Origin of the sequence: Asaccharospora irregularis DSM 2635 (assembly GCF_900129815.1) — a bacterium.
Classification (GTDB): Bacteria; Bacillota; Clostridia; order Peptostreptococcales; family Peptostreptococcaceae; genus Asaccharospora; species Asaccharospora irregularis.
On sequence record NZ_FQWX01000011.1, the window covers coordinates 1 to 57671 of the forward strand.

At 29.3% G+C, this 57671-nt stretch carries 49 protein-coding genes, 1 pseudogene and 1 other annotated feature; of the genes and pseudogenes, 35 read left to right on the forward strand and 15 right to left on the reverse strand.

Going from position 1 to position 57671, the window contains the following annotated elements:
- The first annotated feature begins 100 nt into the window (after positions 1-100).
- The 19 genes and pseudogenes from BUB34_RS06160 to BUB34_RS06245 all read left to right on the forward strand — a co-directional run bounded on the left by BUB34_RS06160 (position 101) and on the right by BUB34_RS06245 (position 20247).
- The gene (locus BUB34_RS06160) at positions 101-841 is read left to right on the forward strand and encodes a polysaccharide deacetylase family protein (RefSeq protein ID WP_073125448.1); all 741 of its coding nucleotides are present in this window, start codon (positions 101-103) and stop codon (positions 839-841) included.
- Positions 842-1006: 165 nt separating this feature from the next.
- Complete coding sequence (locus BUB34_RS06165; RefSeq protein WP_073125450.1) at positions 1007-2248, forward strand: M16 family metallopeptidase; 1242 nt, start codon at positions 1007-1009, stop codon at positions 2246-2248.
- A 21-nt stretch (positions 2249-2269) separates the two neighbouring features.
- A complete protein-coding gene (locus BUB34_RS06170; RefSeq protein ID WP_073125453.1) occupies positions 2270-2515 on the forward strand; it encodes a YlmC/YmxH family sporulation protein in 246 nt (81 codons plus the stop codon).
- Between the two features lie 9 nt (positions 2516-2524).
- Positions 2525-3739 (forward strand): aspartate kinase, encoded by a 1215-nt coding sequence (gene dapG / locus BUB34_RS06175; protein ID WP_073125456.1) that lies wholly within the window; start codon positions 2525-2527, stop codon positions 3737-3739.
- Between the two features lie 199 nt (positions 3740-3938).
- On the forward strand, positions 3939-4688 hold the full coding sequence (locus tag BUB34_RS06180) for a ClpP family protease (protein WP_073125459.1): 750 nt from the start codon (positions 3939-3941) through the stop codon (positions 4686-4688).
- A gap of 162 nt (positions 4689-4850) precedes the next feature.
- Positions 4851-7220, forward strand: coding sequence for a DNA translocase FtsK (locus BUB34_RS06185; RefSeq protein WP_073125461.1), 2370 nt, complete (start codon positions 4851-4853; stop codon positions 7218-7220).
- A gap of 2 nt (positions 7221-7222) precedes the next feature.
- Positions 7223-8275, forward strand: coding sequence for a tRNA 2-selenouridine(34) synthase MnmH (gene mnmH / locus BUB34_RS06190; protein WP_073125464.1), 1053 nt, complete (start codon positions 7223-7225; stop codon positions 8273-8275).
- Positions 8276-9613, forward strand: a complete 1338-nt coding sequence (gene rimO, locus BUB34_RS06195) for a 30S ribosomal protein S12 methylthiotransferase RimO (RefSeq protein WP_073125467.1) — start codon at positions 8276-8278, stop codon at positions 9611-9613. It begins immediately after the preceding gene.
- Positions 9597-10139, forward strand: coding sequence for a CDP-diacylglycerol--glycerol-3-phosphate 3-phosphatidyltransferase (gene pgsA / locus BUB34_RS06200; RefSeq protein WP_073125470.1), 543 nt, complete (start codon positions 9597-9599; stop codon positions 10137-10139). Before rimO ends, pgsA begins: the two co-directional genes overlap by 17 nt.
- Before the next feature lie 231 nt (positions 10140-10370).
- Positions 10371-10493 (forward strand): hypothetical protein, encoded by a 123-nt coding sequence (locus tag BUB34_RS13775; RefSeq protein ID WP_278276707.1) that lies wholly within the window; start codon positions 10371-10373, stop codon positions 10491-10493.
- A 26-nt stretch (positions 10494-10519) separates the two neighbouring features.
- Positions 10520-10789, forward strand: a complete 270-nt coding sequence (locus BUB34_RS06205; protein WP_073125472.1) for a hypothetical protein — start codon at positions 10520-10522, stop codon at positions 10787-10789.
- Positions 10782-11264 (forward strand): annotated as a pseudogene (locus BUB34_RS06210) (methyl-accepting chemotaxis protein); the annotation flags it as partial. The gene BUB34_RS06205 and the pseudogene BUB34_RS06210, both read left to right, overlap by 8 nt.
- Positions 11265-11533: 269 nt before the next feature.
- Positions 11534-12583: a recombinase RecA gene (recA, locus tag BUB34_RS06215; protein WP_073125478.1), complete on the forward strand. Its 1050-nt coding sequence runs from the start codon at positions 11534-11536 to the stop codon at positions 12581-12583.
- A 282-nt stretch (positions 12584-12865) separates the two neighbouring features.
- The gene (gene rny / locus BUB34_RS06220; protein WP_073125629.1) at positions 12866-14407 is read left to right on the forward strand and encodes a ribonuclease Y; all 1542 of its coding nucleotides are present in this window, start codon (positions 12866-12868) and stop codon (positions 14405-14407) included.
- Between the two features lie 234 nt (positions 14408-14641).
- A complete protein-coding gene (locus tag BUB34_RS06225; RefSeq protein WP_073125481.1) occupies positions 14642-14926 on the forward strand; it encodes a hypothetical protein in 285 nt (94 codons plus the stop codon).
- Positions 14927-15125: 199 nt separating this feature from the next.
- Positions 15126-16904, forward strand: a complete 1779-nt coding sequence (locus BUB34_RS06230) for a DEAD/DEAH box helicase family protein (protein ID WP_084120247.1) — start codon at positions 15126-15128, stop codon at positions 16902-16904.
- Positions 16905-17043: 139 nt separating this feature from the next.
- Entirely contained in the window at positions 17044-18009 is a 966-nt protein-coding gene (locus tag BUB34_RS06235; protein WP_073125486.1) for a tyrosine-type recombinase/integrase, read from the forward strand.
- Between the two features lie 84 nt (positions 18010-18093).
- Complete coding sequence (gene purB, locus BUB34_RS06240; protein WP_073125489.1) at positions 18094-19536, forward strand: adenylosuccinate lyase; 1443 nt, start codon at positions 18094-18096, stop codon at positions 19534-19536.
- Between the two features lie 258 nt (positions 19537-19794).
- Complete coding sequence (locus BUB34_RS06245; protein WP_073125492.1) at positions 19795-20247, forward strand: MarR family transcriptional regulator; 453 nt, start codon at positions 19795-19797, stop codon at positions 20245-20247.
- 77 nt (positions 20248-20324) lie between these two features.
- Here BUB34_RS06245 and BUB34_RS06250 read toward each other — a convergent pair whose 3' ends face one another.
- Positions 20325-21524, reverse strand: coding sequence for a pyridoxal phosphate-dependent aminotransferase (locus tag BUB34_RS06250; RefSeq protein ID WP_073125495.1), 1200 nt, complete (start codon positions 21522-21524; stop codon positions 20325-20327).
- Between the two features lie 374 nt (positions 21525-21898).
- On the opposite strand from BUB34_RS06250, the gene galT reads away from it, so the two are divergent.
- The 3 genes from galT to BUB34_RS06265 all read left to right on the forward strand — a co-directional run bounded on the left by galT (position 21899) and on the right by BUB34_RS06265 (position 24104).
- Entirely contained in the window at positions 21899-22837 is a 939-nt protein-coding gene (gene galT, locus BUB34_RS06255) for a galactose-1-phosphate uridylyltransferase (protein WP_242948840.1), read from the forward strand.
- Between the two features lie 99 nt (positions 22838-22936).
- Positions 22937-23692 (forward strand): exodeoxyribonuclease III, encoded by a 756-nt coding sequence (locus BUB34_RS06260; protein ID WP_073125500.1) that lies wholly within the window; start codon positions 22937-22939, stop codon positions 23690-23692.
- A gap of 85 nt (positions 23693-23777) precedes the next feature.
- Positions 23778-24104: a hypothetical protein gene (locus BUB34_RS06265; RefSeq protein WP_073125503.1), complete on the forward strand. Its 327-nt coding sequence runs from the start codon at positions 23778-23780 to the stop codon at positions 24102-24104.
- A 77-nt stretch (positions 24105-24181) separates the two neighbouring features.
- Here BUB34_RS06265 and BUB34_RS06270 read toward each other — a convergent pair whose 3' ends face one another.
- Positions 24182-24961: a 3'-5' exonuclease gene (locus tag BUB34_RS06270; RefSeq protein WP_073125506.1), complete on the reverse strand. Its 780-nt coding sequence runs from the start codon at positions 24959-24961 to the stop codon at positions 24182-24184.
- A gap of 431 nt (positions 24962-25392) precedes the next feature.
- Between BUB34_RS06270 and BUB34_RS06275 the strand changes: the two genes are divergently transcribed.
- Positions 25393-27291, forward strand: a complete 1899-nt coding sequence (locus BUB34_RS06275) for a glutamine synthetase (RefSeq protein WP_073125508.1) — start codon at positions 25393-25395, stop codon at positions 27289-27291.
- A gap of 66 nt (positions 27292-27357) precedes the next feature.
- On the opposite strand, the gene BUB34_RS06280 is transcribed toward BUB34_RS06275, so the two are convergent.
- Positions 27358-28113 (reverse strand): peptidylprolyl isomerase, encoded by a 756-nt coding sequence (locus BUB34_RS06280; RefSeq protein ID WP_073125511.1) that lies wholly within the window; start codon positions 28111-28113, stop codon positions 27358-27360.
- Between the two features lie 853 nt (positions 28114-28966).
- Here BUB34_RS06280 and BUB34_RS06290 point away from each other — a divergent pair.
- Positions 28967-29218, forward strand: a complete 252-nt coding sequence (locus BUB34_RS06290; protein ID WP_073125516.1) for a TIGR03905 family TSCPD domain-containing protein — start codon at positions 28967-28969, stop codon at positions 29216-29218.
- Between the two features lie 72 nt (positions 29219-29290).
- Here BUB34_RS06290 and BUB34_RS06295 read toward each other — a convergent pair whose 3' ends face one another.
- A complete protein-coding gene (locus BUB34_RS06295) occupies positions 29291-29746 on the reverse strand; it encodes a hypothetical protein (RefSeq protein ID WP_073125519.1) in 456 nt (151 codons plus the stop codon).
- A 510-nt stretch (positions 29747-30256) separates the two neighbouring features.
- Between BUB34_RS06295 and BUB34_RS06300 the strand changes: the two genes are divergently transcribed.
- The 3 genes from BUB34_RS06300 to glpK all read left to right on the forward strand — a co-directional run bounded on the left by BUB34_RS06300 (position 30257) and on the right by glpK (position 35833).
- Positions 30257-31021 (forward strand): rhodanese-like domain-containing protein, encoded by a 765-nt coding sequence (locus BUB34_RS06300; RefSeq protein WP_073125523.1) that lies wholly within the window; start codon positions 30257-30259, stop codon positions 31019-31021.
- Between the two features lie 228 nt (positions 31022-31249).
- Complete coding sequence (locus BUB34_RS06305) at positions 31250-34132, forward strand: leucine-rich repeat protein (protein WP_073125526.1); 2883 nt, start codon at positions 31250-31252, stop codon at positions 34130-34132.
- 192 nt (positions 34133-34324) lie between these two features.
- Positions 34325-35833, forward strand: a complete 1509-nt coding sequence (gene glpK, locus BUB34_RS06310; RefSeq protein ID WP_073125529.1) for a glycerol kinase GlpK — start codon at positions 34325-34327, stop codon at positions 35831-35833.
- A gap of 63 nt (positions 35834-35896) precedes the next feature.
- On the opposite strand, the gene BUB34_RS06315 is transcribed toward glpK, so the two are convergent.
- Positions 35897-36244: a RidA family protein gene (locus BUB34_RS06315; protein ID WP_073125531.1), complete on the reverse strand. Its 348-nt coding sequence runs from the start codon at positions 36242-36244 to the stop codon at positions 35897-35899.
- A gap of 196 nt (positions 36245-36440) precedes the next feature.
- Between BUB34_RS06315 and BUB34_RS06320 the strand changes: the two genes are divergently transcribed.
- Positions 36441-37715, forward strand: a complete 1275-nt coding sequence (locus BUB34_RS06320; protein WP_073125534.1) for a Gfo/Idh/MocA family protein — start codon at positions 36441-36443, stop codon at positions 37713-37715.
- An 87-nt stretch (positions 37716-37802) separates the two neighbouring features.
- Here the strand turns inward: BUB34_RS06320 and BUB34_RS06325 are convergent, their stop codons facing one another.
- Both BUB34_RS06325 and BUB34_RS06330 read right to left on the reverse strand, forming a co-directional pair.
- A complete protein-coding gene (locus BUB34_RS06325; protein WP_073125537.1) occupies positions 37803-38255 on the reverse strand; it encodes a regulatory YrvL family protein in 453 nt (150 codons plus the stop codon).
- 193 nt (positions 38256-38448) lie between these two features.
- On the reverse strand, positions 38449-39618 hold the full coding sequence (locus BUB34_RS06330) for a M20 metallopeptidase family protein (RefSeq protein ID WP_073125540.1): 1170 nt from the start codon (positions 39616-39618) through the stop codon (positions 38449-38451).
- Between the two features lie 133 nt (positions 39619-39751).
- On the opposite strand from BUB34_RS06330, the gene alr reads away from it, so the two are divergent.
- The 3 genes from alr (at position 39752) to BUB34_RS06345 (ending at position 42714) form a co-directional block, all read left to right on the forward strand.
- Positions 39752-40849, forward strand: coding sequence for an alanine racemase (gene alr, locus BUB34_RS06335; protein ID WP_084120245.1), 1098 nt, complete (start codon positions 39752-39754; stop codon positions 40847-40849).
- Positions 40850-40922: 73 nt separating this feature from the next.
- Positions 40923-41855, forward strand: coding sequence for a S66 peptidase family protein (locus BUB34_RS06340; RefSeq protein WP_143153334.1), 933 nt, complete (start codon positions 40923-40925; stop codon positions 41853-41855).
- Between the two features lie 298 nt (positions 41856-42153).
- Positions 42154-42714: a DUF3867 domain-containing protein gene (locus BUB34_RS06345; protein ID WP_073125547.1), complete on the forward strand. Its 561-nt coding sequence runs from the start codon at positions 42154-42156 to the stop codon at positions 42712-42714.
- Positions 42715-42798: 84 nt separating this feature from the next.
- Here BUB34_RS06345 and BUB34_RS06350 read toward each other — a convergent pair whose 3' ends face one another.
- Positions 42799-44193: a YjiH family protein gene (locus BUB34_RS06350; RefSeq protein ID WP_073125550.1), complete on the reverse strand. Its 1395-nt coding sequence runs from the start codon at positions 44191-44193 to the stop codon at positions 42799-42801.
- A gap of 147 nt (positions 44194-44340) precedes the next feature.
- Positions 44341-44546, reverse strand: a binding site (T-box leader).
- Between the two features lie 28 nt (positions 44547-44574).
- A complete protein-coding gene (locus tag BUB34_RS06355; RefSeq protein ID WP_073125553.1) occupies positions 44575-45315 on the reverse strand; it encodes a glycerophosphodiester phosphodiesterase in 741 nt (246 codons plus the stop codon).
- Between the two features lie 135 nt (positions 45316-45450).
- Between BUB34_RS06355 and BUB34_RS06360 the strand changes: the two genes are divergently transcribed.
- A complete protein-coding gene (locus BUB34_RS06360) occupies positions 45451-46272 on the forward strand; it encodes an SEL1-like repeat protein (RefSeq protein WP_073125555.1) in 822 nt (273 codons plus the stop codon).
- Positions 46273-46367: 95 nt separating this feature from the next.
- On the opposite strand, the gene BUB34_RS06365 is transcribed toward BUB34_RS06360, so the two are convergent.
- Complete coding sequence (locus BUB34_RS06365) at positions 46368-48281, reverse strand: ABC-F family ATP-binding cassette domain-containing protein (protein WP_073125558.1); 1914 nt, start codon at positions 48279-48281, stop codon at positions 46368-46370.
- Positions 48282-48328: 47 nt separating this feature from the next.
- Positions 48329-49045, reverse strand: a complete 717-nt coding sequence (locus BUB34_RS06370) for a M15 family metallopeptidase (RefSeq protein WP_073125562.1) — start codon at positions 49043-49045, stop codon at positions 48329-48331.
- A 258-nt stretch (positions 49046-49303) separates the two neighbouring features.
- On the opposite strand from BUB34_RS06370, the gene BUB34_RS06375 reads away from it, so the two are divergent.
- Positions 49304-50236, forward strand: a complete 933-nt coding sequence (locus BUB34_RS06375; RefSeq protein WP_073125565.1) for a CobW family GTP-binding protein — start codon at positions 49304-49306, stop codon at positions 50234-50236.
- Positions 50237-50589: 353 nt separating this feature from the next.
- Here the strand turns inward: BUB34_RS06375 and BUB34_RS06380 are convergent, their stop codons facing one another.
- Both BUB34_RS06380 and BUB34_RS06385 read right to left on the reverse strand, forming a co-directional pair.
- Entirely contained in the window at positions 50590-52044 is a 1455-nt protein-coding gene (locus BUB34_RS06380) for an aminotransferase-like domain-containing protein (protein ID WP_073125568.1), read from the reverse strand.
- Between the two features lie 24 nt (positions 52045-52068).
- Positions 52069-52968, reverse strand: coding sequence for a D-alanine--D-alanine ligase (locus tag BUB34_RS06385; RefSeq protein ID WP_073125571.1), 900 nt, complete (start codon positions 52966-52968; stop codon positions 52069-52071).
- A 329-nt stretch (positions 52969-53297) separates the two neighbouring features.
- Between BUB34_RS06385 and BUB34_RS06390 the strand changes: the two genes are divergently transcribed.
- The gene (locus BUB34_RS06390; RefSeq protein WP_073125574.1) at positions 53298-54533 is read left to right on the forward strand and encodes a competence/damage-inducible protein A; all 1236 of its coding nucleotides are present in this window, start codon (positions 53298-53300) and stop codon (positions 54531-54533) included.
- 15 nt (positions 54534-54548) lie between these two features.
- Positions 54549-55331, forward strand: a complete 783-nt coding sequence (locus tag BUB34_RS06395) for a Cof-type HAD-IIB family hydrolase (RefSeq protein ID WP_073125577.1) — start codon at positions 54549-54551, stop codon at positions 55329-55331.
- Between the two features lie 112 nt (positions 55332-55443).
- Here BUB34_RS06395 and BUB34_RS06400 read toward each other — a convergent pair whose 3' ends face one another.
- A complete protein-coding gene (locus tag BUB34_RS06400; RefSeq protein WP_073125581.1) occupies positions 55444-56028 on the reverse strand; it encodes a zinc dependent phospholipase C family protein in 585 nt (194 codons plus the stop codon).
- A gap of 120 nt (positions 56029-56148) precedes the next feature.
- A complete protein-coding gene (locus BUB34_RS06405) occupies positions 56149-57549 on the reverse strand; it encodes a sigma-54 interaction domain-containing protein (RefSeq protein WP_073125584.1) in 1401 nt (466 codons plus the stop codon).
- Positions 57550-57671: the final 122 nt, after the last annotated feature.

Sequence of the window (57671 nt, forward strand, 5' to 3'; positions counted from 1 at the left end):
TATACAAATTTAAAAATTAAGAAAAGTTGTTAATGTTCGTTAGATTATTAGAAAGTTTTCTATCAAATGTTACAACTACATTATACAAGGGGGAAATATAATGATAATGATGGTACTTAACAAAACTAAACTAAAGAAAATTATTATAATAGTAGTATGTATTATACTAGCTTTAACTGGAGGCATAATTTTTTTGAGTAGGGATAAGAGTAAACCTACATTTAATTTTTTTGAAAGGGTAGAACTGCCACATACCCAAGGAACAAAGACTGACAGCGGCTACGTTGCATTAACTTGCAACGTAGACTTAGGTTGGGAAACAGAATATATTGAATCTATATTAGAAACATTAAAAGAGGAAAATGTAAAAATAACTTTTAATGTTACAGGTAAATGGGCTGAGAAAAACAAAGAAGAGCTACTAAAGATTAAAAGAGAGGGTCACGAGATAGGAAATCATGGACACAAACATCTAGACTATTCAAAATTGTCTTATGAGGAAAATTTAGAACAAATAAAGACCTCTAAAAAAATAATAGAAGACATAATAAAAAAGGATACAAAGTTTTTCCAAGCTCCTGCAGGATCGTTTGGGGAGGAAACTGTCAAGGCGGCAAAGGATTTGGGGTATACATCTATAAAGTGGGATGTAGATACAATAGATTGGAAGTATAGAGAACAACCAGAGGTAATAATAGATAGAATTAAAAATAAGGACGTAAAGGATGGCAGTATAATTCTTATGCATCCTACAAATGCAACAACTGAGTGTCTAGATGATATTATAAAAATAATAAGAGATAAAAAATTAGAACCAGGAAAACTTAGCGATGTATTTTAATTAATCATTTTGTACAGCTAAGTTGTAGTTGAATAAATCAACTTACTAATCTATAATTTAATACATATATAATTTAAAATAAGTCATGCTTTACATATATGTGACAAAACAATTAATAAATAGTAATTTATAAACAATAAATAGAGGATTTAGAGGGAGAAGTGTATGTATAAGGCAAGAACATTAAAAAATGGACTCACGATAATAGGTGAAGAGATACCGTACTTAAAGTCTATTACATTAGGAGTATGGATAAATGCTGGATCTAGGATTGAAAGTCCGAATATAAGTGGAGTATCCCATTTTATAGAGCATATGTTATTTAAAGGTACTGAAAACAGAACCTCAAAGGATATAGCCAGTGAAATTGATAATTTGGGTGGACAGATAAATGCTTTTACTAGCAAAGAGTGTACATGTTATTATGTAAAATTAATAGATGAACATATAGATACTGGTATTGATATACTTAGTGATATGATACTAAATTCTAAATTAGACAAGGATGAAATGGATAAAGAGCGTCTGGTGATACTTGAAGAGTTGAAAATGTATGAGGATTCGCCTGAAGATTTAGTATATGATTTATTAGTGGAGAATATATACTCGTGCGATCCTTTAGGGATGAATATAATAGGAACATATGAATCTTTATACAATATAGATCAAGATACAATAAAATTATATTTTAACAGATATTATGTACCCAACAATGCAGTTATATCTATCTCGGGTAACTTTAATTTTGATGAGATGGTGGAAAAATTAGAAAGTGCATTTGAAAATTGGGAAAAAAGAGATGTTATTATAGATATAAACAAAGCCAAGTTTAATCCTTGTTTTATAGCTAAAAATAAAGATACAGAGCAAGTAAACTTAGCTATTTGCTTAAATGCGGTTGCTGAGGAAAATATAGAAGAGGTTTATGCATTAGCCGTTATAAATAATATATTTGGAGGAAGCATAAGTTCAAGGTTATTCCAAAAAATACGAGAAGAAAAAGGATTAGTGTATTCTATATATTCCTCTCCTAGCTTGTACAGGAAATGTGGAGAATTAGGTATATTTGCTAGTATGAGTAATGAAAATTTATTGGAAGTCTATGAATTAATAAAAAAAGAAATAGAGGATTTAAGAAAAAATCATCTAACAGAAGATGAAATAAATTGTAGCAAAGAACAATTGAAAGGAAGCTATATGCTAGGTATGGAAAGTACTAGTAGTAGGATGATGGAAATTGGAAAGTCGATGCTTTTATCTAAAAAAGTAAAAACTACAGATGAGATACTTGAATACATAAACAATGTAAATATAGAGACAGTAAATAGAGTTATAGACAAAGTATTTGATATAAACACCATAGGAACATGTATTGTAGGTAGAGGGGTTGAAGATATTAAATTATAAGTAAACTTTGGAGGTATAGGTATGAATTTATCTGAAATAGCAGGTAAAGAAATAGTAAACTTAGTAACAGGAGAAAGACTAGGTGTTATTGGAGAATGTGACCTTATACTAGATGAGACTACAGGCGATATACTGGCACTTTTAATTCCAAAAGAAAAAGGATTTTTTGGCATAAAAAAAGATAAGTCAGTTTTAGAAGTTCCATGGAGGAATATAAAAAAGATAGGAAATGACATGATAATTATAGAACATGAAGGGATATACTAGGAGGAAATTATGAGCATATTAGTACAAAAATTTGGAGGTACTTCAGTAGCATCATATGAAAAAATGAATGAAGTATGTAAAATAGTAGAAAGATACAAAGAAAAAAATTTAGATTTAGTTCTTGTAGTATCGGCAATGGGAAGAAAAGGAGCACCATATGCTACAGATACTTTGATAGACTTATGTAGTGCAATAAACGATAAGCCGTCAAAAAGAGAAAATGATTTAATAATGTCTTGTGGAGAGATAATATCAGGAACAATTCTGGTAAATATGCTTAAATCAAAAGGGATAGAAGCAATATTTTTAACAGGTCAACAGGCGGGTATACTTACTAGCGACGAGTTTTCAAATGCCAGAATAAAATATATAAATCCAAAGAGAATTCAAGAAGAAGTAAAACAAGGCAAGGTAGTAGTAATAGCAGGTTTCCAAGGGGCAACAGAGGATGGAGAAATAACTACTCTTGGTAGAGGAGGAAGTGACACATCTGCAGTTGCAATAGGCAAGGCATTAGGGTCTGAAACTGTAGAGATATATACGGATGTAGATGGTATAATGACGGCAGATCCTAGGGTAGAACCGAGAGCTAAGGTACTGGACTTTATAAGTTATGAGGAAGTATTCCAAATGGCAGATAAGGGGGCTAAAGTTATACATCCAAGAGCTGTACAATTAGCCAAAGATGGTAATATAACTTTAGTTATAAAAAACACATTAAATCCAACTTATGAAGGAACTAAGATAGGATCATCATCTGGATATAAAAATATAGATTCAGAGTACGAAGGACAGGATGATTTTATAGCAGCTGTTGCCAATAAAGATAAAGTAGTACAAGTGAAGATAAAGTCAGAAGAAGATATATTTACAGAAGTATTAAATGAAATAGAAAATAGAAATATAAGCATAGACATGATAAATTTCTTTATATCAGAAAAAGCATTTGTTACAGACGAGGCAGACATAGAAGAGTTAGAAGAAATTTTAAATAAGTTTGATTTAGAGTATAAAATAAACGGAAAATGTGCAAAGGTTACGTTAATAGGTTCAAAGATAACAGGTGTTTCAGGTGTTATGGCTAAAATAGTTAGAGGTCTATCAAAAGCAGGAATATCATTACTTCAAACATCAGATTCAAATATGACAATATCTTGTTTAGTACATGAAAAAGACATGCAAAAAGCAGTTAATGCAATACATGGGGAATTTTATAAAAAGTAGAATATTGATAAGATAGAAAGCTTGGCTGTATATGATTATTAGTTATATACAGTCAGGCTTTTTGCGTTTTAAAATATAAGTTTATTTATGTAGATATAACTTCAATTATTTTTATAATTACTTAATATGAATTTTTTTGTATTGCATAGGAAATTATAACTATATTAAACAAAAAATATATATTGAGAGGAGTTTAAGAATGTATAATAGAGAGAATGATAACAAACCTAAAAAAAATAATCCTAGAAATAATAGGGATGTAGATGATAAAGATAAAGAAACTCAGATAGAAGAAATAGAAAGCATAAAACAGATGGGTGCACCAAACATGCCGGTAAACTCATCTAAAGAAATTCAATGCATAACTATAATAGGGGAGATTGAGGGTCACTTTGTAGGAAATCCTCAAAAAAAATCGACTAAATATGAACATATAATACCTATGCTTTACTCAGTAGAAGAAAATCCAGAGATTAAGGGTGTATTAGTAATACTTAACACAGTAGGAGGAGATGTAGAGGCAGGTCTTGCAATGGCAGAGCTTTTAAATAGTATTTCTAAAAAAGTTGTTACGTTAGTTTTAGGAGGAAGTCATAGTATAGGGGTTCCGTTAGCAACAGCTGGTGATTATTCCTTTATAGCGCCTACAGCTACAATGGTAGTCCATCCTATCAGGACTAATGGTCTAGTAATAGGTGTAAATGAGACGTTTGAATACTTTAAAAAGATGCAAGAAAGAATAACACAGTTTATAATCAGAACATCTAATATAGAAAGAGGTAAATTAGAAAAGTTAATGAACTCTAGAGATGAGCTTGTAAGTGATGTGGGAAGTGTTTTAATAGGTAAAGAAGCAGTACAATGTGGCCTTATAGATGAAGTCGGGGGACTTAAAGAAGCTCTAAGTAAACTAAAACTGTTAATTAAAGAGGATGAAAACAAAGAATAATTTTTGACTAAAATAATAATTATTTTTGAAAGATAAATAAGATTTGTTCAAATAATATGTTGTATGTTATAATTAAACAATGTAGGCGGAAGTGTTAGTGTGAAGGCATTAGCACTTTTTGCTATGAATGGGCAAACTTATGAAAATTAAGAGGTGAGATTGATGGCTAAAAAGAAGGGAAAAAGTAAGAAAGGTAGTTCTTTGGGATTCAATGCTGAGTATTATAACTTAATAACGATATTCATAGGTATATTTTTATTATATAGTTTAAATTCAAATTCTATGGGTCTGCTGCCAATAGTGATGCAGAATATATTTAAGGGATTGTTTGGGGGACTTTCAACAGTAATTCCGTTTCTGGTTATTGCTACTGGTATACTTGGATTTTTTGATGGCAATGAGTATGTATATAGATTGAAGCACACAAAGATTTATTATGTTGTTATATTGTTTATATTTGTATTTTATGGATTATTAAATGCTAGAAATCTTCCTGTGGATAGTCCCTTGAGCAGTGGGATGTTTAAGGATGTAATAGAGTTAGGAGTAAGTGGCAAAGGTTGCGGGTTGGTGGCAACAACTATTACATATTACATAAGCAAGGTATTTGGAATATTTGGTGGATGGCTTATAAGTATATTTGCACTTATAATGACAATTATATTTACGTTCAATATATCAATAAAAGATATGATACTAAATACAAAACATAAAGCTGAAGGTGTAAAAAGCGGTAATATAAATCTAAAAGATAAAGTTTCTAATATTAAAAAGTCTGCAATAGACATGATTACCGATGAAGTTGATGAAAAAACAGAGGTAAAAAAGGATGGATTCTTTAAAAAGTTTATGTCAAAATCAGATGACAAGCAAGAAATCAATGAGCCAGATGATAGTGTTGATGATAAGACTATAAAAATAGTTGGGTTCAATAAGGCAGAGGATGAGTACTTAGAAATACTAGAAGGAACTCAGAGTATGCCAGAATTAGAAGTTTTAAAAGAACTTCAAAATGTCAATAAAGACGATAAAGAGTCACGTCCGAATCTAAACAAGGCTGTTAACAACAGTATAGAAAAAACACAGCCTCTTAATATTAATTCTAACTCAAATTATGATAATTATAAAAAACCTAGTACTGAACTTTTAAATAAAATAGACAAAAAAGCTAATGATAATGGTAAGAAAAGAGTTTTACAAAATGCAACTTTATTAGAAAAAACATTATCGGACTTTGGAGTTGAGGCTAAGGTAAACCAGGTCACAGTAGGCCCTACTATAACTAGATATGAAATACAGCCAAGTCCAGGAGTTAAGGTTAGCAAAATAGTAAATTTAACTGATGATATAGCCTTAAGCCTAGCAGCAAAAAGTATTAGGATAGAAGCTCCAATACCAGGTAAGAGTGCAATAGGAATAGAAGTTCCAAATGAAGAACCTCAAATGGTTTCTGTAAGAGAGGTTTTAGAGAGTGAAGAGTTTAAAAGCTTTAACTCACCTCTTGCAATGGGATTAGGTAAAGATGTAAGTGGGAAGACGATAATAGGAGATATATCTAAAATGCCACACTTACTTATAGCAGGATCTACTGGTTCAGGTAAAAGTGTTTGTGTAAATACATTGATAAGTAGTATATTATACAAGGCTAGCCCTGATGAAGTTAAGCTTTTACTTATAGACCCTAAGGTTGTTGAACTTGCAAACTACAATGGGATACCTCATTTATTAATACCAGTTGTTACAGATCCTAAAAAAGCTGCTAATGCTTTGAATTGGGCAGTGGTTGAAATGAATAGAAGGTATAAATTGTTTGCAGACAATCAGGTTAAGGATATTACAAGTTACAATGAAAAAGTAGAAGAAAAACTATGTAAAATAGTAATAATAATCGATGAGCTTGCAGACCTAATGATGGTCAGTGCAAATGATGTTGAGGATTATATATGTAGACTTGCGCAAATGGCCAGAGCTGCTGGAATGCATTTAATAGTTGCAACACAAAGACCATCTGTTGATGTAATAACAGGAGTTATAAAGGCGAATATACCTTCGAGAATAGCCTTTGCTGTTTCATCCCAAACAGACTCAAGAACAATACTAGATATGGGTGGAGCAGAGAAACTATTAGGCAAAGGAGATATGTTATTCTATCCTCTTGGAGCTGCAAAACCGGTTAGATTACAAGGTGCATTTATATCAGAAGGAGAGTCTGAAAGAGTAATAGAGTATGTTAAGAGTCAAGTAAAAGAAGAAGTAAAATATGAAGACTGTATAATGGAAACTATATCTAATATATCTACAGCTAAATCAAATGATGAAGATGAGCTTTTAAGTGAGGCTATAGAATTTATTGTAGAGAGTGGTCAGGCTTCAGCATCTATGCTTCAAAGAAAGTTTAAAATAGGATTTAACAGGGCTGCAAGGTTAATAGATTCTATGGAAGAAAGAGGCATAGTAGGAAAGAGTGAAGGTAGCAAACCAAGAAAGGTACTTATCAGTAAACAAGATTTGCAGAATTTAGAGGGTGAATAAAATTGAAGACAGTAAAAATAGAGAACGCCTTAAGACTTAATAAAGTAAAATTTATAGATGTTAGGACGGAAAAAGAATACAACGAGGATAATATATTAGATGCTTTAAATATACCTCTGTTTAACGATGATGAATATCATAAAATAGGTACAATATACAAGAAAAAAGGAAAGCACGAGGCTATAGAAAAAGGGTTTGACTATATATCTTATAAATTAAAAGATATGTATCTTAAGATAACAGATATAATTAATGAATATGACAATGTAGTTATTTATTGTTCTAGAGGAGGTATGAGAAGTGGAAGTTTGGTTAGCTTACTATCTTCTCTAGGACTCGATATATACCAACTTGAAGGAGGATACAAGGCCTATAGAAATTTTGTATTAGATTATTTCAAAGTTGTTATGGACACAAAAAAATTTATATCGGTTCATGGATTGACTGGTGTAGGAAAGACAGATTTATTAAAGAAATTAGAAAAAAGAGATATAGATATATTAGATTTAGAGGGAGCTGCGAAAAACAGCGGATCTACCTTTGGATTTATAACATTTGATGAAAAACCACCGACTCAAAAAAGTTTTGAGACAAAAATATTTGAAAGTTTATTTTTTTCAAATACAAATTATATTTTTGTAGAAAGCGAAAGTAGGAGAGTAGGGCATGTTTTAGTGCCGATTGAGATTTATGAATCTATGACAACGGAAGGATATCGCATAATATTAGAAAGTAGTTTAAAATCTAGAATAGATAGACTTTGTAGAGACTATATATACACAAAAGGATCAGAAAACATAGAAGTATTAAAAGACTGTATAAATAAATTTAGAAAAAGATTGGGAAATAAAACTGTAGATGAGTATATTGATTTACTGGAATTGGGAAAATATGAAGAACTTGTAGAAAGGTATTTGGTAGATTACTACGATCCTTTATATATGTATTCTGTGGAAAAATACAAATACGATAAGCATATAAGTTCTGATGATATAGATAAAATAGTAGAGGAAGTTATAAAATTCCAAAAAGCAGCAGTGGAAGGAGCTATATAAATGTTAAAAATAGCATTAGAATCATTAGGATGTTCTAAAAACCTAGTAGATGCAGAAATAATGATGGGAATACTAAACAAAAAAGGATACAAATTAATCGGAAATTTTGAAGAAGCAGATATAATAATAGTAAACACTTGTGGGTTTATAGAGTCTGCAAAACAAGAGTCTATAGAAACTATACTTGAATTTGCTGCTTTAAAGGAAACTGGGAATCTAAAACTATTAGTAGTTACAGGGTGCCTAGCTCAGAGATATTCAGATGAGTTAAAAACAGAGATACCAGAAATAGATGCAATAGTGGGAACAGGAAGTTACCAAAATATAGATGAAATAATGGATAACTTACAAAAAGAAAATAAAGTTGTTAGCCTTAATGATATAGAAGTTGTATATAATGAAGAACTTCCAAGATATGTATCGACACCTACTTACATGGCATATTTAAAGATTGGCGAGGGTTGTGATAATCACTGTACGTACTGTATAATACCTAAACTTAGAGGAAAATACAAAAGTAGAAAGATGGAAGATATCATAAAAGAAGCGAAAAACTTAGCTTCTAGAGGAGTTAAAGAGTTAGTAGTTATAGCTCAAGATACTACCAAATATGGCTGTGATTTATACGGAGAAGAGAAGTTACCAGAACTATTAAAGGAGCTTTCTAATATAGAAGGATTAAAGTGGATTAGGATAATGTACTCATATCCAGAATCAATAACTGAGGAGTTAGTTCAGGTTATAAAAGAACATGATAATATTTGTAATTACTTTGATATGCCTATACAGCATGCAAGTAATCGAATATTAAAATTAATGAATAGAAACACAACCAAAGAGGATATACTATCTAAAATTGAAATGATAAGAAAAAATATTCCAGATGCAACACTGAGAACAACAATAATAACAGGATTTCCTGGAGAAACAGAAGATGATTTCAAAGAACTTATAGAGTTTGCTAAGACTGTTGAATTCGATAGATTAGGTGCATTTGCATATTCTAGAGAAGAAAATACAGCAGCTGATAAATTACCTGATCATATAGAAGATAGTGTAAAAGTTCAAAGAAGAGACGCACTTATGATGGTTCAGCAAGAAATATCTCAAAAGCTTAATAACAAAAAAATAGGAAATATATACGAAGTATTAATAGAGGAACAAATAGAAGACAGTGTTTATATAGGAAGGACCAAAGGTGATGCAGAGGAAATAGATAGTATAGTCTATGTTAAGTCTCTGGATGAACTTAAAGTCGGTGATTTTGTAGAGGTAAAAATAAATAGCGCACTAGAGTATGATTTAATGGGAGATGTTGTAGATGAATTTACCAAATAAGTTAACTTTGTTTAGAATATTTTTAATACCGGTATTTATACTAGTAATGTTATTTGATATACCAAATAAATTTTTAATAGCCTGCTTAATATTTATATTTGCATCTATTACAGATGCACTAGATGGGAAAATAGCTAGGAAGTATAACTTGGTTACAGATTTCGGTAAGTTTATGGATCCCTTAGCAGATAAGTTATTGGTTATATCAGCTCTTACATGTATGATAGAAGTGGGTCTTGTATCAAGTTGGATGGTTATAATAATAGTATCTAGAGAGCTTTCTGTGAGTATCCTAAGAGCTATTGCAGCTGCAGAGGGTAAGGTTATAGCAGCAAGCAGTGGAGGAAAGTTAAAGACGACAACTCAAATGATATCTGTTGTAGTTTTACTTCTAGGAGCTCAATACCAAAATCAACTAATATTAAATATAGGAAATATTTTTATATTAATAGCTACTCTAATTACGTTATATTCTGGAGGAGAGTACTTATATAAAAATAAGAACTTATTTATGGATAGTAAATAATTAAATAAATTATATTGGCATACTGACTATTCTGTATAAGTGGAATTAGCAGTATGCCATTTTAACTTTAAATAGTATCAAAAGTATGATGATTAATAACCTAGGCAAGGCTTCAAAGTTAAGAAAATTTAACTTTGTAAAATTGTAGTAAACTTTATAAGATTACTATTTTTTATATGTTATAAATATACCTATAAACTATAAGATGTTTACAATTATGGAGGAATAGGTATGAAAAAAATAAAAAGTATAAACTTGAAGTTAAGAAAATTATGTTCTATAAGATTAAGATTTAAGTTAGAAAAGTTAAGGCTAAATATTAGAGACTTAAATATTGGCAAAAATTGGGTTTAGCGTTTTTAACTATGATAATCATCTCTATGATTGGACAATTTTATACATTGAGTAGTTTAAAACAGACTGGAGATATAAGTCAAAAGTTATTCTTAGGTCCTTATGAGTTAACAAATAAAGCTATTGGAATCCGTAGGGACATATTGTCTGTTGGAAATAATATAACTAATGCAATTCTTTCTAGAAATTTCACAGAATATGAAAATTCTATTCTTGAGGATCTAGACAATATAGATAAAAAGATCGATGATTTAAAAAACAACCCTACTACAGATGAAGAACTAATTTCAAACTAATATATTGGCATTGAATGCTGAGGTAGAAGCTAGTAGGGCAGGTGATTCTGGAAAGGGATTTGCTGTTGTAGCTGAGGAAGTTAGGAGATTAGCTAATAAATCTGCCGAGGCTGCAAAAAAGACTGATATACTTATAGAAAACTCAATAACAGCAGTTAACAAGGGTACTAAAGTAGTTGATAATGCAGCACAATCCCTTGGAAAAATAGTGAATACTACTAATAGGACAATCTTATTGGTAGATGAAATGGCTAAATCTTCAGAAGAGCAAGCCAGTGCTGTAACTGAAATTACACATGGAATAAAAGAAATTTCAAAAATAGTTCAAAAAAATTTAAATATAGCAGAAGATGGTACAACTGCAAGCAAGGATTTAAGCGGGCAAGCTAGAATATTAAAATTGCTTATTAATAGATTCCAATTAAATAGTAATATCAAAAATAAAAATAATAGTATATCTAATATTAAAATTTGAATTTTATAGTATAAATAAAGGAAATGAAACTACATATTAAAAGGAATTTTTATCAATGACATATATATTTGTTATTTTTGTATAAAAACATAGAGAAAGGTTTATAAATACAGACAGTATGGTAAAATTTTACTAAGTGATATTTTAAGTGGTTAAAATTAAATATTTTTTAAATTGACGATAGAATATTTATAGGATATAATCAATATATGACATAGAACAAGTGTTTGATTTTAATATATATATTTTTTGAGAGGATGGATATAATAATGAGTATAGACCAAGAAAAATTAAAAGTGCTTAATGAAGCCTTAGGAAAAATAGAAAAAGAATTTGGTAAAGGTTCAGTAATGAAATTAGGAGAGACTACTTCTTTGATAGTTGATTCAATACCAACTGGTTCAATAGGATTAGATATAGCTGTAGGTATAGGTGGTTTACCAAAGGGAAGAATAGTAGAAATATATGGACCAGAATCTTCGGGTAAAACAACTGTTGCACTACATTCTGTAGCAGAAGCACAAAAACAAGGTGGAATAGCAGCATTTATAGATGCAGAGCATGCCTTAGACCCTGTATACGCAAAAGCGTTAGGAGTAGATGTAGATAATTTAATAATATCTCAACCAGATACAGGAGAACAAGCATTAGAAATTACAGAAGCTTTAATTAGAAGTGGAGCAGTAGACATAATAGTAATAGACTCAGTTGCAGCACTTGTACCAAAAGCTGAGATAGAGGGAGATATGGGGGATTCTCATGTGGGTCTTCAGGCAAGACTTATGTCACAGGCTCTAAGAAAATTAACAGGTTCAATAAAAAAATCAAATTGTGTAGCAATATTTATAAACCAATTAAGAGAAAAAGTAGGTATAATGTTTGGTAACCCAGAGACTACAACGGGTGGTCGTGCCCTTAAGTTCTACTCATCAGTAAGACTTGATGTTAGAAAAATAGACACTATAAAACAAGGCGATAAGGTAATCGGAAGTAGAACAAGGGTGAAGGTTGTCAAGAACAAAGTTGCTCCTCCGTTTAAACAAGCAGAGTTCGATATAATGTATGGTGAGGGTATATCTAAAATAGGTGATTTATTAGATATAGCAGCAGATGTAGACATAGTTAAAAAATCTGGAGCATGGTATAGTTACAATGAAACAAAATTAGGTCAAGGTAGAGAAAATGTTAAAAAATTCCTACTAGATAATATTGACCTAGCAGATGAAATTGAAAAAAAGGTAAGAGATTACTATGAATTAGATAAAAAGGATGGACAAACATCAGAAAAAGAAAAAAATGAACAAGAAAATAAAGAATAGAAAAATAAAGAATAGAAAAATAAAGAATAATAAACTTTTTACACACCTCCTATTAACTTGACACAGGTTAGAAAAAATTATAAAATTAAATGAGGATATAATATCTAAATTTAGTTTTACAATAATCATCTTTGAGAATATTATTGAATAATAAAATTTGTTTAAATTACTGGGAAGATTATGTTTAGATACATATGGTTATAAAATCATAATTCAGCTGTAATTGTACAAACGTATTTTGAAATTGAGAATGATGACATTTTGAGATTATTAACAAAGGAGGTGGATGTCATAGAGACGATAGCAATAGTTGTTGTAGGTGCAGCGATTGGCACAATAGTTGGATATTTTATAAGAAAAAATATATCTGAAGCGAAAATTGGTCAAGCAGAGAGCTTAGCCAAAGAAATCATAGATAAGGCACATAGAGATTCTGAAACTGTACAAAAAGAAAAGCTATTGGAAGCTAAAGAAGAGATCCATAAGTGGAGAACAGAGGCAGAGAGAGAAAACAAAGAAAGAAGAGTAGAAGTACAAAGGTACGAGAGAAGGGTACTACAAAAAGAAGAGGTTCTAGATAGAAAACTACAAAATCTAGAGTCTAAAGAAAATGACTTAAATGAGAAACTAAAGACAGTAGGGAAAAAAGAAGAAGAAATAGAAAATATAAAGTCACAACAGTTAGAAAAGTTAGAAAGTATATCAGGAATAACTTCTGAAAAGGCTAGAGGAATAATTTTAAGTAATGCAGAAAGAGATGTAAGACGTGAGATGTCTATAATGATAAAAGATATAGAAACTCATGCAAAAGAAGAGGCTGATAAAAAATCTAGAGAAATTATAGGATATGCTATTCAAAAATGTGCAGCAGATCATGTTGCAGAAACTACTGTAACAGTAGTAGATTTACCTAATGATGAAATGAAGGGTAGAATAATAGGTAGAGAAGGTAGAAATATAAGAACTCTTGAAACTCTTACTGGAATAGATCTTATAATTGATGATACTCCAGAGGCAGTAATTTTATCAGGGTTTGACCCTATAAGAAGAGAAGTAGCTAGAATTGCTCTTGAAAAATTAATATCAGACGGAAGAATACATCCTGCCAGAATAGAAGAAATGGTTGAAAAGGCAAGAAAAGAAGTTGATAATATAATAAAAGAGTATGGAGAACAAGCAACATTCGAGACAGGTGTTCATACAATACATCCAGAATTACTAAGATTATTAGGAAGACTTAATTATAGAACTAGTTATGGACAAAATGTTCTTAAACACTCTATAGAAGTTGCTCATATAGCTGGAATTATGGCTGCTGAGATAGGGGCAGATATAAAATTAGCTAAAAGGGCTGGATTACTTCATGATATTGGTAAGGCTGTGGACCACGAGATGGAAGGTACACATGTAGAGATAGGTATGGATTTACTTAGAAGATACAAAGAGTCTAAAGAAGTAATACATGCTATGAGTACTCACCATGGAGATTATGAACCTCAAACTATAGAGGCTGTTTTAGTAACTGCAGCAGATGCTATATCAGCTGCTAGACCAGGTGCTAGAAGGGAAACCTTAGAGGCCTACATCAAGAGATTAGAAAAATTAGAAGAAATAGCTAATTCATATGAAGGTGTAGAGAAATCATTTGCAATACAAGCAGGTAGAGAAGTTAGAATAATGGTAAAACCAGAATCTGTAAGTGATGAAGATATACATTTATTAGCAAGGGATATGACTAAGAAAATAGAGGACGAACTTGAATATCCTGGGCAAATAAAAGTAAGTATAATAAGAGAAACTAGAGCAATTGAATATGCTAAATAAAGCAATCGTATTAAAAATAAATTCATATAAATAAATATTTTAGATTTATTATTTTTTAGTATTGAGCTTGCAACAGGTTCCTTGATTAATGATTTAACTCATTGATTAAGGGGCCTTTTCAAATTGCGGCAAAATTACTATTAAAAAACATATATAAAAAATATATATAAAAGTGATATTATAATCACCACTAATGGAAACAATATATATAAAAGTACAAAAAGAGGTGATTATATGTTAAGTAAGTTAGCTAAAAATCAATATGTAAAGCTTGTAAAAGAAGATGAGAATAAAGGCAAGGAAGTTGAATACGGTGTAGTACTTCATGAACACGATAATAAGTATGATATAATGAGTATTGGGTTTGAAAATAAAAACGGAGTATTCCTAGGATATCCGACAGAGGTAAATAATTTAGTTCAAACCTATACTACAGAAGATGCTATGTTTTATGAAGTAAAAGAAGACGAAGTAAGAAGAAAAATGAATATATGGCTAGAAAAGAATTGTGGCAAATAGATTATAATATAAAATAAATAGAAACATAAATAGGGAAGATATTGAGTATTTTAAGTTTTTCATATTTATATTTTATAGGAGAATTTAAATACTCAGTATCATACCAGATCAATGTATCACCCTAGAATATAACATAAACTGATATAGAAAAAAAATGGTCAAAATGTTATAATGATTATAAAATAAGGGGGAATGTATGTTGAGCCAGTACACAAATATTAACTCTCAGTTAGATGCCCTAAGAATGAAAGACATAGAGAAAATATTTTATAAAAATATGGATAAAGATGTCAAAGTAATTCCGAAAGTGACTCCTTTCAAGGGGATAAGTACAGATATGTTGTATATCAAAGATGATAGAATTTTGTTTTTGAAATTTATGGATACAACAGAAGATTTGTTTCTTATATTAGAAGAAGAGTTACTTGAGGTTATGAATGAAGAATATGAGCTTTTAAGACTAAAAATGAGCCAAAATAATAAGAATATAAGTTATAACTATGTTTTTGTAATGCCTTATGTTGAAATAGGTGACAAATATGGATTTGATGATTTTGTTGATAAAAATATAATAGATAGAAAAACTCTTAAAGATATTATAGAAGATTATACATTGATAGATAAGTATTTAAGAGAAGAGAATAATGAAATAGAGTTGAACCTATTTTTGTTAAGCATATGCTCGGAATACTATTTATTTAATAATAGACTTCATTTAGAAAAAGATTTCAAAAAGATTTCATATTTAAATGACGATTATAGTTATACAGCGACTATGTTAGAAAAAAGTCAAATAAAGGATGTGTTATCTATAAATTATGGAAATACTTTATTTAATGGAGGTTCTGCTACAGGTAAGACAACTATTATGCTATCCAGGGCTATAAAACTATCTAAAATATATCCTCACCATAAATTTTTAGTATTCACACATACAAAGCAACTTTGTAATGAATTAAGGGAGCATATAAAGTTGCTATACAAAGAAAATAATAATTTAGAAATACATACATTTAGCTCATTTGTATTTAAATTAGCCAGAAAATATAATTTGGTTGTGGATTACAATATGTTAAAAAATGATTATGAAAAGGCATTTGCAAATATTCTAAAACAGGCTGACAATGTAATTAAAACGAAAAATATGTTTAAAGGTATATTTATTGATGAAGCGGAGAGTTTCCTAGATTATGAAATTGAATTTATAAGGGAATTCTTATATAAGACTAAGTTTGTATTTAATATATATTCATGCCACGCATTAGATATATCAAATAATTTGAATATATTTAAACCATTGTTCAAAGAAATTGAATTTGATGAAATTATAACTTTAGACAAAAACTATAGGCAATCAGAGGGATTAGTAGAATTTATAAATAGATTTGCAAGTAATTCAAATAAATACATAAAAAATTTAAGACCGGTAATAAATAATGATGTATTTTTAAAGACGAGGTCTATAAGAGAAGGTACAAATGTAGTAAATATGATAAAGGTAAGCGATCTTGAGGACCAGATAAGCTCAGTTATTTGGGAACTGAGATATTTAATGAATGAAAAGGGAATAGATAGCTCGGAGATTGCTATAGTATACCCTTATAACAAAAAGAGATTAAAGAGTGGAAAGACGATTTACTTTCAATATATGCTGAGAAAGGCTTTAGATGAGGCTAATATAGCATATATATGTGCTGAAGAAAACCTAACCAATATCAGCAAAAAAACAGGAACTACCATATCAAACATATATACAATAAAAAACTTAGAGTATAAAGCTGTGATAGTTTGTGAGTTAGAAATGCTTTATAATCATAGTATAAATAATAAGGAACAGGATTATCAGGTAAATGATTTTGTAGGAGATTTAAACAAGGTATACTTGGCTATAAATAGAGCTACAGATTACTTAAGTATAATAACTACATTTAATGAGGATGCAAGTGATATAATAAGAATACTTAAGGAATCAAAATAATTTAAATATAAAAGAGCTTATCAAAATATAAATCTTTGAAATAATCTAATTAACTCTGAGATTATAATAAGCCTGATTTTGATATAGCTCTTTTTTAAATTCAATAATTATAGGTTATATTTTAAGGAAAGGAGATACCATGGTTAATAATGACAAGAAGGATAATCATTTAGATGACTATGAATATGAGTTGTTTAATCTGTTTTCTAGAAGACAAAGCCCAGCTACAAAATTGGATTATCTGTCTAAGATAACTTTATTTAAATCATTTATTGATTCTAAAGAACTTATATATGCAAATAAAGAGGATTGCTCAAAATTTATAGAAGCTATTAGAAGTAATTATGCAAAATCAACTTGCGAAAAAATATATAGCTACTTACACAGTTTTTATAATTTCTTAAAAAAAGAAGAGTATATAGAAATAAATCCGTTTATCTTTGTTGAGAAACCAGTTGTTACAAGAATAAAAAATAAAGATGATGTATTGAGTATACAAGAGATAAATCAATTAGTGAGCATTTTTCCTAAGCTAACTATAAGGGATAGATCTATAATAGTATGTCTAATAACCACAGGTTGCCTACTAAGCGAGCTAGTAAGACTAAGATGGAAGGACATTATTATAAACTCAAATGATATAGCTTATATACGATTAGGGAAGGGTAAAAAGGAGAGAGAAATTAAGCTACACCCATACTTACTAAAACTTTTGATGGAGTATAGGAATTATTCTGGACTTCCTAGTGAAATAGATCAAACGCATGACTTTATTTTTACTACTCAAAAGAGTGATTTTATTACGGATAGGAATGTTAGACTAATAGTAAAGAGAGCTTTAGATTTAGCAGGATTGTCCCAATACTCTGCTAGAGATTTTAGGCATTCGTTCGCAGCAATAAACTTAAGTCTTGGCATGGAGAAAGAGGATGTAAAAGATAAGCTTGGATGGAGTGATAAAAGTTATGCAGTTAGATACAAATATGTAATAAACTTTGTAGATGAAGATATTCTATATAATAGCCAAGAGAGATGTTTAGATGAGGAAAATCATACAATAAGCGAGAAAAATTTATATAAAATAGACTACGAGTCTAAAGAATAATGAACAAAAAATAAAAATGACTTGTTATAGTTCGTAATATTTTATATAATTAATATATAAAACTAGTTAAGGAAGGTGCAAATAATGATAGATAATAAATACAGTACATATACAAATCCTCTGACGGATAGATATTGTAGTAAGGATATGAGTTATATATTTTCCCCTCAGTTTAAGTTTTCAACTTGGAGAAGACTTTGGGTCGCTCTTGCAGAAGGAGAGCAAGAGTTAGGAATAAATATAACTGATGAACAATTGGATGAATTGAGATCTAATATAGATAACATAAACTTTGACGAAGCTAGAAAAATAGAAAAAGAGGTAAGACACGATGTTATGTCTCACGTAAAGGCATATGGACTACAATGTGACAAAGCTAAGGGAATAATTCATTTAGGTGCAACATCAGCTTATGTTGGGGACAACACAGATGTTATACAAATGACAGAGGCTTTAAGATTACTTAGAATAAAGCTTGTAAATTTGATAAATAATCTAAAAGATTTTGCTATTAAGTACAAAGATATGCCAGCCCTAGGATTTACTCATTTTCAGGCTGCTCAGCTTACTACAGTTGGAAAGAGAGCTTGTTTGTGGGCTCAAGATTTAATAATTGATTTAGAAGATTTAAATTATAGAATAGATAATATGAAATTAAGAGGTGTAAAAGGTACTACAGGTACTCAAGCCAGTTTCTTAAGTTTATTTGAAGGAGATCACGAAAAGGTAAAACAATTAGATAAGTTAGTATGTGAAAAAATGGGATACTCATCATCATATGCAGTAAGTGGACAAACATACACTAGAAAATTAGACTATCAGGTTATAAGTATATTATCAGGGATAGCACAGAGTATGCATAAAATGACTAATGACATAAGACTTTTACAAAGTTTAAAAGAATTAGAAGAGCCATTTGAAAAAAATCAAATAGGATCATCTGCTATGGCATACAAAAGAAACCCTATGAGAAGCGAAAGAATAGCTTCACTATCAAAATATATAATATCTGAGTCTCTAAGTCCTGCATTGGTTGAGGCAACTCAGTGGCTAGAGAGAACTTTAGATGATTCAGCTAATAAGAGATTAGCTATTCCGCAGGCATTTATGGCAGCGGATGCTATACTTGAAATAGGAATAAATGTTACTGATGGATTAGTAGTTTATGAAAATATGATAAATAAACGTATAAATGAGGAACTACCTTTTATGGCTACGGAAACAATATTAATGGAGGCTGTAAAAAGAGGTGGAGATAGACAGGAATTACATGAAATTATAAGAGAGTACTCTATGAAGGCTGCATATAGAGTGAAGCATGAAGGAAAGGATAATAACTTAATTGAGTTAATCTTAAATGATCCTTCATTTAAGATGAGTAAGGAAGAAATATTAGCCATAATGGATCCTAAGAACTTTATAGGTAGAGCTCCTGAACAAGTTACAGAATTTGTTGAAGGGGTCGTAGAACCGGCTATAAAGGACTATAAGGCTACTATTGGTCTAAAAGTAGACTTACATGTATAAAGAAGAGATATAATTGAGAAATGTATTATTATAGGGGGCTGATTCTGGTGATTTACCAGCATCGGCTCTTTAAAATTTTTAGCAAAATAACTAGGTTAAATCCATATTTTCTTTGTTTAGTTGAGAAAACATATTATATAGTTTTGATTTAAAATATATTAGATAAAATTGATGAAAAAGTATTGTTATTGGTCTGTTTTTAATGTAAACTATAGTGTGAGTTATCAATTAGTAAAATCAAACATCTGGGGTGATATAATGGAATGTATAGTAAATGATACAATCAACTTTTTGTCTAAGACTTTTCCTAAAATTTATTCAAGTTTATATTTAAACTATCTAAAAAAGTATTCCGCAAACTACGACGTAAATAAAACACAATTAAGAGCTTTAATGTTTATAAAGAATAATGGATCTATAAGTATGACCGATTTATGTTCAAAATTAAACATAGAAAAGGGAAGTCTAACCAGTATGGTGGATGATCTTACTGAAAAAGGATATGTTGTTAGAGAACGCGACTTAGGGGATAGAAGAAAATATTTAATAAATATCACAGAAAGTGGAGTAAAAATAGCATCTGATTTTATTGAAAAATTAAATGTTGAATTAGAGGAAAAGCTTTTCAGTTTAGACGAAGAAGATCAAGGAAAATATACTCAAGCAATAAATACTCTTCAGTATATTTTAAGCAAAGAACAATTTAATTAGATTTAAAAATATAAGTCGATATTTTTATTTTATAATAAAAAAGCTACCTTTTAAAAGGTAGCTTTTCTTTATATTTATTAAGCTTTAGGTAAAGCTAAGTATTGTTCTAAACCTTCTTTTAATAATACGGCAGCTTTGTGAAGATCTTTTTCGTTTAATATATAAGCAAGTCTTACTTCGTCACGTCCTAAGCCTGGAGTAGCGTAGAATCCTTCAGCTGGTGTAACCATAACAGTTTCGTTATCTTTGCTGAATTCTTTTAACATCCATATAACGAAATCTTCAGCATTTTCAACTGGTAATTTAGCAACTATATAGAATGCACCAGTTGGTTTTTCACATATAACTCCTTCAACTTTCATTAATTCATTGTATAAAACATCTCTTCTATGTCTGTATTCTTCATTAACTTCTTTGAAGTAAGAAGCTGGAGTTTTGTATAATGCAACTGCACCTATTTGTTCTAGTGTAGGAACACAAAGTCTTCCTTGACATAATTTAAGTATTTCAGCTATAAGTCCTTTGTTTTTAGAAGCTATAGAACCTATTCTAGCTCCACAAGCACTGTATCTCTTAGAAACACTGTCTATTATTATAACTCTGTCTTCTACTTCTTTTATGTTACCAAAGCTTGTATACTCAAGTCCATCATAAACGAACTCTCTATAAACTTCGTCAGAAACTATCCATAAATCGTTTTCCTTAGCTATTTCAGCGATCATATGAAGCTCTTCAGTAGTATATATAGCTCCAGTTGGGTTTCCTGGATTAGAAAGTAATATAGCTCTAGTTTTATCATTTATTCTAGAAACGATTTCCTCTTTAGAAGGTAAATGGAATCCGTTTTCTGCTTTTGTAGTTATAGGATTAACTTCTATATTTACTGATTGACCAAATCCATTGTAGTTAGTGTAGAATGGTTCTGGAACTAATATGTTATCTCCTGGGTCACAAATAGCCATCATAGTGAATAATAAAGCTTCACTACCACCGTTAGTTACTAATAACTCATCTTTTCCAAAATGCATGTCATAAGTTTTGTAGTAGTCTTGAAGAGCTGATATTAACTCTGGAATACCTTGAGATACTGCATACTCTAATACTTCACTATCGAAATTTTTAACTGCATCAAAGAAACCTTTTGGAGTCTTTATGTCAGGTTGACCGATATTTAAGTGATATACTTTTATACCTTTGTCTTTAGCTTCTTGTGCAATAGGAACTAATTTTCTTATTGGAGAAGCTTGCATAGAACTTACTCTGTTTGAATATTTCATTTTAAAATACCCCCTAAATTAATCAAAATTAATAAATATTTAAAGGCGATAAACCCTTGTCCATGAATATAATAACACAATTGCTAGTAAAAATCAGCAAAAAATAAAAATATAACCGTATAATATATTTTTAACAAATTAAAACAAAAAGATTGCAAAAACTACAAAAAAAGGCCTTAATTTGATATTAAAGTACACTATAAAATTGCTAATTAAAGAAAATTTTTAAAATTATGATCATTATATGTATCATGTTTGCCAATAGATTGAAAAGAAACAGGATTTACTATATGCTATAAAATAATATATAAAATTTATAGTATAATTATATTAATAAAAATCTACTAAGTTAAGAGGTGTTATAAGTGAAAGAAATGAGAGTAGACGCTCTTACTAATGATATGGTCATATTTGCTGAGGATAGAACAAAAAGACCTATAGATAAAGTTAATACAAATGATGAAGAGGAAATTGTTAGTGAGTATGAAAAAGATTGTCCATTTTGTAAGGGTAATGAAAAATATATACCAGAAGAAACATTTAAAATAGAGGATGAAAATGGATGGGTTTGTAAATCTATATACAATAAATTTCCTATAATAGACCAGGATTCAGAGAATATAAAGGGGGTTCATGAGGTTATTATAGAAACTAGTAAACACAACAAGACCTTTTACAATATGAACGTAAGTGAATTTGAAAATTTATTTACTGTTTATAAAAATAGGTATGAGTCTTTAAGTAATTATAAAGATACTGAGTATATTAGTATATTTAAAAATTTCCTGAGAAAGGCAGGAGCATCTTTGCAACATCCACATTCTCAGATAGTATCGCTACCTATAATACCCCCAGAGGTTAACAATGAAATAGAAATTGCGAAAAATTACTATGATACAAACAACAGAAGTTTATATGAGGATATTATAAAGGAAGAAATAAGTTATGGAAAGAGGGTTATCCATAATAGTGAGAATTTTTTAGTTATAGTTCCATATGCTACCAAATATAATGGTGAAGTTAGAATTATATTTAAACAAAATATAAAACTTAATCAATTAAAAATAGATAGTATAAATGAAATCTCCAATATATTTGTGAAGTTATTTGAAAATTTATATAATGAGAGAGGGTATATGCCATTTAATTTGTTTATTCACACTCATCCTGTAAAAGGAGGAACTGAAAAATATTATAATACTCATATTCACATAGTTCCAAGAAGGTATAGTTTTGGAGGGTTTGAACTAAGTATGGGCGTTTATGTGGCATCTACAAATCCAGAACAATTAGCCCAAAGATTAAAGTTTTAGCTAAGTTTCAGAATAAAATAAATGTATTTACAATGGTAAACATATTTAAAAGTGGGTAATATAATAAATATGAAAATTAACTAGGCAAAGGAGAAAGGTATGAAATTTATATCATGGAACGTAAATGGATTAAGAGCCTGTGTAGGCAAGGGGTTTTTAGATTTTTTTAAAGAGGTCGATGCAGATATATTCTGTTTGCAGGAAACAAAACTACAGGAAGGCCAAATAGATTTAGACTTAGAAGGATATCACCAATATTGGAATTATGCTGAGAAAAAGGGATATTCAGGTACTGCGATATTCACAAAAGAAAAACCGTTAAACATAATATATGGTATTGATATAGAGGAACATGATAAAGAAGGAAGAGTTATAACTTTAGAATTCGATAAGTTTTATTTTGTAACGGTATACACTCCAAACTCTCAAAGTGAATTAAAGAGGCTAGAGTATAGGATGAAGTGGGAGGACGATTTTAGAGACTATCTATTGAAATTAGATAATAAAAAACCGGTTATAGTATGTGGGGATTTAAATGTGGCCCACAAGGAAATAGATTTAAAAAATCCAAAAACAAATAGAAAAAATGCAGGTTTTAGTGACGAGGAGAGAGAAAAGTTTACAGAACTTTTAAATAGTGGTTTTATAGATACTTATAGATATTTCTATCCTGATGCCGAAGGAGTGTACTCTTGGTGGTCATATAGATTTAATGCAAGAAAGAATAATGCAGGATGGAGAATTGATTATTTTGTAGCATCTAAAAAACTAGAAGACAATTTATTAGATGCAAAAATACATACAGATATCTTAGGATCAGATCATTGTCCTGTAGAACTACAGATAAAATATTAAAAATTAGTCATATGCTCCCAAAAGTATTAATAAAATAATATAGATTAAAACTTATATTATAAATGATGCTAAAAGGAGGAAGAAGATGGATTTATTAACTCTTAAGAACAAACTAGAAAAAGGAAGATATTTAGGTGGAAAAGAGATATATATAAAATCTGGGGATGTAATATGTGGAATAGAATCTATATACAAAGATAAAGATAATAAATACATAGCTCTGCTTAAGTCAAAGGAAGAGACAATATTAGTAGATGATTTTCTAGAAATAATAGAACAAATCAATAATGAAATAGGAAATGTAGATGTGTTTATATCTGATAGTGAATATAATAGAGAAGAAAAAAATGAAGTTGAATCAATAGAATTTGCTCAGTACGAAACTATGAAGGTTCTATTTATAAATATTTAATAATCTAAATAAAAATACTCTGATTTAAATTAATTTATAATTTAGATCGGAGTATTTTTAGATTAAGTTATTTTTTGTTATTTTAATCTATCTTTTTTTAGAGGAATATCATATAAGAATTGATTTGTTTTACCCATCTTATAAGATAATTCTATTATCATTTCTTCTTCTTTGGTTAAGTTCCGTCCGAGGATTTTTTTAAATTCTTCAAATAGTTTATTATAGTCAACTTTTTTCTTTTCAGTACGCCTAATAGATTTAGGTACGATTGGTGTATAGGTATATATACTTGGAACCATACTTGGATTATATATTTTCATAAATACTTTAGCTGTATAATATGCATCATTCAAAGCATTATGATAAGACTTTTCTTCATCTAAATTTAACATGGAAATAGCATTTTGTAGTCCAACACTTTTTCCAGAAGGATTATTAAAATAAACAGATGCGTGGTGTTGGATATTAATATACAACTTAGGTAAGTTTTTAGTTTTCAAATTGTGATAGTTTATATTTCTATATAATTCTTTTAAATCACCAGTTCCCCATACACATAAGATAGAGTCGTTAGAATTTATAAATTTCTTGAATTCCTTATATACATAAGGAAATGTTTTTGAATCCTTTATATCTGACATTTTAATCCCAGTCATCTGTCCTATAAAGGGATGAATGGCTTTATATATAGTAGGTTTAATATAACTATTAAAAGTATCTATTATATGAAAGTGAGAGTCTAATTTGATAGCGCCTATTTGAATGATTTCAAAAGGACATTTTTCATTAGAGATAGTTTTATTTAGAGTCTTATCAAAACCCTGGTTAAACTCTAAATCAAAAATTATGTATTCCATATTGCCTGTCTCCTAAATTTTTATTTTATGTATTTAAGTTTATAAAAAATAGTTCTTTGTTTAGTATACCCTATATTTATAAAAATGTTAAATTAATATATCTAAAAATATTATAATAATATTTAAGGTAAAAGCTAGATAATTTAAAAAATTGGAAATTTATATTACTATGTTGTAATATAAAATAAAATGATTAAAAAAAACAAAAAATATTGCGAACTTTCATGCTGTAATATATAATAATATAAACAGAAATACGAATAAAAAAAATATATAACAAATTAAAGTACATATTATATGCAAGATTATTTATTTTGTAATATAACATTATGATTTTTTAGAATAGTATGTCTTATTAAAAGATATTATAGCATACTGTATATAGTTTAATTTAGAAAGTTTGAAGCATAGCTTATTAAGGGAGTGAAAAGATGAACCACCTATTGTATGTAATTGAAAAGGATAAACATAATGAGAAAGACCTAAAGGAGATATTAAGCCAGCATAAGAATATAAGATTTGTTTCTCTAATGGGTGTAGACTTAGGAGGAAATGCAACAGATGAGAAAATACCTATAGAAATATTTTTAGAGGATATAGATGGATTTTTGAAGTCTGCTGTACAGACTGATGGCTCAAGTGTTGAGCTTTACAATATAGCTACATTAAATAATGCAAAAGTTGATATAATGCCTGATAAGGATTGCAAATGGTATGTAGATTACAATATGGAACATATAGATGATGAAGTTAATTTACCTGTTGGAACCCTTAAGATACCGGCATTTTTAATACATTGTAACAAAAAGGTATGCTCAAGAGGTATACTACAAAAAGCGGATAGATATTTTAAGGAATCTATGTTTGATCTATTTGAAAAGTATCCTCATTTAATAAAAAATATAGGGATAGATTCAAAAGATGAAATAGAAGATATAGTTTTAACTGCGGCTACAGAATTAGAGTTTTGGGTAAACACGCCAGAGGATAAGGCTGATTTAGAAAAACTTTATGTATCACAGAGTTTAAAAGAGCAATATTGGAAGAGAACTCACGGTATAATAAGAACTTGTTTAGAACAAAGTTTGATAGTTCTTCAGAGATTGGGAATAGAACCAGAAATGGCTCATAAAGAAGTAGGAGGTATAAACAGCTCTATAAGTATAGAGGGGAAAACTAATCATGCTATGGAACAATTAGAGGTTTCGTGGAAGTTCTCATCCCCACTACAAGCTGCTGACAATGAGTTATTAGTAAGGGATGTTATAGAGGATGTATTTACATCACATGGTTTAGAAGTAACATTTAAAGCAAAGCCTATACACGGTGTTGCAGGAAGTGGAGGCCATACACATGTGGGTGTTGCAGCCAAACTAACAAACGGTTCAATCAAAAATTTATTTGCACCAAGAGATATGAAGGAAGATTATCTAAGTGAAATTGGATATGGTGCGCTTATGGGAATGCTTTATAATTATGAGGTATTGAACCCAATTGTAACAGCATCAAATGACGGATTTAATAGATTGGTTCCCGGGTTTGAAGCTCCTGTTTGTATAGTTACTTCTTTAGGTCATTCATATAGTGTGCCTTCAAGAAATAGATCGGTTTTAGTAGGTCTTATAAGAGATATGAAAAACCCCAAAACGGTAAGACTTGAGTTAAGATCTCCAAATCCATTGTCAAACACTTACTTAGTCATAGCAGGTTGTTACCAAACTATGCTAGATGGCATAAAGGCTGCAGCTGAAAGTAAACTTACTACAAAAGAGCTAGAAAAAGAATTATCTAAGGATGTAGGTCAAGAAAGTTTTTATTTAGAAAAAGATAGGGCGTATAGGGATGAAAATGATGTATTTGAGTATTATAGTTTAGAGGAAAGGAACTCAAGATTTTCAGTTCCACCAGAAACTGTTTATGAAAATATGAAAAACCTAGAAATATATTCTTTTAAACTGAAATCATTAAAACAAGGAAATGTTTTTACAGATGAGATAATTGAATCATTTAAAGTAGGAGCTATAGATAAGTGGCAAAAGAAACTAATAAATAGAATTATCGAAAATAATATGAAGGTAATAAGAAGTTTTGTCAAGCTACATGACAAGGAAAATATGGATGCCTTAGATGAGGTTGCATGGAATACTATTTCAGATATGAAATTTAAGATAATGAAAGATACTCTAACTAGAAAGTCTTTGTTTACTCAGATAAAAGAGGCTGTAGAGAATAAGGATTATGAGACGGCCTCAAATCTTCAAATAGAACTAAAGCATAATATGGAAGATATACAACAATTATATATGAAATACAAAAAGAATATATACTAAGAAAGATATATACTAAAAAAGAGTCGATCTATAGAAATCTATAGGTTGACTCTTTTTATTTAAATATTAATCGTTAAATTTTACAGCTTCTTGGTATTTAGATTTAAGATTGTTTATTTTGTTTGTATAAACTTCATTTTGTTTTTGGTACATTAAAGTTTTTTCTATTTCAGCTTCAACTTCCTCGTATGTAGATTCTCCACCTTTTTGAAGATCATCTAGTTTTATTATATGGTATCCAAATTGAGTTTTAACAGGACCTCTTAATTCTCCTTTGTTCATAGAGAATACAGCCTCTTCAAATTCAGGAACCATTTGACCTTTAGAGAAGTTTCCTAAATCACCACCAGCATCTTTAGATGGGCAACTAGAGTGTTGAGCTGCAGCATCTTCAAAAGATACTTCACCTGAATTTATTTTAGCAAGTATATCGTTAGCTTTTTCTTCATCATCTACTAATATATGTTTAGCAGAAGCTGTTTCTGGTTTATTGAAGCTAGCTTTATTAGCTTCGAAAAATGCTTTTTTATCTTCTTCAGTTAATGATACGCTAGATAAAACTTTATTTATAGCGTATTGCTTTAACACATTTTCTTCTATTTTTTTCATTTCTGCCTTGAATCTCTCATCAGAATCTAAATTTTCTTCTTTAGCTTCTATAAAGAATAATTCTTGGTTAACTAGGTCTTGTAACAATTGTTTTTTTCCTTCTTCGTTATTGAAATGCATTGCTTGGTATGGATCCAATGTTTTTAATGCATTTTCAATGTCTAGGTTAGTGATTTCCTTTTCTCCAACTGTAGCTAAAACTTTTTTTTCCATTATTGTTTACTCCTTCATAATAATATTTAATAATTCTTTTATAATGCATAGGAAATTATATTCATTTTTAAATAATTTTTAACTATAATTTATGTACATGCATTTCAAAAAAGTTAACCTATAAAATATTTAAGGAAAACTTTTTTATTATTAATATTAACCTTTATTTTTAATAATATCAGAAAAATAGATTCATGTCTAATATTTACATAAAAACAATTATAAGTTATTTATATTAATAAAATATAGTTATGACCGCTATTAGTATAGACCCAATAATACCTACTACACCTTCATCTATTTTGTATTTAGCAACCTTTATGCATGAAAAATAGAAGTATATAGATATAAATATTAGTTTCAAGAAAAGAAACGTAAGGTTTTTAGGATATAGCAAAAAACTAAAAAGTGTAAATATAAAGGCTAAAATAGTGCTTAATCTATAGTAGATAACTATTTTTGTATAATTATGTGATTTTTTTAAGAAGAAATATAAAAATGATAATACATAAATAATGGATAGTATAAAGTATATTAAGCACAGACTGATTTCTATAGATAAATTTGATATAGCAACCCATTTATACCAAATTATTGGCCAGAATATAAGTGATAAAAGTTTAAAGTAATTATCGAAAAATCTCTCGCTATTCATTATCACACATCCTCTTCTAAAAAATATATTGATTTTAAAAAATACACCTGCAAATAATTAAAATCATATCATATATATATATCAAATACCACAATTATTATACGTATATATCAAAAAAGATTAATAAATCATGATGTTGAAATTTAGATGCATTAAAGTATTAAAAATGACATAAAACATTTAATAGGGGGTGTTTTTATGTATAGGTATTATACTAGAGGAGTTTGTGCAAAATCAATACTTATTGACATAGAAGATGATGTTTTATTGGATGTTGTATTTGAAGGTGGATGTACTGGAAATTTGATAGCGATAAAGGGTTTGGTCGAAGGGAAAAACATTGACGATATAATAGATGCATTAGAAGATATACCTTGTAGGGGAAGAAGTACGTCCTGTCCAGATCAGTTGGCAAATGCACTTAAAATTTATAAAAAATATGCAAAGTAAAGCTATGTTTTACATAAAAAATTAGGTGCTAACTAAATAAGTTAGTACCTAATTTTTTTGTATACATTTTCACTATTGTTTATTAACCAATATAGCCAGTTTTATCTCTGGGTTATAGCTAATTTGAATTAATTGATTTTTCTTTATGTTTTCTAAATCTTCTCCACCGTAAGCTATTTGTAGTTTAACAGGCAATTTTCCCTGTTTTATTATAGCTACGTACTCTTTCTTGTTCTTTTTCTCTAAGCTAATTAGATTTCCTACATAAGGTTTAAAGTTTTGGTAATTTTTACTAGTGTTTTTTATGTAGAAGAAAGTTGCAACAGCTATAACTAAGTTTATACCAAGAGTAAGCCAGTTATTTAATTTTAGTGAAGCACCACCTATTGTTATTATAAGCATTAAAATAACAGGTATTACAGTCTTCTTAAGAAGTAATCTCCCCATTATTTCATTAGCCTTCTTTTCAGGTTCACTCATAGTTTTTGATCTGGCAAATGATTCCGCAAATTTGTCCTTAAAGCTCATATTAATCCTCCTAATCTAAATAAATATTTAGTTATGATAACGATAATTTGTTTAAAACTAAAGATTTACTATATTTATATTATGTTCATCTTTTGCATTAAAAATTATATATAGCAAAGTAAAATATATTAATTATTCTATCATAAAACATTAGAAAAGAAAATAAATGAAATTATAAAATTTGTAGAGTTTATAGAGTGAGCATAGATATTTTATAACAAAATTTAATTTTATATTTAATTTGTTATAAAATATCTATGCAAATTAATATAGAAAAAAACTATATATATAGTTTTTGTATAGAAAAAATGTATTAGACTAAAAAATAAAATATTTTTATAATTAACATAGATATAACAATTTAGTACATATTGTAAAAGAATTATAGTTTTTGAAAAAAATTAGGAAAGAACGTCTATATATACGTATATATAAACGTCTATATATACGTATATATAAATGTACGTATAAACTAAATTTTAAAAAGCTATAAAATATGGAGGTATTGAAATGAAGTTAAACAAAAAATTTAAAGTATTATCAATTGGAGCTCTTCTAGTGTTATCATTAGCAAGTATGGTGGGATGTAGTTCTAAAGAGGAAGCATCTAAGGAAGAATCAAAACAAGAGCAAACTACTCAAGAAGAATCAAAAGAAGTAGCAGAGGTAAAAGAAATAAAAGGTGATGAAGCTTTAAAAATAATGGAAAAAGATAAAGAAGCTTTGTTTATAGATGTTAGATCACCAGAAGAATATTCTGCAGGGCATATACCTAATGCAGTTAATATGTTTATTGATGAGTTTGAATCTAACTTAGATAAATTAAAAGGACATGAGGAAAAAGCAATAGTTCTTTACTGCAACTCTGGAAAGAAAAGTGGAGATGCAGCTAAGATATTAGTTGAAAACGGATTTAAAGACGTTTCAAATGCAGAGGGTGTAAAAAAATACGAATATGATTTAGTAAAATACAAAGATATAACAGCAGAAGATATGTTAGCTTTATTAGAAGAAAATAAAGATGCTGTTTTAGTAGATGTAAGACCAGAAAAAGACTTTAAAAAAGGTCATATAGAGAATGCTATAAATGTACCATTTGACCAAGTAGAAAGCAGATTAGCCGAATTAGATAAAACTAAGGACATAGTATTATACTGCAATACAGGTAACAAAAGTTCAAGTGTTGCTAAACAACTTCAAGAAAAAGGATATGAAAAAGTATATAATGCTATAGATGGTGTTAAAGAGTACGAATTTAAATTAGTGACAGAATAATTTATAAAAATAGAAAACCGACAGATACGCCACCTTTTATTCATATATGAGATATACTCTACTGAAAAAAGGTGGCGTATTTTATGTGTAAATACTCATAGAATTTTATAAAAACGGGAAATAATACAATAAAATATAAAAAGATATAACTGAATATTGAAATACTTAATGGTAGGGAGACTAATAATTTCATTATAAGTTGTATATCATGGAAAGTCGGGGGAAGAAATGAATTCTATTATTAAGTCTAAGCCACAAAAAATGATTTCTACATTTTTATCTACTGTGATGGTAGCATCTATGCTATTTGGACTACCGCTAGATGTAGATGCATTAGAAGTATGGACACCAAATGATTTTACATACAGTGAAACTGATAGTACAGTTATAACAGGTTTCTCTGAAAGTGGAAGTTTAAAACTTGAAACTAATAAAGATTTGGTATTGCCTTCAAATAATATAGAAGGAAATCAGATAACAGCTATTGCAGATAAAGTATTTTCAAAGAAAGGATTAACAAGCGTAGTTATTCCGGAAGGGATACAAAAAATTGGAACACAATCATTTGCATCAAATGAATTAACTACTGTAGAGTTTCCATCTACTGTTAAATACTTAGGTAGTGGATGCTTTTTAAACAATAAAATATCCTCTGTAGGTATTTCAAAGGATGCAGAAGATATTGAAATTGTAGGTATGTCCTTTGCTTTAAATAAAATAAAATCAGTAGATTTACCTTATAGTGTAAAAAATTTGGCTTCTAATGCTTTTTCAAAAAATCCTGGTATGGATGATGAAGCAGGCGTAGTTTATATGTACACTACAAACCCTTTACATTTTAATAATTCTAGTATAGCTGAGTCAGTTTCCCAAAAGTTAAAAATAATCGGATGGGAACCAACACACTTTACATATGAGGGGAGCACTGTTACTGGATTTTCTGAGAGCGGGGAGGAAAAGCTTTCTAGAGATAAAAATTTAATAATACCTAAAACCAATACTGATGGTCAAAAAATAACAGCGATTGCACCGAGTGCATTTGCTCAAAAAGGACTAACTAGTGTAGAATTCCCAAAAGGTCTAGATTCTCTAATTATTGGAGGATCATCATTTATTAAAAATGAAATATCAAAGGTAGTTATTCCTGAGGGTGTAACAAAAATAGATGCATACGCATTTATAGATAATAAATTAAAAGAAGTAGAAATTCCGTCTACTGTATTTATGTTAGGGAACTCATCATTTAAGGATAATCAAATATCTTCTGTAAATATATCTGAAAAAGTAAACAAAATACAGATAGATGCAAATGTTTTTGCATCAAATAATATGAAATCACTCCAAATACCTATAAGTATTGAAAAACTTACAAAAAGCGCATTTCTGGGTAATCCAGGTATGGACGAGGATCCAGGTATAGTATATATGTATACTACAAATCCTAAACACTTTGAGAACAGTAGAATTCACCATATAGATAGTAATATAGATGCAAATAAATCTACTTGTCAAAGAATGGTACTAAAAGAAGAATCAGATGTAAGAGCTGTATTTGCTGATAAGATTTTAAATAAGTTTGTTGATTATAATACAACAAAAGACATATTAAATTTGCCTGAAAAAGTATCACTAAATTTAAGCAACGGTGAAAAGTCTGAAGTTTTAGTAAAATGGGTAAATGATGAATATGATGGAACAAAACCTGGAGACTATGTATTTTGGGGTGAGTATAATTTACCGAGCGGTGTAGTTGGCGAAAAACCAGAAGTGAAAATTAAAGTTACTGTAAAAGATGAAGGTATAAATCAGGAAGAGGTTGAAGATTGGAAAGCTGAAGATTTTACATATTTAGATGATTGTATAACAGGTTTATCTAACTCTGGAAATACTAAGGCTTTATTAAACAAAAAATTAGTTCTTCCAGATAAAACTTTGGATGGAAAAACTATAACAAAAATAGGAAGCAATGCGTTTAATGCACAAATTATATTTGGAGATGTAACTTTTTCAAAGGAAGATGTAAATTCTCCAAGTGGGTTTACAAGTGTTAGATTACCTAGTGGACTTGAAGTAATAGGTGAATCTGCATTTAAGCATAATAACCTAAACAAATTAGATTTTCCAGAGGGCGTAAAGAAAATAGAAGAATTTGCATTCAATGGTAATAAATTAAATACATTAGAAATTCCGGATAGTGTGACAGAATTAGGAACCAGCGTATTTGGAGTAAATCCAATTAGTTCATTGAAGCTATCAAAACAGTTAAAAGAGATACCAAATGGTGCATTCACAAGAAATACAAAATTGACTTCTGTTGAAATACCAAATGGGGTTACGAGAATAGGTGAATTCGCATTTAGTGGCTGTCCTTTGACTAATTTAATTATATCAAAATCAGTTGAAAGAATTGAACGTTCAGCATTCAACTATCATAAAATGGAGTCTATTGATATTCCAGGTAATGTCAAATATATAGGAGAGTCGTCTTTTTCGGGTACATCAAAATGTGTTACTCTTAAAAATTTAAATCTTGGAAATGGTATAGAAGAGATAGCTAAAAATGCGTTTGAAATAGGATTTTTAAAACAGGTAAATATACCAAATAGTATCAGGGTAATTGACAAAGAGGCATTTAAGAAAAATACAGGATCTGAACCTTGTGATAATACAGGAGGAGTGGTTTATCTTTATACATCCAATAAAGCTCATCTAAAGCTAGAAGAGTCTAAATATCATAAGTTTATATATAAAGAGTCTAGTTTTAAATTAACAATTAAAGATTTTATATCTTTAATTGGTCCAAATAGATATGACGTAGCTGTTAAGGCAAGTCAGCAAAGATGGGATAGTTGTGATGATGTTATTCTGTTAAATAATTACAACATAATAGATACTGTTAGAGCAGTCAAAATATCTAAAACTAAGGATATACCTATCTTATTGACTTCATCCAAAAATATAGACTTAAAAACCATGGGTGAAATAAAAAGACTTAAAGTTAAGAATATCTATATTGTTGGGGGTAAATTTTCTGTAAGCCATAAGGTAGAAAAATCTTTGCAAAAAAGTGGATATAATGTAACTAGAGTATCAGGCATTTGTATAAAATAAATTAATATAATAGAGATAACTAGTTTATTACTAGATATCAAAATAGAGTCGTCTATAACTATAGGCGACTCTATTTTTGACAAAAAGACACAATAAATTTCTTAGAATATATGAATTTTATTCATATGAAAAGTGTTAAGTAGTATAATAACAATATAATAAAACTAAATTCAACAGTCTGGAGGAGTAGCAATGCAAAAAGAATACATAATGGCACTAGACCAAGGAACAACTAGTTCAAGAGCCATATTATTTAATAGACAAGGAGAAATTATTAAGATAGCTCAAAAAGAATTTACACAGATATACCCAAAAGGAGGATGGGTAGAACATGACCCTATGGAAATATGGGGATCTCAAAGTGGAGTTATGAGAGAAGTTATAGAGACAGCAGGGATAGCCCCATCTGAAATAGCATCAATAGGTATAACAAATCAGAGGGAGACAACTGTAGTATGGGACAAACATACAGGCAAGCCGATTTACAATGCCATTGTATGGCAATGTAGAAGAACCTCAGATATATGTGATGACTTAAAGAATAGGGGATTAGAAGATAAAATTAAAGAAAAAACAGGGCTATTAATAGATGCTTACTTTTCTGCAACCAAGGTAAAATGGATATTAGACAATGTAGAGGGTGCTAGGGAGAAAGCACAAAACGGAGAATTATTGTTTGGAACAATAGATACTTGGCTTATATGGAACTTGACTAGGGGAAAAGTTCATGTAACAGATTATTCAAATGCATCTAGAACAATGATGTACAATATAAAACAATTAAAGTGGGATGAAGATATATTGCGAGAATTAGGTATACCTAAAACGATGCTTCCAGAGGTAAAGCCATCTAGCTATGTATATGGCAACACAGACGAGCAGATGCTTGCAGGAGCAAGAATACCTATTTCTGGGTGTGCAGGAGATCAACAAGCTGCCTTATTTGGACAAACATGTTTTGAAGAGGGAACGGCAAAAAATACATATGGTACAGGGTGTTTTTTACTTATGAACACAGGTGAAAATCTAGTTAAATCAAAGCACGGTCTACTTACAACTATAGCTTGGGGAATTGATAATAAAATAGAGTACGCACTAGAAGGAAGTATATTTATGGGTGGAGCATCAATCCAATGGCTTAGGGACGAACTTAGAATGATTAAGACGGCAGAAGATAGCGAAAAATATGCAACTAGAGTACTAGATACAAATGGGGTATATATTGTACCTGCATTTACGGGATTAGGAGCACCTTATTGGGATATGTATGCTAGAGGAACTATGGTTGGGCTTACTCGAGGTGCAAAAAAGGAGCATATTATAAGGGCTACACTAGAATCTATAGCATACCAAACTAAGGATGTTTTAAAAGCTATGGAGCAAGATTCAAATATAAAGTTAAAATTATTAAAGGTTGATGGAGGAGCTAGCAAGAATAATTTCTTGATGCAATTTCAGTCTGATATATTAAATGTAGAGATAGACAGACCAAAAGTTGTAGAGACAACAGCACTAGGAGCTGCGTATTTAGCGGGCCTTTCGGTTGGATTTTACAAAAGCAAGGACGAAATAACATCTAAATGGGCTGTGGATAAAAAATTTAAACCTGGCATGGATAAAGAAAAAATAGATAAACTTTATAGTGGGTGGTCAAAAGCTGTTTCTAGAGCATTAAAATGGGCAAAAGAAGATGAAGAATAGAAAAAAGAGTTAACTTAAAATATTTTAAGTTAACTCTTTCGGTTTTTACTATATAGAAAAGAACTACTCTATAGTTGCCGCAATTACACTCATTTCTACCAATAGGTTTTCTCTAGCAAGTCTAGCCTCAACACAAGCTCTTGCTGGTTCAAATCCACTCTCAACCCATTCATCCCAAACAGAGTTCATATCTTGGAAATCCTTCATATCTCTTAAGTAAATAGTTACAGATAAAATATTCTCTTTACTAGAGCCATACTTATTTAATAACTCTTCTATTTTTCCTAATATTTCAGATGTTTGCTTTTTTACATCTCCTTCACCGTGAGTTTGGCCACATAAATAAACAGTATTATTATGTACAACAGCTCTACTCATTCTTCCATTTCCCTCATATCTTTTTATTTCCATAATTGTAAACCTCCAGGTGTATTAATCTTTTTAAATTATATTATAAAATTAAATAATAATCTATAAAATTGGGCAAAAATAAATTTATAAAATAAACAATTACCTTTGGTATATTCTTGAAATTATAATTGTATGAAAATTTAGAAAAATATAATATAATTAAATTGTCATATATATTATAAAAGGGGGAAGTAATATGGGAAAGGTAAAAATAGCTATAATAGGAGCGGGCAAAAGAGGAATGTACACATACGCACCTTGTATATTAAAAAGTAGTAATCTATGTGAAATTGTTGCAGTGGTAGAACCCAAAAAGGGAAGACGAGACTTATTTGTACAAAAATATAATATAGAAGATAGATATATATTTGAAGATGCAGTTGAGTTTTTTGAATATGAAAAAGTAGCAGATGCAGTAATAATATGTACAAATGATTACAAACATTATGAAATAGCAAAGATTGCCTTGGAGAAAGGGTATCATGTTCTATTAGAAAAACCTATGTCAAATAGATTAGATGGACTAATACATTTAAGAGATTTATACAGTAGATATCAAAATAGAGTTTTTATGATTTGTAATACTTTGAGATACGCTCCTTTTTTCAAAGAATTAAAGCATATAATAGACGAAAAAAGATTAGGCGAATTAATTAGTATTGGCTATGATGACAATATAAGTTATTGGGACTTTGCTCATAGTTTTGTTAGGGGAAGTTGGAGAAATAGTAGCGATACAAGCCAGCTATCTTTATCAAAAGGATGCAGTGATATTGATATAATTTTATATCTTGCACACAGTAACTGTAAAAAAATCACATCATTTGCAAGTTTAAAACATTTTAGTAAAGAAAACTTTAAAGATGAAATGGCTGAGAACTGCTTAGACTGCAAAGTAGAGCCAGGATGTCCTTATTCAGCAAAAAAAATATATTTAGAAAAAAATCTTGATATAAATAATGCTGTTCACCTAAACCCTACTAAGGAAAATTTATTAGACATACTTAGGAAAGGACCATATGGAAAATGTGTCTATAAATGTGACAATGATGTCTATGACAATATGAATTCTATTTTGTATTTTGAAAATGGAGTAACGTCTACACTAAATATAAATGGCTTTAACAAGAATAATAATATACTTGTAAAACTTAAGTTTAGCCAAGGAGAACTTATAGGAAGTTTTAATGAAAATAAAATAATAACTAGAGAGTTTGTATCTGAAAAAGAGACAATTATAAATCCATCTACAGCAGAAGATGTAGTTAAAGAGGCTAACAAAAATATTATAGATGAGTTTATAAAAAACATACTAAATAATAAATACCCTGAATTAGCAAACTCTATAGAAAGCCATATCATAGCTTTTGCAGCAGAGTACTCAATAGTAAGTGATGAATCTATATACATAGATGATTTTTTGAAATCATCTATAGAAATAACGAAGGAAATAGACAAACTAATAAGATAGAAAAGAGTATCTAATAGTTTAGCCTATAAAAGGCTGAAAATAATAAATAAAATATTTTCAGCCTTGGCGTTTAAATATAAATACTTATTATCTGCTATAATTTTTACTATTATCTTTATTAAAGAAATCCATAGATTCTGACAATAGGTAAGATAGAATAGCAAACAGCACCTCTGTTCTAAGGGGAATATTTATCGATTTCATAAATACGTCTATTATACCCATAACTAGTACGGTAAGTATAAAGTCCAACATAAACTCAAAGAATTTATATGCTGGGTAAGGCAACCTATTTACGTATCTAGCCATATCTAAAATAGTAGTACATAGAAAATCGATTGGTCTAGTAACAAAAAAGTATATTAAAAAGAAAAAAATAACAGAAGAAACTGAATTATATTCAAATCCTAGGAATGACAAAAATCCTATTCCTACAACAGTAAATAGAAGAAAAGATATTAAAAAAAATACAGCAAAGAATAAAAATATATAAACGAACTCAAAAAAAGGTAATTTCTTTTTATTCTTTATTTTAATCACTCCCTAAAGATATCTATATATAGTATTTTACTATAACAATGGAAAAAATCTATCTAAAAATAAAAAAAATTCTATCTAAAACCTTTAAAGTATAATTTTTTTGAAATACATGTACGGAAATTCTATCAATTTCCTATTCACTATAAAAAAATAAATTTATTTTTTGGTATAAGTTAATAAATGGATATTAAATCTAATTGAGTGATAAAATATTTTTAACATGGGATATAACTCCTATAACAAGACAACTTTCATCTATATTAAATTCAGATGAATGAAGAGGAGCATCAAGTCCTTTTTTTTCGTTTGCACACCCTATATGGTAGAATACCCCTTCACAATGACTCAAAAAAAATGAAAAATCTTCTGCACCCATTGAAGGGGAGTTTCTAATTATGACCTTTTCATCTCCAAATACATCGCATAAGTTATTTCTAACATAATTTACAAGGTTATTGCTGTTAATTAGTGCTGGATAACCGCTTTTTATTTCTAAAGAATAGCTAGCATCAAAGCTTTTTGATATAAATTTACATATTTCATTTATTCTTTCTTTTACAAAGATTCTATTATTATTATCTAGTGTTCTTATTGTACCCCTTATATTGACTTTGTCACAGATAATATTCTCACTTATACCTCCATCTATCATTCCCAAAGATATTACCACTCCGCTAGAAGGATCTGTATTTCTACTTACTATTGTTTGTAAAGCAGAGATTATATGAGAGGCAACTATTATGGCATCGACTCCTTTATGAGGGTATGCCCCATGTGCTTTTGATCCCCTTATTGTGAGAAATATTGTATCGGTTGAAGCATTTAAGTTATTATATTTTAATTCTATAGTTCCACTTTCAATATGAGGCATGACATGTATGCCAAAAATAAAATCTACCTTAGGATTTTCCATACATCCATCCTCAATCATAAGTCTAGCACCACCAACAGTTTCTTCGGCAGGTTGAAAGAAAAATTTAACATTAACATTTAGTTGATCTTTTAGCTTAAAAAGTACTTTACAGGCACCGAGTAGCATTGCAGTATGGGCATCGTGACCGCAAGCATGCATCCTACCCTTGTATATAGATTTAAACGGAAGATCTAAATTTTCATCTATTGGCAAGGCGTCTATATCAGCCCTAATTGCCGCTGTTTTAGAATGCTTACCATTTATAAATGCAGTTACTCCTGTGTGATTTTTATATTCAATATAATCTACACCAATCTCTTTTAGGTATTTAATTATTTTAGCTTTAGTTTCGAATTCCTCTAAGCCGAGTTCTGGAGTTTTGTGTAAGTCTCTTCGCACATTTATTAGCCAGTCATTTATTTCATAACAAGCACTTTTTATATCAACCATTTACTACCTCCAAAATCTATAATGTAGACATAAAAATCAGAATAAATACATGAGATTAGATGCCTCAAAATAGAATATAAAATATTTATAAATATTAAGAATATATTATTATATATGAATAAGGAGTGATATTATGCAAATATCTAGACCGACATGGGTTGAAATTAACTTAGAAAATCTTAAATATAATATAAATCAGATAAAAAAGGTTGTAGGTTATAATGTAGTACTGGGTGCAGTACTAAAGGCCAATGCATACGGACATGGTATTGTCGAGGTAGCAAAGGCTATTGAGGATACAGAGGTAGGATATATTTTTGTAGCTACTCTATCAGAGGCATTGGAATTGAGGGACAATAATATAAAAGTACCAATACTTGTTATGGGCTATGTACAATATAAATTTATAGAAATAGCCATTAAAAATAATATAACATTAACCGTATTTGAAAATAACCAGGCAGAGAAAATCTCATGTATAGCATCAAAAATAGGTAAAGTTTGCAAAATACATTTAAAGATAGATACGGGATTTAATAGGATAGGATTTAAATTTAAAAAAGATAATAATGATATAAATAATATTAATAAAATATTTAGCTTAGAAAATATACAAGTTGAAGGTATTTTTTCACACCTAGCACTTACGAATAAAGAAGAGGATTACAAACAATATAATAGATTTATAGATATAGTAAAAAAGATAGAAAAGTATCGAGTAATTCCAATAAAACATATATGTGATAGTATAGCAATGTGTAGATATAAGCAGTTTCATATGGATATGGTTAGGGTAGGGGCTGGTATATACGGATATACATCAATTGATTCTAATTTAATGCTTAAACAAGTTATGACTTTTAAATCCAAGATAATACAAGTAAAAGATATAGACATAGGGGAGGGTATAAGTTATGATTTTACATTTAGAGCAAATAGAAAGATGAAAATAGGTATAGTACCTTGTGGCTATGGAGATGGAATACCAAGAGAATTGTCTAATAGGGGATATGTTATAATAAATGGTAAAAGAGCTGATATAATAGGAAAAATATGCATGGACTATTCTTTTATAGATTTGACGAATTTAAGAGAAGATGACTACAATAAAGATATTATATTTTATGGAGAGAACGGTCCAGACTTATCTGATGTAGCAACTTTGGCAAATACAAATAAAAATGAAATATTAAGCAGAGTATCAAAAAGAGTTTATAGGTTGTACTTATAATAAAATAAAAAGAAGTTTTTTAGAGATATATTTATTAGAGAGATTACTATTTTGAAATCGTGGAGGCTTAAAGTTGAAAACAATAAAAAAATTAAAAGTAGGAGATACTATAGGTATAATAGCACCAGCAGGACCTTTAAAGGTCGGAAACTTAGAGGAAATTAAATCTTGTATAGAGAGCTATGGTTACAATGTAAAAATGGGAAAAAGTTGCTATCTAAAATATAGAGGATATTTGGCTGGAGAAGATGAGTACAGAGCTAAAGATATAGAAAATATGTTTTTAGATAAAGAAGTAGATATTATAATGTGTCTAAGAGGTGGATATGGAACTACTAGAATTTTAGATATAATAAATTATAAAGTAATAAAAGAAAATCCAAAGGTATTTATAGGTTTTTCTGATATAACAGGACTACATTTGGCATTTAATCAAAAATGTAATTTAGTTACCTATCATGGAATAATGGCGGCAAGTTCTCCTAGGTGGGATGAATTTACATATAAGTCATTGTTAGATGTCTTAAGTTTTGAAGAAAGGTTAAGTATAGAAAATCCAAAGGATGAAGAACTATATACATTGAGAGAAGGTAGTGCGAGTGGAATATTAGTAGGTGGAAATTTATCTTTAATAGTATCTACTCTTGGGACTGAGTATGAGATAGATACAAAGGACAAAATTTTTTTTATAGAAGAAATAGGTGAATATATATACAGAGTGGACAGGATGCTTACACAGCTCGATTTAGCAGGGAAATTTGATGAATGTAGTGGTATAATATTCGGGGACTTTAAGGATTGCAGGAAAAGTAATGAAAATGAGTGTGAGTTAATAGAATTATTAGAAGAGGTTGCTATAAGGTCTAATAAACCAACTTTATTTAACTTACAATCAGGTCATTGTATGCCTATGATAAGTATACCAATAGGTGAAGAGTGTATACTAGATGCTAGTGAGAAAAAAATAGAATTTATAAGAAAAAATAGAATTTATAAGAAAAAATAGAATTCATAAGAAAAAATAAATTTATGAAGTTTTGTATATTTACTTTTAGATACAGATTAATAAGGATATTTTAAATATCCTTATTAATCATAAGAAGGGTTGACAAGAAACAACAGTATAGAAAATACTATTAATAATCTAAGATACAAAATTTAAAGTTTCACCCCTATCTAAACTATAATTTACCTTTATATATTTATAATAGAAGTATATTTTATAAATTAAATTCTATTACAACAACTAGTTTTAAATATGTTATAATTCTACTTATAAACAACTTTGGATAGGAGGAACATATATGTCTGATGATAGAATAATCGATTTCAATGAATTAAAGAACAAAGTTAAAGATACTGATGTAGATAAGTTTGAACAATATATATATAACTTATACTTCTCTGTTATGGATGGAAGTATGACGATGGCTGAATTCTCAAGAAAAATTATTGAGTATATGAAAGATAACAATATATCTCAGGAAAAATTTATGAAGATACAACAAAAATTTATGGAGAGATATGGTGTAGATACTAAAGAAGTAGAAAAACAACTTAAGGGCTTTGGAATTGACCCCAAGACAGTTGGGGTGGGAGATGTGGAAAAGCTATCTAAAAGTACTGAGTTTTATGAAAAGTATGGATCTAAAATACAGCCTAAAAACTGTATACAAACATTTATAAAAAATGAATCTAATGATATAAAAATAATAATTGATGAGGACAAGGTAATTCTTTGCAGTGATAAGAAGATAAACCTTATGGACTCGGAGTTAAATGAATTTTTACTAGCATACAAGAATATGTTTGACAAAAAAATAAAAGTAGAAATGTGTGAAACATTTACAAAGTATGAATATTAACTTTGATTTAGAATAGAAATCACCTACTGATCTATAAGTTTTTAATAAACAATAATTTCAGTAGGTGATTTTTAAATTTAAAATTTACTTAAAAATTAGTTTAGCAATTATAGTTATAATAGGTAGTGCTATTATAGTACGAGTTAAAAAGATTAAGAATAAATCTTTTAAGTTAAGTGGTATATCGGATTTTAATATAACAGCACCTGTCTCAGTTAAATAAAGTAATTGAGTTATAGATAAAACACCTATTATAAACTTAGTCACTTCGCTTATGTTATTACCTGAGACCATTATTGATGGCAAGAACATATCTGTAAATCCAACAAGTACAGCTGGTGCAGCCTCAGCTGCGTTTGGTATATTCAAAATGTTTAATAAAAATACAACTGGTATAGATATTATATCAAAGAACGGAGTAAATTCTGCAACTATCAGAGCTAAAGTACCCCAGGCCATAACTAAAGGTAAAAGTCCTAAATACATATCTACTACGGTTTTACATCCGTTTATAATTATTTCTTTTATAGATGGAGCAGTGCTAGCTCTATCAATAGCTCTGTTTAGACCGAATTTAAAAATATTAACTCCATCGGGTACAATTTCTTCTTTTAAATGCTCTACATCATTGTAAGTATTATCTTTAAATTTTTTTAGAGGATAGATACGTGGCATTATTAATGCGCAAGCAAGAGAAGCTATGCACACTGTAGCGTAAAAAGGAACAAACATAGGCATAAAGCCAAGTTGATCTGCTATAACAGTTGAAAATGGTAAAGATACTAACGAGAAGCAAACAGATATAATAGAAGCTTCTTTGGCTGTATAAAATCCTTGTTTATACTGAGTGTTAGTAATCATAATTCCAAGAGTTCCATCACCTAACCAAGAGGTAACTGCATCTATTGCAGAACGTCCAGGTACTTTAAATAATTTATACATAGATTTAGAAACAAGGGTCCCGAATAAATCCATAAGTCCGAAATCTGTAATAAATGGAAGTAAAAAACCTGAAACTAAAAATATTGCAAGTAAACTAGGTAAAATAGACAACATAGTCTGACCAGTTATATCAGATATTATAAATTGTGGTCCAATTTGTAGTACAGTCATAACTATAAACACTGCACCTAAAATTCTAAAGCATAACCAAAATAGTGAAACGTTTAATAAATTGTTTAAGAATTCATTTTTCACCTTTACAACCTTGCTAAATACAGACAATATAGCTGATAGTGAAATAACTACTAGTGCTATATTATTGAGTTGGTTTTTACCTACTACCTTAACTAGCTCAGCTAAAAATCCTATACCTATATTAAAAGGAGATAGCCCCTCTAGGTTAATTAATTTTCCATAAGGTAGAGGAATGATAAATAAAATTAGTCCTAATATTGATGGTATCAAGAATTTAAATAAGTTTTTGTTATCTTTTTTTGGTTCGTTTGTTTTAATATCGTATATGACATTAGTTTGCATGATATAATCCTCCTAATAAATTTTTAAAAAATAAAATAAAGTCGAAATTTTCAAATTATTATAATTGCAAGATTAGCCTAATTTAGATATAATCTATTAATAGATTTTTTTTCCAGACAATTAAAAAAGTCCCTTGGTCTAATAAGACCAAGAGACGAAAAATCCGCGTTACCACTCTAGTTGATAGGAAAAACCTATCCTCTCAAACCCTTAAGGCGGGAAACCTATTGCCATACTTAGTTTCAAGCAACATTCTCAAAAGCTCTTTTCGATTAAATTTCATTGCCAAGCTTCCACCGTCCTTGGCTCTCTATAAACTACATTTAACTTACTCTCTTCGTCAAAGAATTTAAAATATTATATTGTAAATATAATATTAATTTAATTTTCATAAAAAGTCAATATATTTTTTAAAACATTACAAGCTATATCAGGGTAATTTGTAAAAATCCCATCAACTCCGAGTTCTATATTTTTATATATATCCTCGACATCATCAACTGTATAAACGTTTATATACATGTTTTCTTTGTGACACAAATCCACCAATTCTTTGTCTAGTAAATGTAGTGGAGGATGAAGGGAAGAAGCATTTAGAGATTTAGCAAAATTAACCACTTGATCTAAATTATAGTAATACAGTAGACCTGTTTTTATGCAACTATCTATATTATTACAGTGCAGAATACTATTTGAATTAAAACTAGATAGTATTACTCTATCAGAAATGTTATATTTATTTATTATATTAATGACATCTTGTTCAATATTTTCATAACTTACTTTATCATTTTTTATCTCTATATTTAAAACAAAATTAGAGTCTAAAAATATCTCAATTACTTCTTCTAGGGTAGGTATTTTACATTCTGGGTTGTCTTTAAATCCATCTAGTCTACAATTAAAAGATTTAAGTTCATTTAGAGTTAAGTCTTTTACAAACCCTGAGCCATCAAAGGTTCTATCAACACTTTCATCGTGTATTACAACTATTTTATTATCTTTAGTTTTGTGGACATCAAGTTCAACTCCGTATATATCAAAATCGAGACTTTTTTTAAATGCTAGCAAAGTATTTTCAGGATATCTTGAGCTAAATCCTCTATGTGCAAAAACTTTCATAAAAAACCTCCAACATTAAATTAGAATAATTCTGGCTAATATATATATTACCATATATTTGATAAGGAACATAAATTAAATATAACAATAAGATATAGTATAGAAGAATATGAAATATAGTTTGGGGGAGAAACTATGGCTATTAATGATATATTTAGAGAGATGTTTAAAGAACAAAAAAGACTCAAGGAACTAGAGTTTCAAAAGGAAATAATAAAAAAAACACTAGAAAGCAAGGGGAGTATGCTAAGTGATTTTGAGGAAGGAATGAGTTTACTTGAGGACGAGAGATACTTAGAGGCATCAGAGTATTTATTTAGATGTGCACATGAGAATAATTCACAGGCTCAATATGAGATTGGAAGGCTCTTAAAAGATGGTTTAGGATTGCAAAAAGATATAAAAGAAGCTAAAAAATACTTAATGAAATCTTATAAAAATGGTTTTAAAAAATCGGGAGCTCTTCTGAGAGAGATAAGATATAATCAAAATAAAGAAATAAAAAAACAAGTTAATGTAGATTTTGAAACGGTAAATAGTGATTTGGGATACACTATAGATATGCCTAAAGACTGGGTAAGGTTAGACCCCAAAAATAAAAATTGTTTTGATACAGTAGCAATAGATAATTTCGATGGAGATGTTATATTTAATATAAAAATGCAGGTTTTTTTAATTGAGGTACCAGATAGCATGACTAGCTGTGTTTCTTTAGATAGAGTGGCCAACCATATGGGGTGCATAGAGTCTGTAGATTTTAACAATGGCCATTGTGATGGAAAACTCATTTGTGGAGAGGGTTTAGATGGAACTTGTAATTATATTTTTATGACCAAAGGAAAGAGAGGAGTCTACGATTTGAGAGTAATCGTGGATAAATATCTAGAGCCTATATACGAGGATATAATAGATCATATTATATATAGTTTTGATTTGTCAGAAGACAATAAGCTTTAAATCAATATATATAGAGTGTGCTATATGTAAACAAGAAAGTATTATTGCAAAGGGAATTTAATTTATTTTGCGATAATACTTTCTTAAAATTAATATTATTTATTGTTGGCTATTTCATCGGCCAGATTGTTTAGATATTCCCATCTTTCATATTTGTGTTCAAGCTCTTTTTCAAGACTTGCTTTTTCATCAAGAATTTCTTGGAGCTTAGTGAAATCTGTAGCATATTTAGAAGTACTTTCCTCAAGGGATTCTATACTTTGTTCTAATTTTTCAATATCACTATCTATAGTTTCAAATTCCCTTTGTTCATTGTAGGTAAATTTAAGTTTTTTCTCGCTTTTAGGTTTTTCTTTTTTTATAGTTTTATTTTCGCTTTTAGATTCAATTTCAGTATTTTCAAATTCTATTCCTTGTACTTCTCTATATATAAGGTAGTTTGTATAATTTCCAGTATATACATGTATTTTACCATTTCCTTCATAAGCAAATATCTTATTGCAAATTCTATCCAAGAAATATCTATCATGTGATACTGTAATTACTACACCACTAAATTCATCAAGGTAATCTTCGAGTATATTAAGTGTTTGTATATCTAAATCATTTGTAGGCTCATCAAGTAAAAGTACATTTGGAGCGGACATAAGAGTTCTTAATAGATGAAGTCTACGTCTTTCTCCTCCAGATAGTCTACCTATCAGAGTGTACTGCATAGTTCCATTAAATAAAAACCTCTCACACATTTGTGATGCTGTAATTTTAGTACCATCAGATGTTTCTATATAATCACTATCTTCTTTTACATAGTCAATTGCCCTCATATCTGGATCCATATGTGCATCATCTTGTGAAAAACAACCTAATTTTACTGTTTCGCCTATAGAGACATATCCCTTATCTGGATCTAACTTGCCGTTTATTATGTTAATAAGCGTAGATTTACCCATTCCATTTTTTCCTATTATACCTATTCTATCGTTACGGGCAACAGTATAATCTAAATTATCTATTATATTCTTATTTCCAAAGCTTTTTGATACATTATGAATTTCAATAATTTTATTACCAAGCCTACTTGAACCTACAGAGATTTCAATATTTTCATCTGAATTAAGGTTATCTTGACTTACCAATTCATCAAATCTTTGTAAACGAGCTTTTTGTTTTGTACTACGGGCCCTAGCACCACGTCTAACCCATGCTAGTTCTTTTCTGATTAGGTTTTGCCTTTTATCTTCTAGGCTAGCTTCTAAGGATAGTCTTTCTGATTTTCTTTCTAGAAAAGTAGAGTAGTTACCTTCATAACTAAATAATCTTCCTTTATCTAATTCAATAATCCTATTAGTAACACGGTCTAGAAAATATCTATCATGAGTTATCATTAGTAAAGAACCTTTTCTAGCATTTATGTATTCTTCTAACCAATCTATAGTATCATTATCTAGGTGATTGGTAGGCTCATCTAAAATCAACAATTCACAAGGAGTAATAAGAGCAGATGCCAAAGAAACCCTTTTTCTTTGTCCTCCTGAAAGTTCTCCTATTTTTTTATTGAAATCATTTATTCCTAGTTTTGTAAGAATAGATTTAGCTTCACTTTCTAAATCCCAAAGATTAAGTGTATCTATTTTTTCCTGTAAAGATAGTAGTTTTCTGTTAAGTTCATCACTGTAGTTAGAGTTCACTTCTTCTAGAACTTTTTGATACTGACTAATCAACTTCAATTCTTCAGAAGTACCGTTGAATACTTGGTCAAGTACTGTATCATCTTCGTTATATTCTGGATTTTGAGGAAGGTATTCAATTCTTATACCGTTAGTTTTTATAATATTGCCAGAGTCGTATTCTTCAACACCAGCTATAATTTTAAGAAGAGTAGATTTACCAGTTCCATTTACACCGATAAGGCCAATTTTTTCGCCATCGTTTATACCAAGAGATATATTTTCTATTAATTTTTTTTCTGAATAGCTTTTACTTATGTTTTCTAAAGTTAATAAATTCATATAATAATCACCTTTTACTTTAAATTATTTATTTTAAATTACATATTCTATTTTTCAAAGTGTTGATAGTCTGGGTTTTTCCAATGACCGCCCCAGCTCCAACCTCTTTTTATAAATGCATTGTAGCAAGCATCTCCTTCTATGACCATTCCACTTTCGTTGAGATTTCTATTTGCATATATAGAACCCTCAGTTGGATTTACGGTATTTCCAACAACATGAGGGTTTTGCAGAGGATTTATATCAACAGCACGTCCTTTACCATGATTTGATATTTTATTAGTTCCTGCAATAGTTCTATAACAAAAAGCTGAAGAATTGTTATCTGCCATAGAATCTTCATCAACTGCATTATACTCATCTATAAGTTTTATTTTTTCAATTGGATATTTATTTTCATATAACTCTCTAAAAATTTCAAGTAAATCACTAGAAACATTTTTATCTACTACAAGTTCGCCTACATGGGATTTTTTATCAAAACCAAAATAAGTTACTTTTAAATATTCTAGAGAATCAAAACTTATAGGTTCATTATAGGGCATTGAATTTCCTAACATTTTATTTTTTATCTCTTCTGGTATAGGAGAAGATATAAATATTGGTTCGCTAGTTTTAGTTTCATTAGCTTGATTTTCAAATTTTGTATCGTTTTTGCTGACCTCAGGTTCATTTTTATTAAAATTATTTAAGATTATATTGTACACAAAGTAGATTAAAACTACAGATAAAGTTATTGATGTGATTTTTTTCAATCTAGTCATATTACCCCCCCTTAAACAGAAAAATTATAACTATTTTTAGAAATTATAACAAACCATATACAATTTAATATCTATTATAAAAAACTATATATATTATAACCTAAAAAATGATCTAATTACTAACACTATTTAAAAGATAAAATTATAGTATGGAAATATATTACTTAAGTTGATGTGATAAAATATTAAGGATTAGACACAGTCTTTAAACTCTAGTAAAATAATTATTATATTAATTATTAGGGGAGTTGGAGCTTTATGGGTGTAAAGATTGATATTATCTCTGGATTTTTAGGAGTGGGGAAAACAACTTTTTTAAATAAGATATTATCTACTCAAACAGAAAAAACAGTAGTAATAGAAAATGAATTTGGAGATGTTGGAATTGACGCAAATGTACTACAGGGGGAAGTACCTGTTAGGGAAATTGCTTCAGGATGTATATGCTGCGGGCTTGTGGGAGAATTTCAAGACGCTATTGAGTCTATAGTAGAAAGCTTTAAACCGGAGTCGATTATAATAGAGCCATCAGGTATAGGTAGGCCGGGAGATATCATGAAAGTATGTGAAGTTTTGTCAAAAGACAAGAATATAGACCTAGAAGTGAGAAGAATAATTACAATAGTAGACGTATTAGGATTTGAAGATAGTATAGATAGTTTTGGATTTTTCTATAGAGAACAAATACAGAGTGCAAATATAATATTTTTAAGCTATTTAAGAGAAGTAGATAAACTTGAAAAAGATAGAATTATAAATATGATAAAAAAGGAAAATTCTAATGCAGTAATTATAGAAGATGACTGGTATGATTTTGATGGCAGACATCTAAAGGATATATTAGAACTAACAAATACTATAGATACTAAATGTTTAGAGAAAAAGAAGAGTTTAGATGTATTTTCAACAAATTATATATTTACATCTTTGTCATTGACTTACATAAATAGTATTGAAGAAAATAGATTAAAAGAGATTGTAAAGCAGTTAGATAGAGAAGAATTTGGTAAGGTATTAAGAGCTAAGGGAATTATAAAAATTTCTGATGGAGATTACATACATTTCAACTATACACCATATCATTTTGAATACCAAAAAACACTAGAAAAAGACTCGAAGGCAGTATTTATTGGGTGTAATTTAAATAAAGAAGAGCTTAAAAAAGCCTTTTCAAAAGGTATGTATAATTAAATAGATAGATAATATTTATTATAATTATCAATAATTGATCTATGGAAATAATGTATAGCTTTATAATCTGTTGCAGGGGGAGTTGGGAGTAAAATGTGTGAGAGGGGAAAAAGAGTAATTGATGACTTAAAGATAGAATACAAAGGTAGATTAATTAAGGGAAATAGAGACCTAGTATATAGATGGCATAAAAAGTATTGAAGACTTGGAAAACAAAGTAATTGTAGATTCATATGAAAATTATAAATCTGAAATTGAACTTGGCGAAGAAGAATAGATTCAGTAAAATAAAGGCTGAGAAATATAGTACTAAATATACTATATATCCCAGCCTTTTAAAATTAGTATTAAATTTAGATATCTTCCATTTGTTTTATAACAGAGCCTATTATATTTATTCCATTTTCGATAGATTCAGTTGATAGTCTAGAAAATCCTAATCTTAGAGTATCATAACCGCTTTCATCTACAAAAAATATATCTCCGGGCATGAATATAACACCTTTTTTATAACATTTTCTCAATAGTTCTCTAGAATCTATATTTTTTAGTTTTATAAAAATATGTAGCCCGCCATCGCCAAGTATATATTTATTGGGGATATATTTTTTTACACATTCATGGGCAAAATTAAATTTGTCTCCGTAGAACTTCCTGATTTTTTTTACATACTTATCGAAACCACCGTTACTTAGGTAATCATAAAGGATCCCTTGATCTAAAAATGATGAGTGTATATTTTTACATCTCTTAACGCTTTCTAATTTGTTTATTACATTTTTATCGGCAAGAATCCACCCTATCCTAATTCCAGGGAATAATATTTTAGAAAAGCTCCCTATATACAGTACACCATTATTTAAATTATCTAAAGAACAAATGGGAAATATATGAGAACTAGAGTAGAGAAGTTCTTCATTAAATCCATCTTCTATTACAGCAATATTGTTTTCTTTCATAAGATTATAAAATTTATATCTATCATCAGGGTCCATCACAATACCTGTAGGATTATGATAAGAGGGTGTTATATAAGAAAATTTTATTTTATTTTTATATAAATCTAATTTTTTCTTTAACATATTAAAATCTAATCCGTTTTCATTTATATCTACCCCTATAATGTTTATACCTTTAGCTCTCATTATTTTTATAGCAGTGTTGTGGGTTGGGTTTTCGCAGATAATATAATCACCTGGATTAATAAAAGATGACAATATAAGGTCAAACCCCTCAGTAAATCCGTTGGTAATTAGGATATCTTTATTACAAGTGTCTACACCCTTTTTATTCATATAGTTAAGCAGGTAGTCAATAAGGGGTTTGTATCCTTTTGCATATCCATAATTAAGGAGCTTATGACCTTCAATAGAAATCCTATTTAAAAATGATTTTTTTAGTTCATCTATATCAAAGAGTTCTCCATCAGGAGAAATACTTTTAAATGATATCACATCAGAACTCCATGGAATTTCATTTTTTACTATATCTAGTTTATTTGCAATTTTAGAGTAATTGTTTTCTGTACCGTCCCAATCAATATGCCATGGTGTAGATGAAATAGATTTTTTAGAGTTTACAAATGTACCTTTTCCGTTTACTGAATATATTAATCCATCTGATTTTAACTCTTCGTAGGCGAGTACTACCGAATTTCTACTGATGTTCAAAATGCGGCTAAGCTCCCTTGTAGAAGGGAGCTTGCTGTTATTTGGGACCAATCCTCTTGAAATCATGTCGCTTATATATTGTTTGATTTGTATATAAATGGGCTTACTTTTATCTAGCTCTATATTTGAAAATATCAATTTATCACCTCATATTTATAAATGTTAATTTAGTGAGTATTCTATTATTTTGTCTATTAGTTCGCTAAATTCCATTTTTTTTGCTAAAGCACTTCTTGGGATTAAGCTTGTTTGTGTCATACCTGGAAGTGTATTAAGTTCTAATACATAAGGAGTATTATTACTTATAATAATATCAATTCTTACATAAGCTTTGCAATTAAAAATATCCCAACATGTTTTAGATATTTGATTTATTTTATCTTGAAGTTCTTTTTCTAAATATACTACTTCTTCTATAGCTCCGTTAGTAGTTGAATATTTAGAGGTAAAATCAAAAAAATCTGAGTTTGATTTTATTGAGATAGTAGGGAAGACCTCTCCATTTAATACAAATGAAGTATATTCGCCTCCCGGTATATATTTTTCTATCATAGCAAACTCATCGACTTTTAAAACTTCACTAACCGCATTTTTTACTTCTTCTTTAGAGGATATAAGAAATGTTGCAACACTTGACCCGCCAGAGTTTGGTTTTATAAATACTGGATATCCTATATCATCGATTTTTTTATAGTTTATTTGATCTATAGATTTTACTACTGTCCAATCTGCGGTTGGTATGTTAGAGTCTCTTAGAAGTTTTTTAGTGATATTTTTATCCATGCACATACCACTTGAAAGTGGGCCACAACCAGAGTAAGGAATATCCATGGCTTCTAGTATTGATTGCACGCATCCATCTTCTCCAAATTTGCCGTGTAATGCAAGAAAGGCAAAATCTATATCTGGTGTTAGTTTTTTAAATATATCTTTTTTATCGTCAATAATCACTTTTACTACATCGTACTTTTCTTTATCTATAGAGCTGTATATTCCTTCTCCAGATTTTAGGGATATTTCTCTTTCAGATGAAATTCCACCCATCAAAATCGCTATCTTCATATTATCACTCCTATTTTTAAATTGTATATTTAAACAAGATTTATGTTTTAAAGTTTTATTGGCTGGATTTTTGATAATACTAAGGAGACAAAGGTTTAAAAACTTAGTAGTAATTAAAATCCTGATTAAATGGAGTACTATAAAAAGTCAGCCAATTTGAAGTATTTAAGGGAACTTCTATACTAACAATTATATTAATCATAAGAATTAATATAAAGTACCACTAATGCCCTAGTTTAAGTCAACAGTGGTTTTTTATATTAATAATTACAAAAATATTATATTAAATTCGATAAATGGTTTAAAATGGTATATAGAGGAGTGATAGAATGAGAGCAGAAATAATAACAGTAGGAACAGAAATATTACTAGGAGATATAGTAAACACAAATTCTAGATATTTAGCAAGAGAGTTAGCATTACTAGGTATAGAAGTTTACTACCAGGGTAGCGTTGGAGATAACGAAGACAGGCTTTTAGAGGCGTTTGGTGAGAGTTTAAAGAGAAGTGATTTAGTGATTACTACAGGAGGGCTAGGTCCCACTCTTGATGATATAACTAAAGAAGTTGCAGCAAAGTACTTTGGACAAAAAATGGAGCTCAATCAAAAATCATGGGATGAAATAAGAGAATTTATGAGTAAGTTGGATAAATCTCCAACTGAAAATAATAAAAGACAAGCATATTTCCCAAAAGAGGCCACTATACTTAAAAATAACAATGGAACAGCGCCTGGTGCAATTTTTAAAAAGGATAACAAGACTATAATAGTTTTACCTGGACCACCTAGAGAGATGGTCGCTATGTTTGAAGAAAGTGTAAGACCATACTTAGAAAATTTAACAGAAGATATTTTAGTATCAAAAACTTTGAGATTATATGGAATAGGCGAATCTAAATTGGAGACAGAGCTATTGGACGTAATAAAAGGGCAAACCAACCCAACTGTTGCGCCATACGCAAGTGATATGGAAGTAACACTTAGGATAACTGCAAAGGCGAAGAGTAGTGAAGAAGCTACAAAATTAATAGGGCCGATGGAAGAATCTATAAGAACTAGGGTAGGTAAGTATATATATGGAGAAGGAGATACTTCTTTAGATGAAGTCGTTTCAAAAATTCTCGTAGAAAAAAATTTAAAAATAGCAGTAGCTGAATCTTGTACTGGAGGGATGGTGTCAGCATCACTTATAAATTATCCAGGAATATCATCTGTATTTATGGAAGGGCTGATAACGTATTCAAATGAGGCTAAGATGGAAAGACTAGGAGTAAAAAAGGAAACCCTAGACAAATTTGGTGCAGTAAGTGAAGAAACAGCAATAGAGATGGCACAAGGAGTTTGTAAAAAATTTAATACCAATGTAGGTGTGTCTACAACAGGGGTAGCAGGACCTGGAGGAGGAACTGATGAAAAACCTGTTGGACTTGTATATATAGGAGTATGCATAAATGGAAAAACTAAGGTAAAAAAACTTAATCTGAGTGGAAATAGATTTAAAGTTAGACAGAGGGCAGCTAAGGAAGCGCTTAATGAGCTTAGAATACTCTTATTAGAATTATAGATAGGGGGTAAATTTATGATAAAACATATATTTTGTGATTTAGATGGAACTTTGTATGAAAATGGTATAAAAAAAGAAGATATTTTAGCTATTGAAAGAATAGAAAAACAAGATATTGTATTCCACGTTGCTACAGGTAGAGTATTTAAACAGGCTAATAATATTATAAAAAATAATCTAGATATGAACGGCTATTATATATGTGAAAATGGATCTTTTGTATATGATAAAGATGGAAATATGATTTTTAAGGAGACAATTTCCGATAACTTAGCAAAAAAAATTATAGCAAGATTTGAGTCTGATGATGCTAAAATTTACTTTAAACACGATGGAAAAATAATTTTATTAGATGATAAAAACAACCCATTTGTAAAATTTACTAAAGATTTTTTAGTGGATCCTGATTTTATAAAAAGAGAAAGTTTCGATAACTTAATAGGAAATATAGGTATTGCCTGTGAAAGTGAAGAAGAGTTAATTAGGATAGAATTATATTTAAAGAGCGAATTTAATGAGGTTGTAGATATATATTTTTCTAGTTCTACTACTTTAAATATAGTTCCAAAAGGAGCATCGAAAATAAATGCAATAAAGTTTGTATGCGATAGACTAGGAGCCAATTTAGAAGAAATAGCCACTATGGGAGATTCTCCTAATGATATATGTATGTTAGAAGGAGTAAAACACAGCTTTGCTATGTCAACAGCTAGGGAAGATGTTAGAGGTAGTGCAAACTACTTAGTGGACAATGTGAGTAGTGCTATAGATATAATAGAAAAAATAAACTGTAAGTAACATTAGAGATAAATTTAAAAATAGAATGACACTAAAAGTTTAATAGAAAAAGCAACAATAAAGGTATAGACAAAGAGGTTTAACTCTTAATCTATACCTTTTGATTTTAGTATTAAAAGCAGGCTGCGATCTTGTATGAGGCAACGGTATTAGACAGTATATTGTCTAGTATATAATTTGTGATGCTATTACATATATAAGTAGAAAATAGTAAATCGTTTTTGCAACTTAGCTCTTTTGTGTATTCATCAAACATATCCTTGAAAAATTTTTCTAGGCTAGTTCCTATATAATCACCTTTGAACTTATATAATTTTTCTTCTTTTGCAGCTGAGGCTAATTCACGTTCATAGATTACATGTTTACCCATGCTGTGTTTGAATTCCCAACGCTGGCTGTGCGCTACGCAGAAAAAATCGCACAAAAAATGACATATTACACCTAATTCCTGACTTAATTTGCTTATTGAAAAATATTTAGAAACATAGTCTAAAGTAAGACTACATAAATATTTTATTTTGTCTAAAATCATATCGAAAGATTCTTTCATATAATGTTTTTTTAGAACATACTTTGATACCGCATCTGGCTTTATATTTCCATATATAAAATTTTTTTCACTAATAAAAAATGATTTATTGCTATCTATACTATCTACAACAGATTTAGCTATTATAAAGTGAGTACCCATTAACATATTTGCACCTCGTAAAATTTAGATTAAACCAAAGTTATATTGGATAATTTCCGAATATTTGGAAACTAAGTATATATTATCAGTAAATATCTGGTTTTACAATATATAAATATTTACAAATTATATATTTTTAGTATATTTTCTTATTAACCTGTTAGCTTTAGACTGTGATATGTTAAGGTCTTTGGCCACTTTATAAGAACTTTTGAGTTTATTATAAGAATTGATGATTATATTCTTTTCACATTCTTCAATCATACAATCAAAACTTTTTTTGGAGTCTTGATTGTTACAACTTGTACTATCTGAGTTGGAAAAATTATTTTTGCTAGATTTAAGTAAGAACTTGGGTAAACTGTCAACATCAATATAGTTATTGTTGCAAGTAAGTATAATGTTTTGTATGATATTTTGAAGTTCTCTTATATTTCCAGGAAATTTATATTTTGATATCACATCTATTGCCTCTTTAGATAATGTTTTGTGCTCATTAAAATTTATACAGTATCTTTTAAAATAATATTTTATAAGTTCCACTAAATTTTCTTTACGATCCCTAAGAGGTGGTAGGTTTAATTCGATTACATTTAATCTATAATAAAGATCTTCCCTAAATGCCCTACTATTAACTTTATCTAGTAGGTTTACATTAGTAGCTGAAATTATTCTTATATCAACCTTTTTTTCTTTGAGACTTCCTACAGGGATAAAAGTTTTATCCTGGATTAACTGTAAAAACTTAGCTTGTAAATCTTTTGGTATGTCTCCTATCTCATCTAAAAACAATGTGCCTCCATCAGCCAACTCTATAAGACCGACTTTACCTTTGGAATTTGCACCTGTAAAGGCTCCTGATGTATATCCAAAAAGTTCTGATTCAAGCAAATGAGGAGAAATTGTATTGCAGTTTATAGTTATAAAAGGTCCATTAGATCTTTTGCTATTATAGTGTATGTGTCTTGCTAAAGAACTTTTTCCTGTACCAGATTCACCGAGTATAAGTATACTTACATTTGTTTTAGATACATTTTTTACTATATCAATAATAGGCTTCATTGCACTACCATTCATAATGACAGTATCTTCAATTTTTAAAGTTGTTCTATAAAGTGTTTCAACTTCAGATTTATATCTTTTGACCTGTTTTTTAGTGTCCTCTAGTGTATTTTTTATATTATTCAACTCAGTTATATCCCTGCAGTTTTCTACTACATACTCTAGGTTTCCAGAGGAATCAAATGTAGGTGTTGCAGTTATTATGAGTTTTTTACCAGCTAAAGTATCTTGTTCTAAAGAAACCTTACACTTAGTTTTTATAACTTCTGGTATAGGGCTTTTAGTTGCATACCCAGAGTCCATAAGAAATGATACATTTTTACCTATAATATCCTTTCTTTTAATACCGTAGTTTTGTTCAAATGATTTATTACAGTATATTATAGTGCCCTTATTGTCAGATACACAGATTTCATCATGAGATGCCTCAGAGATTTTTTTATAAAAATCCAAATCTTTAACCAATCAGACTCCCCCCCTTGTTTAATATGTAAATTCTTAAAAGTAAATATAAATAGAGTATTTAATTATAAATAATGATTGTACAAATAATTATGAGTTATTTATGACTCGGGAAATTAGTAAAA

Bases quoted from the DNA above. Each gene is read 5' to 3' on its own strand.
- recA (WP_073125478.1), top strand. From the start codon at position 11,534: ATGAGTATAGACCAAGAAAAATTAAAAGTGCTTAATGAAGCCTTAGGA.
- BUB34_RS06295 (WP_073125519.1), bottom strand. From the start codon at position 29,746: ATGAGCTTTAAGGACAAATTTGCGGAATCATTTGCCAGATCAAAAACT.
- BUB34_RS06205 (WP_073125472.1), top strand. From the start codon at position 10,520: ATGATTGGACAATTTTATACATTGAGTAGTTTAAAACAGACTGGAGAT.
- BUB34_RS06330 (WP_073125540.1), bottom strand. From the start codon at position 39,618: ATGGTTGATATAAAAAGTGCTTGTTATGAAATAAATGACTGGCTAATA.
- BUB34_RS06235 (WP_073125486.1), top strand. From the start codon at position 17,044: ATGGTTAATAATGACAAGAAGGATAATCATTTAGATGACTATGAATAT.
- BUB34_RS06385 (WP_073125571.1), bottom strand. From the start codon at position 52,968: ATGAAGATAGCGATTTTGATGGGTGGAATTTCATCTGAAAGAGAAATA.
- BUB34_RS06290 (WP_073125516.1), top strand. From the start codon at position 28,967: ATGTATAGGTATTATACTAGAGGAGTTTGTGCAAAATCAATACTTATT.
- BUB34_RS06225 (WP_073125481.1), top strand. From the start codon at position 14,642: ATGTTAAGTAAGTTAGCTAAAAATCAATATGTAAAGCTTGTAAAAGAA.
- BUB34_RS06320 (WP_073125534.1), top strand. From the start codon at position 36,441: ATGGGAAAGGTAAAAATAGCTATAATAGGAGCGGGCAAAAGAGGAATG.
- BUB34_RS06355 (WP_073125553.1), bottom strand. From the start codon at position 45,315: ATGAAAGTTTTTGCACATAGAGGATTTAGCTCAAGATATCCTGAAAAT.
- pgsA (WP_073125470.1), top strand. From the start codon at position 9,597: ATGAATTTACCAAATAAGTTAACTTTGTTTAGAATATTTTTAATACCG.
- BUB34_RS06345 (WP_073125547.1), top strand. From the start codon at position 42,154: ATGTCTGATGATAGAATAATCGATTTCAATGAATTAAAGAACAAAGTT.
- BUB34_RS06185 (WP_073125461.1), top strand. From the start codon at position 4,851: ATGGCTAAAAAGAAGGGAAAAAGTAAGAAAGGTAGTTCTTTGGGATTC.
- BUB34_RS06180 (WP_073125459.1), top strand. From the start codon at position 3,939: ATGTATAATAGAGAGAATGATAACAAACCTAAAAAAAATAATCCTAGA.
- BUB34_RS06365 (WP_073125558.1), bottom strand. From the start codon at position 48,281: ATGAATTTATTAACTTTAGAAAACATAAGTAAAAGCTATTCAGAAAAA.
- BUB34_RS13775 (WP_278276707.1), top strand. From the start codon at position 10,371: ATGAAAAAAATAAAAAGTATAAACTTGAAGTTAAGAAAATTATGTTCT.
- glpK (WP_073125529.1), top strand. From the start codon at position 34,325: ATGCAAAAAGAATACATAATGGCACTAGACCAAGGAACAACTAGTTCA.
- rimO (WP_073125467.1), top strand. From the start codon at position 8,276: ATGTTAAAAATAGCATTAGAATCATTAGGATGTTCTAAAAACCTAGTA.
- BUB34_RS06265 (WP_073125503.1), top strand. From the start codon at position 23,778: ATGGATTTATTAACTCTTAAGAACAAACTAGAAAAAGGAAGATATTTA.
- BUB34_RS06375 (WP_073125565.1), top strand. From the start codon at position 49,304: ATGGGTGTAAAGATTGATATTATCTCTGGATTTTTAGGAGTGGGGAAA.
- BUB34_RS06395 (WP_073125577.1), top strand. From the start codon at position 54,549: ATGATAAAACATATATTTTGTGATTTAGATGGAACTTTGTATGAAAAT.
- dapG (WP_073125456.1), top strand. From the start codon at position 2,525: ATGAGCATATTAGTACAAAAATTTGGAGGTACTTCAGTAGCATCATAT.
- BUB34_RS06275 (WP_073125508.1), top strand. From the start codon at position 25,393: ATGAACCACCTATTGTATGTAATTGAAAAGGATAAACATAATGAGAAA.
- BUB34_RS06390 (WP_073125574.1), top strand. From the start codon at position 53,298: ATGAGAGCAGAAATAATAACAGTAGGAACAGAAATATTACTAGGAGAT.
- BUB34_RS06250 (WP_073125495.1), bottom strand. From the start codon at position 21,524: ATGAAATATTCAAACAGAGTAAGTTCTATGCAAGCTTCTCCAATAAGA.
- BUB34_RS06160 (WP_073125448.1), top strand. From the start codon at position 101: ATGATAATGATGGTACTTAACAAAACTAAACTAAAGAAAATTATTATA.
- BUB34_RS06245 (WP_073125492.1), top strand. From the start codon at position 19,795: ATGGAATGTATAGTAAATGATACAATCAACTTTTTGTCTAAGACTTTT.
- BUB34_RS06270 (WP_073125506.1), bottom strand. From the start codon at position 24,961: ATGGAATACATAATTTTTGATTTAGAGTTTAACCAGGGTTTTGATAAG.
- BUB34_RS06400 (WP_073125581.1), bottom strand. From the start codon at position 56,028: ATGTTAATGGGTACTCACTTTATAATAGCTAAATCTGTTGTAGATAGT.
- galT (WP_242948840.1), top strand. From the start codon at position 21,899: ATGAGAGTAGACGCTCTTACTAATGATATGGTCATATTTGCTGAGGAT.
- alr (WP_084120245.1), top strand. From the start codon at position 39,752: ATGCAAATATCTAGACCGACATGGGTTGAAATTAACTTAGAAAATCTT.
- BUB34_RS06300 (WP_073125523.1), top strand. From the start codon at position 30,257: ATGAAGTTAAACAAAAAATTTAAAGTATTATCAATTGGAGCTCTTCTA.
- BUB34_RS06280 (WP_073125511.1), bottom strand. From the start codon at position 28,113: ATGGAAAAAAAAGTTTTAGCTACAGTTGGAGAAAAGGAAATCACTAAC.
- BUB34_RS06165 (WP_073125450.1), top strand. From the start codon at position 1,007: ATGTATAAGGCAAGAACATTAAAAAATGGACTCACGATAATAGGTGAA.
- BUB34_RS06305 (WP_073125526.1), top strand. From the start codon at position 31,250: ATGAATTCTATTATTAAGTCTAAGCCACAAAAAATGATTTCTACATTT.
- BUB34_RS06260 (WP_073125500.1), top strand. From the start codon at position 22,937: ATGAAATTTATATCATGGAACGTAAATGGATTAAGAGCCTGTGTAGGC.
- BUB34_RS06170 (WP_073125453.1), top strand. From the start codon at position 2,270: ATGAATTTATCTGAAATAGCAGGTAAAGAAATAGTAAACTTAGTAACA.
- BUB34_RS06315 (WP_073125531.1), bottom strand. From the start codon at position 36,244: ATGGAAATAAAAAGATATGAGGGAAATGGAAGAATGAGTAGAGCTGTT.
- purB (WP_073125489.1), top strand. From the start codon at position 18,094: ATGATAGATAATAAATACAGTACATATACAAATCCTCTGACGGATAGA.
- BUB34_RS06350 (WP_073125550.1), bottom strand. From the start codon at position 44,193: ATGCAAACTAATGTCATATACGATATTAAAACAAACGAACCAAAAAAA.
- BUB34_RS06370 (WP_073125562.1), bottom strand. From the start codon at position 49,045: ATGACTAGATTGAAAAAAATCACATCAATAACTTTATCTGTAGTTTTA.
- BUB34_RS06360 (WP_073125555.1), top strand. From the start codon at position 45,451: ATGGCTATTAATGATATATTTAGAGAGATGTTTAAAGAACAAAAAAGA.